At 74.5% G+C, this 46,718-nt stretch carries 39 protein-coding genes and 1 tRNA gene; 24 read left to right on the forward strand and 16 right to left on the reverse strand.

Features of this window, described 5'->3' with window-relative positions; translation table 11 throughout:
• Window positions 1-348: 348 nt before the first annotated feature.
• The 16 genes from AB0637_RS19805 to AB0637_RS19880 all read left to right on the forward strand — a co-directional run bounded on the left by AB0637_RS19805 (window position 349) and on the right by AB0637_RS19880 (window position 18,773).
• Window positions 349-1,293 carry a flagellar motor switch protein FliM gene (locus tag AB0637_RS19805; RefSeq protein WP_366174408.1) on the forward strand — a complete coding sequence of 315 codons (945 nt, stop codon included), beginning with the start codon at window positions 349-351 and terminating at the stop codon, window positions 1,291-1,293.
• Complete coding sequence (fliN, locus tag AB0637_RS19810; protein WP_366174409.1) at window positions 1,290-2,033, forward strand: flagellar motor switch protein FliN; 744 nt, start codon at window positions 1,290-1,292, stop codon at window positions 2,031-2,033. The genes AB0637_RS19805 and fliN overlap by 4 nt, the downstream gene beginning before the upstream one ends.
• Window positions 2,033-2,599, forward strand: a complete 567-nt coding sequence (locus AB0637_RS19815) for a flagellar biosynthetic protein FliO (RefSeq protein ID WP_366174410.1) — start codon at window positions 2,033-2,035, stop codon at window positions 2,597-2,599. Before fliN ends, AB0637_RS19815 begins: the two co-directional genes overlap by 1 nt.
• Window positions 2,596-3,549, forward strand: a complete 954-nt coding sequence (gene fliP / locus AB0637_RS19820) for a flagellar type III secretion system pore protein FliP (protein ID WP_366174411.1) — start codon at window positions 2,596-2,598, stop codon at window positions 3,547-3,549. The genes AB0637_RS19815 and fliP overlap by 4 nt, the downstream gene beginning before the upstream one ends.
• Window positions 3,550-3,730: 181 nt before the next feature.
• Window positions 3,731-4,009 (forward strand): flagellar biosynthesis protein FliQ, encoded by a 279-nt coding sequence (gene fliQ / locus AB0637_RS19825; RefSeq protein ID WP_366174412.1) that lies wholly within the window; start codon window positions 3,731-3,733, stop codon window positions 4,007-4,009.
• 3 nt (window positions 4,010-4,012) lie between these two features.
• Complete coding sequence (locus AB0637_RS19830) at window positions 4,013-4,807, forward strand: flagellar biosynthetic protein FliR (protein ID WP_366174413.1); 795 nt, start codon at window positions 4,013-4,015, stop codon at window positions 4,805-4,807.
• Window positions 4,804-5,886, forward strand: coding sequence for an EscU/YscU/HrcU family type III secretion system export apparatus switch protein (locus tag AB0637_RS19835; protein WP_366174414.1), 1,083 nt, complete (start codon window positions 4,804-4,806; stop codon window positions 5,884-5,886). Before AB0637_RS19830 ends, AB0637_RS19835 begins: the two co-directional genes overlap by 4 nt.
• Before the next feature lie 77 nt (window positions 5,887-5,963).
• Entirely contained in the window at window positions 5,964-8,258 is a 2,295-nt protein-coding gene (locus AB0637_RS19840) for a GAF domain-containing sensor histidine kinase (RefSeq protein WP_366174415.1), read from the forward strand.
• Complete coding sequence (locus AB0637_RS19845; protein ID WP_366174416.1) at window positions 8,258-10,084, forward strand: ATP-binding protein; 1,827 nt, start codon at window positions 8,258-8,260, stop codon at window positions 10,082-10,084. Before AB0637_RS19840 ends, AB0637_RS19845 begins: the two co-directional genes overlap by 1 nt.
• Window positions 10,085-10,183: 99 nt before the next feature.
• Window positions 10,184-10,573: a response regulator gene (locus AB0637_RS19850; protein ID WP_366174417.1), complete on the forward strand. Its 390-nt coding sequence runs from the start codon at window positions 10,184-10,186 to the stop codon at window positions 10,571-10,573.
• Between the two features lie 276 nt (window positions 10,574-10,849).
• Complete coding sequence (gene flhA, locus AB0637_RS19855) at window positions 10,850-12,904, forward strand: flagellar biosynthesis protein FlhA (RefSeq protein ID WP_366174418.1); 2,055 nt, start codon at window positions 10,850-10,852, stop codon at window positions 12,902-12,904.
• Window positions 12,888-15,383 (forward strand): hypothetical protein, encoded by a 2,496-nt coding sequence (locus tag AB0637_RS19860; RefSeq protein WP_366174419.1) that lies wholly within the window; start codon window positions 12,888-12,890, stop codon window positions 15,381-15,383. Before flhA ends, AB0637_RS19860 begins: the two co-directional genes overlap by 17 nt.
• 14 nt (window positions 15,384-15,397) lie before the next feature.
• Window positions 15,398-16,129 carry a PilZ domain-containing protein gene (locus AB0637_RS19865; RefSeq protein ID WP_366174420.1) on the forward strand — a complete coding sequence of 244 codons (732 nt, stop codon included), beginning with the start codon at window positions 15,398-15,400 and terminating at the stop codon, window positions 16,127-16,129.
• Window positions 16,126-16,362 (forward strand): hypothetical protein, encoded by a 237-nt coding sequence (locus tag AB0637_RS19870; protein WP_366174421.1) that lies wholly within the window; start codon window positions 16,126-16,128, stop codon window positions 16,360-16,362. Before AB0637_RS19865 ends, AB0637_RS19870 begins: the two co-directional genes overlap by 4 nt.
• A 138-nt stretch (window positions 16,363-16,500) precedes the next feature.
• Complete coding sequence (gene csrA / locus AB0637_RS19875) at window positions 16,501-16,755, forward strand: carbon storage regulator CsrA (protein ID WP_366174422.1); 255 nt, start codon at window positions 16,501-16,503, stop codon at window positions 16,753-16,755.
• Between the two features lie 263 nt (window positions 16,756-17,018).
• Window positions 17,019-18,773 carry a diguanylate cyclase gene (locus AB0637_RS19880; RefSeq protein WP_366174423.1) on the forward strand — a complete coding sequence of 585 codons (1,755 nt, stop codon included), beginning with the start codon at window positions 17,019-17,021 and terminating at the stop codon, window positions 18,771-18,773.
• A 326-nt stretch (window positions 18,774-19,099) separates the two neighbouring features.
• On the opposite strand, the gene AB0637_RS19885 is transcribed toward AB0637_RS19880, so the two are convergent.
• The 7 genes from AB0637_RS19885 to AB0637_RS19915 all read right to left on the reverse strand — a co-directional run bounded on the left by AB0637_RS19885 (window position 19,100) and on the right by AB0637_RS19915 (window position 29,277).
• Window positions 19,100-20,335 carry a phosphatase domain-containing protein gene (locus AB0637_RS19885; protein WP_366174424.1) on the reverse strand — a complete coding sequence of 412 codons (1,236 nt, stop codon included), beginning with the start codon at window positions 20,333-20,335 and terminating at the stop codon, window positions 19,100-19,102.
• A gap of 10 nt (window positions 20,336-20,345) precedes the next feature.
• On the reverse strand, window positions 20,346-21,320 hold the full coding sequence (locus AB0637_RS19890) for an NAD-dependent epimerase/dehydratase family protein (RefSeq protein ID WP_366174425.1): 975 nt from the start codon (window positions 21,318-21,320) through the stop codon (window positions 20,346-20,348).
• On the reverse strand, window positions 21,317-24,037 hold the full coding sequence (locus AB0637_RS19895) for an alpha/beta fold hydrolase (protein WP_366174426.1): 2,721 nt from the start codon (window positions 24,035-24,037) through the stop codon (window positions 21,317-21,319). Before AB0637_RS19895 ends, AB0637_RS19890 begins: the two co-directional genes overlap by 4 nt.
• On the reverse strand, window positions 24,034-25,068 hold the full coding sequence (locus AB0637_RS19900; protein ID WP_366174427.1) for a 3-oxoacyl-ACP synthase III: 1,035 nt from the start codon (window positions 25,066-25,068) through the stop codon (window positions 24,034-24,036). Before AB0637_RS19900 ends, AB0637_RS19895 begins: the two co-directional genes overlap by 4 nt.
• A 197-nt stretch (window positions 25,069-25,265) precedes the next feature.
• Complete coding sequence (locus AB0637_RS19905; RefSeq protein WP_366174428.1) at window positions 25,266-27,293, reverse strand: transglutaminaseTgpA domain-containing protein; 2,028 nt, start codon at window positions 27,291-27,293, stop codon at window positions 25,266-25,268.
• Window positions 27,290-28,285, reverse strand: coding sequence for a DUF58 domain-containing protein (locus tag AB0637_RS19910; RefSeq protein ID WP_366174429.1), 996 nt, complete (start codon window positions 28,283-28,285; stop codon window positions 27,290-27,292). The genes AB0637_RS19905 and AB0637_RS19910 overlap by 4 nt, the downstream gene beginning before the upstream one ends.
• Entirely contained in the window at window positions 28,282-29,277 is a 996-nt protein-coding gene (locus AB0637_RS19915; protein WP_366174430.1) for a MoxR family ATPase, read from the reverse strand. The genes AB0637_RS19910 and AB0637_RS19915 overlap by 4 nt, the downstream gene beginning before the upstream one ends.
• Before the next feature lie 135 nt (window positions 29,278-29,412).
• Here AB0637_RS19915 and AB0637_RS19920 point away from each other — a divergent pair.
• Window positions 29,413-29,497: transfer RNA gene (locus tag AB0637_RS19920), tRNA-Leu, on the forward strand.
• Between the two features lie 390 nt (window positions 29,498-29,887).
• Here AB0637_RS19920 and AB0637_RS19925 read toward each other — a convergent pair.
• A complete protein-coding gene (locus tag AB0637_RS19925) occupies window positions 29,888-31,003 on the reverse strand; it encodes a M15 family metallopeptidase (protein ID WP_366174431.1) in 1,116 nt (371 codons plus the stop codon).
• A gap of 140 nt (window positions 31,004-31,143) precedes the next feature.
• Between AB0637_RS19925 and AB0637_RS19930 the strand changes: the two genes are divergently transcribed.
• Window positions 31,144-31,971, forward strand: coding sequence for a hypothetical protein (locus AB0637_RS19930; protein WP_366174432.1), 828 nt, complete (start codon window positions 31,144-31,146; stop codon window positions 31,969-31,971).
• On the forward strand, window positions 31,968-33,044 hold the full coding sequence (locus AB0637_RS19935; protein WP_366174433.1) for a ThiF family adenylyltransferase: 1,077 nt from the start codon (window positions 31,968-31,970) through the stop codon (window positions 33,042-33,044). The genes AB0637_RS19930 and AB0637_RS19935 overlap by 4 nt, the downstream gene beginning before the upstream one ends.
• A gap of 16 nt (window positions 33,045-33,060) precedes the next feature.
• Here the strand turns inward: AB0637_RS19935 and AB0637_RS19940 are convergent, their stop codons facing one another.
• On the reverse strand, window positions 33,061-34,074 hold the full coding sequence (locus AB0637_RS19940; protein WP_366174434.1) for a site-specific integrase: 1,014 nt from the start codon (window positions 34,072-34,074) through the stop codon (window positions 33,061-33,063).
• Between the two features lie 327 nt (window positions 34,075-34,401).
• Here AB0637_RS19940 and ilvD point away from each other — a divergent pair, with 327 nt between their 5' ends.
• Window positions 34,402-36,258 carry a dihydroxy-acid dehydratase gene (gene ilvD / locus AB0637_RS19945; RefSeq protein ID WP_366174435.1) on the forward strand — a complete coding sequence of 619 codons (1,857 nt, stop codon included), beginning with the start codon at window positions 34,402-34,404 and terminating at the stop codon, window positions 36,256-36,258.
• A 15-nt stretch (window positions 36,259-36,273) separates the two neighbouring features.
• On the opposite strand, the gene AB0637_RS19950 is transcribed toward ilvD, so the two are convergent.
• Entirely contained in the window at window positions 36,274-36,789 is a 516-nt protein-coding gene (locus tag AB0637_RS19950) for a Rieske (2Fe-2S) protein (RefSeq protein WP_366174436.1), read from the reverse strand.
• 143 nt (window positions 36,790-36,932) lie between these two features.
• On the opposite strand from AB0637_RS19950, the gene AB0637_RS19955 reads away from it, so the two are divergent.
• On the forward strand, window positions 36,933-37,595 hold the full coding sequence (locus AB0637_RS19955) for an AAA family ATPase (protein ID WP_366174437.1): 663 nt from the start codon (window positions 36,933-36,935) through the stop codon (window positions 37,593-37,595).
• Here the strand turns inward: AB0637_RS19955 and AB0637_RS19960 are convergent.
• The gene (locus AB0637_RS19960; RefSeq protein ID WP_366174438.1) at window positions 37,576-38,343 is read right to left on the reverse strand and encodes an alpha/beta hydrolase; all 768 of its coding nucleotides are present in this window, start codon (window positions 38,341-38,343) and stop codon (window positions 37,576-37,578) included. The genes AB0637_RS19955 and AB0637_RS19960 overlap by 20 nt on opposite strands.
• A gap of 190 nt (window positions 38,344-38,533) precedes the next feature.
• Between AB0637_RS19960 and AB0637_RS19965 the strand changes: the two genes are divergently transcribed.
• The gene (locus AB0637_RS19965; RefSeq protein WP_366174446.1) at window positions 38,534-40,429 is read left to right on the forward strand and encodes an alpha-amylase family protein; all 1,896 of its coding nucleotides are present in this window, start codon (window positions 38,534-38,536) and stop codon (window positions 40,427-40,429) included.
• A gap of 203 nt (window positions 40,430-40,632) precedes the next feature.
• The gene (locus AB0637_RS19970) at window positions 40,633-42,213 is read left to right on the forward strand and encodes a CHASE3 domain-containing protein (protein WP_366174439.1); all 1,581 of its coding nucleotides are present in this window, start codon (window positions 40,633-40,635) and stop codon (window positions 42,211-42,213) included.
• On the opposite strand, the gene AB0637_RS19975 is transcribed toward AB0637_RS19970, so the two are convergent.
• Window positions 42,182-43,165 (reverse strand): WYL domain-containing protein, encoded by a 984-nt coding sequence (locus tag AB0637_RS19975; RefSeq protein ID WP_366174440.1) that lies wholly within the window; start codon window positions 43,163-43,165, stop codon window positions 42,182-42,184. The two genes, AB0637_RS19970 and AB0637_RS19975, sit on opposite strands and share 32 nt — an antisense overlap.
• A gap of 62 nt (window positions 43,166-43,227) precedes the next feature.
• Between AB0637_RS19975 and AB0637_RS19980 the strand changes: the two genes are divergently transcribed.
• Window positions 43,228-43,665 (forward strand): VOC family protein, encoded by a 438-nt coding sequence (locus tag AB0637_RS19980; protein ID WP_366174441.1) that lies wholly within the window; start codon window positions 43,228-43,230, stop codon window positions 43,663-43,665.
• 19 nt (window positions 43,666-43,684) lie between these two features.
• On the opposite strand, the gene AB0637_RS19985 is transcribed toward AB0637_RS19980, so the two are convergent.
• From AB0637_RS19985 to AB0637_RS20000, 4 genes are all read right to left on the reverse strand, one after another.
• On the reverse strand, window positions 43,685-44,659 hold the full coding sequence (locus AB0637_RS19985; RefSeq protein ID WP_366174442.1) for a 3-hydroxyacyl-CoA dehydrogenase family protein: 975 nt from the start codon (window positions 44,657-44,659) through the stop codon (window positions 43,685-43,687).
• An 8-nt stretch (window positions 44,660-44,667) separates the two neighbouring features.
• Window positions 44,668-45,441, reverse strand: a complete 774-nt coding sequence (locus AB0637_RS19990; RefSeq protein ID WP_366174443.1) for a triose-phosphate isomerase family protein — start codon at window positions 45,439-45,441, stop codon at window positions 44,668-44,670.
• Window positions 45,442-45,474: 33 nt separating this feature from the next.
• Window positions 45,475-45,975, reverse strand: a complete 501-nt coding sequence (locus AB0637_RS19995) for a ribose-5-phosphate isomerase (protein ID WP_366174444.1) — start codon at window positions 45,973-45,975, stop codon at window positions 45,475-45,477.
• 13 nt (window positions 45,976-45,988) lie between these two features.
• Window positions 45,989-46,718, reverse strand: a 730-nt coding sequence (locus tag AB0637_RS20000; RefSeq protein WP_366174445.1) for a DAK2 domain-containing protein, incomplete at its 5' end; no start/stop codon positions are given.

Here is a 46,718-nt window from a genome sequence, read left to right on the forward strand (position 1 = left end):
GGAGGCCGCGGTCCGGGGAGTCCAGCAGGGCCTGCAGCGTCGACCCCGAGCCGGAGGCGTAGGTCGAGCCGGATGCGTCAACGAGTCCGCCGGGTCCGGCCGCCGGGTGGGGGGTCGTTGTGACGTCGGGCTCGTAGGACGAGCCGGATGCGTCTACGAGTCCACCCCCGGCCGACCCCGCGGTTCCGGGCCGTCGACGCATTGCGCCGAACCCAGCGGCGCGACGCTCCAACGAGTCCCCCCGGGCGCCCGCCAGCCGACCCCGCGGGGACTTGAGCGCGGGGGCGGGGGACCACCCGTTCGGGCTCGCGCTAAAGGGTGACGGCCGTTCGTGCCGATAGGAAGCGCGTGGCAGCAGAGACCCCCAGCACCGCAGAGCGGACCGGCACCCGTCGCTCCCGGCGACGCGGTGTCCCCGTCCCGTACGACTTCCGACGGCCGACCAAGCTGTCGCGTCAGCACGCCCGCGTGCTCGAGATCACCTACGAGGGCTTCTGCCGTCAGTGGGCGACCCTGCTGTCCTCCACCCTGCGCACCACCGTGCAGGTCGAGCTCGACGGCATCCAGCAGTACAGCTACGACGAGTACGCCGCGTCGTTGCCGATGCCGACGGTGATGGCGGTCTTCGACCCCGAGCCACTCGTCGGTGCGGCGGTGCTGCACATGGACATCGCGTTCGTCCTGTCCTGCATCGAGCGCATGCTCGGCGGCACCGGCGCGAACGAGCAGCCGGCCCGCCAGCTCACCGACATCGAGGCCGTCCTGGCCCGGGGCATGGTCGAGCGCACCCTCGTCGAGCTGGCCTCCTCGCTGGCCACGGTGACCGACCTGAAGCCGAAGCTCACGGCGATCGACCAGAACCCCGCCTTCGCGCAGGCCGCGGCCGCGACGGACGTCATGATCGTCTCCTCGTTCCACCTGCAGGTCGAGGGCGCCACGGGCACCGCGACGCTGGCGATGCCGCTGGACCCGCTGTCGGCGGCGCTCACCGCGGCCGAGCTGCGGGTGGCCAGCCCCGAGGAGCTGCGGTTGCGGCGCCTCATGCGCGACCGCCTCGACGACCACCTGGAGAACATCCCGGTGGAGGTGTCGGTGCGGATGCAGGCGGCGCAGATGCGCCCCGACGAGATCCTCTCGCTCATCCCCGGCGACGTGCTGCGCCTGCCGCACCGCGCCGACGAGCCCCTGGAGGTGGTGGCCTCCGGGGCCCACGTCGCCTCCGCCGTGGCCGGTAGCCGCGGAGCCAAACTCGCCTGCCTGATCGTCCCGACCCCCGAGGAGAACGCCCGATGAGCGCCATGACCACCACCGACCTGACCGCGACCCTGCGTGAGGCCGCCCAGGCTGCGCTCGCCGTCCTCCCGCTGTCCGCTCCGGGCACGATCACCGACATCGTGCCCGTCGCCTCCGCCCCCGACATGGGGGACGAGGGCACCGCGGTGTCGGCGAACTTCGCCGGTGCCGCCAACGGCCGCGTCACGGTCGTCGTGGGGGAGGAGACGCTCAACACGCTCCTCATGAGCCCCGAGGGCGCCCTCGACCCGGTCGACGCCCTGCGCCCGGCGCTGGAGACCGTCGTGCACTCCCTGGGCCAGTGCGTGCTCGAGGCGGGTGTGGAGGGCGACCCCGCGCAGGCGCTGCGCCAGCTCGACGGCGGCGCGGTCGCGCTGGTCGGTGCGGGCGGGGAGACCCTGGCCCTCATCGGCCTGACGCTCACCGCCCAGTCCGACAACCCGACGCCCACGGCGACCGCCACCGCGTCCGCCTCGGCCGCCGGCGGCCCGCGCCGCACGATGGACCTGCTGCGCGACGTGCAGATGGACGTCACCGTCGAACTGGGCCGCACCCACATGACCGTCCAGGACCTGCTGGCCCTGACGCCGGGCTCGGTCGTCGAGCTCGACCGCGCGGCCGGCTCGCCCGCCGACATCCTCGTCAACGGTCAGCTCATCGCCCGCGGTGAGGTCGTCGTCGTCGACGAGGACTACGCCATCCGCATCACCGAGATCGTCACCCCGGAGGCCGGCGCCTGATGGACGCCGTCGCCGCGATCGCGCGCACGAGCATCTCGCTCGTGGCGGTCCTCGGACTGCTCTACCTGATCTCCCGCTGGCTGCGTCGCCGTCAGGGCGGCGTGGCCGGCGGGGCGGACTTCACCGTCCTGGCCAAGCAGAGCCTGGGTGCCAAGGCCGCCGTCGCGCTGGTCAAGGTCGGCGACAAGGCCCTCGTCGTCGGGATCTCCGACGGTGGGGTCTCCCTCCTCGGCGAGACCGACGTCGCGTCGGTCCTGCCCGTCACCGCGGGTGAGGGCGTTCACCCGGACGTGGTGCTCAAGGATTCGGCCGGACGTGTCGAGGAGGTGGACATCACCACCCCCGCCACGGACGAGGCGGACCTGCTCAGCGGCACGGACGCCGTCGCGGCGCACTCCCACACCGAACCGGTGTCGGGGGAGCGCTACCTCCGCAAGGCCGGCGAGACGATCGCCGTGAAGGCCCCCGCCCGCCACACCGCCACCGGTGTGCAGGGTTCGGCGCTCTCCCCGGCCACCTGGTCCAAGGCAGTCGACGTGCTGCGTGAGAGGACGACCCGCAGGTGACGAACTCCCGAGTCCGGCCCCAGACGACCCGGACCACCCGAGCCGCCCGCCGGCTCGCCGCGGCCCTGGTGCTCACCGGGGGACTGGTCGTGGGCGGCGCGCTGAGCGCCCAGGCGGCCGCTCCCGCCGCCGCGCCCGCCGCCGTGGCCGGCTCGGTCTCGACCGTGACCCTGGCCGCCGCCCCCGCGGCCTTCCCCGCGAACCTCCCCGCCGGGTTCGGTGCGGGCGTGCAGGCCCCCACGGACCCGCAGGCGCCCCAGAACCCGACCGCGCCCGCCGGCACCGGGTCCGTCTCGGTCGACATCAACGGCGTCGACGGCAAGCCCAGCCAGTCGATCACCATCATCATCGCCCTGACGATCCTGTCGGTGGCGCCCGCGCTGCTGCTGCTGACGACGAGCTTCACCAAGATCCTCATCGTCCTCGGCCTGACCCGCAACGCCCTCGGGCTGCAGGGGACCCCGCCCAACCAGGTCCTCGCCGGGCTCGCGCTGTTCCTCACGATGTTCGTCATGGCACCGACGTTCACCCAGATCAACGACGTCGCCGTCCAGCCCTACCTCAAGGGCGAGAAGACCGCGACGGCCTCCTTCGACGACGGTTCGAAGCCGTTGAAGGAGTTCATGCTCAAGCAGACGCGGCCCGAGGAACTCGCGCTCATGACCAAGGCCGCCAAGCGGGACCTGCCCAAGACGCGCGAGGAGACGCCGCTGACCACCCTGGTCCCCGCGTTCGCGCTCTCGGAGCTGCGCAGCGCCTTCATCATCGGGTTCGTCATCTTCATCCCCTTCCTGGTGATCGACATCGTCGTCTCCGGGGCGCTCATGAGCCTGGGCATGATGATGCTGCCACCGGTCACCGTGTCACTGCCGTTCAAGCTGCTGCTGTTCGTGATGGTCGACGGGTGGGGACTCATCATCAAGTCCCTCGTCTCCTCCTACGCCGGCTGAACCCCTCCCACCGAGGCCTCGTGCCCGGGCACCCCTCGCGGGTGCCCGGGCACGTCCGCGTCCGGGACCGCCCCTGAGCGCCGGACCCCGTCCGGCTCAAGGGATTCACCCGAACAGCCGAAGCAGTCACCGGAACACCCGTGACACCCCGCGACACCCCTGCGAACAGGAAGGCGACCAGATGACCGACGTGACCGTCATCCACCTCGGGATGACCGCTCTCGTCCTCGCCGCCAAGCTCTGCGCCCCCATGCTGCTGACCGCCCTGGCCGTGGGTTTCGGCATCTCCCTGTTCCAGAGCGTCACGCAGCTGCAGGAGCAGACGATCTCCTTCGTGCCCAAGGCCGTCGCCGTCGGAGTCGCCATCGTGTTCTGCGGCAAGTGGATGCTGCACGAGATGACGAGCTTCACCACGGCGCTGTACGAGCAGATCCCCGCCCTGCTGACCCACGGGGGCTGAACCGTGCAGGGGGTCCCCTCGGTCCCGCTGGACCTGCTGATGGCGCTGCTGCTCGCGAGCATCCGCGCCGCGGCCTTCCTCATGCTCGCCCCGCCGTTCGCCAACAAGGCCGTCAACGGCCGCACCAAGGCGATGCTGTCCGTGGCCATCGCCCTGCCCGTGGCGACCCGCCTGCGCGACTCCGTCCCGCCCGTGGAACCGGGCGCCATCATCACCGCCGCGCTGCAGCAGGCCCTCGTCGGCGTCGTCATGGGCGCGTTCGTCGCGCTGCTGTTCGCCGCCGTCCAGGCCGCCGGCGACATGCTCGACCTGTTCGGCGGTTTCCAGCTCGCCAGCGCCTACGACCCCCTCATGCAGTCCCAGACGGCCATCTTCGGCAAGCTCTACGCCTGGACCACCACCGCGCTGCTCGTCGTCTCCGGCGGCCACCTGCTGATCCTGCAGGGCTTCCTGCGCTCCTACGACGTCCTGCCGCTGGACGCGGGCGTCGACACCGGCACCGTCGCCCGCGTCTTCACCTCCGGCGTCACCGAACTCATGGTCTCGGCGCTGCAGATCGCCGCGCCCCTGATCGCCGTGCTGTTCCTCACCGACATCGGCCTCGGCCTGCTCTCGCGCGTCGCCCCCGCCCTCAACGTCTTCGCCATGAGCTTCCCCGTGAAGATCCTCATCGCCCTCACCCTCGGCGGGTTCACCTTCTCCCTGCTGCCCGGTGTCGTCGGCGACCTCGCCGACACCGCCCGCGAGACCGTCGTGCGCATGGTCACGCCCGCGTTGACGGGGGGTGGGGCCGGGTGAGCGGGGAGAAGACCGAGAAGCCGACTCCGAAGAAGCTCAAGGAGGCCCGCGACGAGGGGAACGTCCCGTTCTCCCGCGACGTGGCCGCCTGGCTGTCCACCGGCGCCGGCGCCGCGACGATCCCGCACACCATCGAGGCGGGGCGTGTCCTGCTGCAGCGCACCATGGGCCGCATCGCCGACGTCGCCGTCGACCCCGAACCGGCCCGCGCACTGTCCGTCCTCACCGACACCTTCGCCGGCGTCCCCGCCGTCCTGGGACCCCTGGCCGCCGCGACCGTCCTGTCCGTCGTCGTCGCCGGCGCCGTGCAGGGCACGCTCTACTTCGCCCCCAAGAAGCTCAAACCCAAGTTCTCCAACCTCAACCCGGTCAACGGCCTCAAGCAGCACTGGGGTCCGCAGGCCGTGTGGGAGGGGACCAAGTCGCTGCTGAAGACGGTCGTCATCGGCGGCGCCGTCTGGCTCGTGGCCAAGGACCTCGCCCCCCGCCTCGTCGGGCAGGGCACGATGCCGATGGCCTCCGTGCTCTCCCTCACCGGGTCGGCCGTCGTCCGCATGCTCACCGTGACCATCGTCGTCGGGCTCCTCATCGCCGTCGCCGACTACGCCATGAGCCGGCGCCGCATCATGAAGAAGCTGCGCATGAGCAAGCAGGACATCAAGATGGAGCACAAGAACGCCGAGGGCGACCCGCTCCTGAAGGGTGCCATCCGCTCCAAGCAGATGGCCATGTCCCGCAACCGGATGATGGCCGACGTCGCCCGGGCCGACGTCGTTCTCGTCAACCCCACCCACATCGCCGTGGCCCTGCGCTACGAACCCGGCAGCGGCGCCCCCAAGGTCGTCGCCAAGGGCGCCGGCGCCATCGCCACGAAGATCCGCGAGAAGGCCAAGGAGAGCGACGTCCCGCTCGTCAAGGACATCGAGCTCGCCCGCGCCATGTACAAGAGCGTCAAGGTCGGCCAGGAGATCCCCCCGGAGTTCTTCGCGACCGTCGCCAAGATCCTCGCCTTCGTCATGAGCCTGCGCACCCGCGGGTCCCTCACCGCGTTCGGCGAAGCCCACACCCTGCCCGCCTGAGCCCCGCCACCTCCTCGATCGCCACGCGAGGGCACTGCACGGTCAAGGTCGGCCCCCGCCACGCCGATGGCTCCACAATGGGCCGAGGGAGTGAACCGGGAGCGACGCAGCGCGACGCCCGCACCGGCCCCACCGCCGGGCCGACCGCCGGGCCCACTGCCCCCGACGACGCCCTCACCTCCGCCCTGACCCGGCTCGGCCCCGCCCCTCACGCCGCCGCCCCGGGGGGCCCCCGCCGCCGCGCGGACGACCGCACCGCCGTGGCCGCCGGCACCTCCGTCGGTGTCCGCCTCACCCGCGCCCTCGGTCTCGTCGTCGCACTCCTGCTGCTCGTCGGGGCCAGCGGCGTGGGCGGCCTCCTCGTCACCGGCTCCTCCCGGGCCCGCGAGACGCAGCTGCGCGGCCTCGAAGCGGCCAACGCCACCCTCCAGCTCACCCTCGCCGACGCCGACGCCGCCGTCCGCGACCACCAGGACACCCACCTCCCGCAGGACCTGCAGACCTACGACCGCTCCGTCCAGGCCCTGCCCGCGCTGCGCGCCCGCGTCGAGTCCCTCCTCACCGACCCGCTGCAGCGCAGCCTGTTCGTCGAGCAGACCCGGCTCATCGACGTCTGGCTGGGCACCACCGACCCCGCCCGCGGCGCCGCCGACCTCACCGGCGCCGCCGCGCAGTCGCGGGCCTTCGCCGACCTGCGCGACGCCAACACCCGCCTCGACGACCTCGTCCGCCGCCAGCGCCACGACGCCACCAGCACCGAGAACTGGGTCCGCTACGGCGCCCTCGTCGTGCTCGCCCTCACCCTCTGCGCGGCGCTCGCCGTCGTCGCGGGCACCGGCGCCCGCACCCGCCGCGCGCTCGTGGACCCCCTGCGCACCCTCGTCGACGTCCTGGACGCCCACGGCCGCGGGGACCGCAGCGCCCAGGCCGACCCCACCGCCGGACCCGCCGAAGTGCGCAGCGTCGCCCTCGCCGTCAACGCCCTGGCCCGCGAGAACGCCCGCCTGCTCGAGGCCGCCGAGCAGTCCGCCCGGCTGCACCGCCTCGCCGGCGACATCGGCCGCCAGGTCCGCGACCAGCTCGTCGCCGAGGACGCCCTGCAGGTCGCCGTGACCCGGCTGGGGGAGGAGCTGCGCGTCGGCCGGGTCTGGGTGCGGATGCTGCAGGACGGGGCCACCCCCGCCCGGTCCGGGCAGGGCGCCGGCCTCGGACCCGTCGCCGGTGAGTGGGCCGTGGCCGGCCTCGCGCCCCTGCGCACCCTGCCCGCCACCGACGGCGCCCTCCGCGCGTTCGACGACTCCCGCAGCTGGCTGCACGAGCTGCACGCCTCCGGGGAGGTCTACGCCGTCCCCGACGCCCGCACCCTGCGCGGCCGCTCCGCCCAGCTCGACGGTTTCCTGCGCGGCACCGACGCCCGCGCCCTCCTGCTGGTCCCCATCGGCGTCGGCGACACCCCGCAGGGGCTGCTCACCGTCGTGTGCGGCACCGGCCCCCGGGACTGGACCGTCCAGGAGGTCGAACTCGCCCGCTCCGTCGCCGTCGACCTCTCCCGCGCCCTCGTGCTCGCCGGGCTGTACCGCGCCCAGGAACGGCTGCTGGGGGAGCTGCGGGACGTCGAGGCGGTCAAGTCCGACCTGCTCGCCACCGTCTCGCACGAGCTGCGCACCCCGCTGACCAGCATCTCCGGCTACCTCGAGCTCCTGCGCGACGGCGCCGTCGGGGAGGTCGGCGAGGACGTCGCCGCCGTCCTGGGCATCGTCGAACGCAACACCGACCGGCTGCGCGCGCTCATCGAGGACCTGCTGCTGCTGTCCCGCGTGGAGTCCGCCCCCGCCACCGAGGTGCGCGGCACCACGACCGTCGCCGACCTGCTCACCGGCGTCCTGGCCGCCGTCGAGGCGGGCCCCACCAGCGGCGGCAGCGTCCGCTGCACCACCGCCCCCGACGAGCTCGCCGGGGTCCGCGTCCCCGGCGACGCCGAGCACCTGCACCGCGCCCTCCTGGCCGTCGTCGACAACGCCGTGAAGTTCTCACCCGCCGGCTCCCTCGTCCGCGTCCGCGTCGAGCGCCACCCCGACGAGGTGCGGATCATCGTGCAGGACAACGGGATGGGCATCCCCGCCGGCGAGGTCGCCGGCGTCTTCGGCCGCTTCGCCCGCGCCTCGAACGCCGCGCTGCAGCAGGTGCCCGGCACGGGCCTGGGCCTGACCATCGCCCGCGACCTCGTCCGCCTGCACGGGGGTCGCATCGACCTCGACTCCGTCGAGGGGCAGGGGACCACCGTCACCGTGCGGCTGCCCCTGACCGACCCCGAACCCGGCCCCGACCGTCGGGGTGGGACACCGCAGGCGCAGACGGTGGGAGGTGCCTGATGAGCCTCCACGACGAACGGACGGTCCCCCCCTCGCTCCACCGGCCGGCCCCCCGCCCGCGGCTGGACGAGCGGACCGAGGCGGCCCGCCTGGCCGCCCTGCGCGGCTACGACCTGCTCGACACCCCCGCCGACCCCGAACTCGACGCCGTCGTGCGGATCGCCGCCGCCATCGCCGGCGTCCGGACCGCCACGGTCAACCTCATCGACGCCCAGCGCCAGTGCCAGCTGTCCGCCGTCGGCTTCGCCGGTGGCACCAGCGCGCGCTCGGAGTCCCTGTGCGCCCGCAACCTCACCGGCCCCGGTGACCCCGCGCGGGTCGTGGTCACCCGCGACGCCCGCCTCGACCCGCGCCTGCGCGACAGCGCCTGGGTCGACGGCCGCTTCGCCGACGTCGTGTTCTACGCCTCCGCGCCCCTGGTCACCGACGACGGCCACCACCTCGGCAGCCTCTGCGTCTTCGACGACACCCCCCACGACCTCACCGCCGACCAGGTCGACCGCCTGCGCGACCTCGCCGGTGTCGTCATGGCCCTGCTCGAACGGCGCCGCCGCGCCCGGCAGCAGGCCACCCTCGTCGCCGAGGTCGAGGAGCAGCGCCAGCTCCTGGAGATCACCCTCGCCGAACTGCGCTCCCGCGACGCCTTCGCCCAGGCCCTGCTCGACTCCGTCGACGTCGGCGTCGTCGCCTGCGACGCCGACGGCCACCTCACCGTCTTCAACCCCGCCGCCCGGCACATGCACGGCCTGGACCCCCTCGCACCCCCCGACGCGGCCCTGCCCGCCAGCGAGCAGGCCCGGGCCTTCGACCTGTTCGCCGCCGACGGCACCACCCCCCTGACCACCCATGCCGTCCCCCTGCACCGCGCCCTCGCCGGCCAGGACGTCCGCGGCGCCGAGATCGTCATCGCCCCCGCCGGCCGGGGCGCCGTCCGCGTCGCCTGCACGGGCCGCGCCCTGCACGACGACGACGGCCGCGTCCTCGGCGCCGTCGTCGCCATGCAGGACATCACCGCCGACCGCGCCCGCATCGCGGCCCTGGAGTCGGCGGGGGAGCAGCTGCGCCGGTCGAACGACGAGCTCACCAACCTCGCCGCCGTCGCCAGCCACGACCTCGCCTCCCCCCTCACCGCCGTGATCGGCTACCTCGACCTCGTGCTCGACGTGCACCGCGACGACCTCGGCCCGCAGGGCAGTGACTGGGTCGGCACGGCCCTGCGCGCCGCCCACCGCATGCAGAGCCTCATCGAGGCCGTCCTCGAGCACGCCCGCGCCGACTCCGGCGGCTTCACCCCCCGGCCCGTCGTCGTCCGCGACGTCCTCAGCCACGTCGTGGAGGACCTCGGCGCCGCGGCCGCCGTCGCCCGGATCGGCTACACCGAGCAGCCCCCCGTCCCCGGCGCCGCCGTCGACGTGCAGGCCGACCCGGTGCTGCTGCGCCAGCTCCTGCAGAACCTCCTCGGCAACGCCGTCCGCTACCGCGACCCCGACCGCCCGTGCCGCATCGACGTCACCGTCACCGGGTTGCCCTGCGGCGGTTGGGAACTGCTCGTCGCCGACAACGGCCGCGGCATCCCCGCCGACCAGCGCGAGGAGGTCTTCGCGATGTTCGCCACCGGCACCGGTCCCCGGGCCGGCCAGCACACGGGTCAGAACACGGGTCAGAACACCGGTCAGAACACCGGTCACCGCGCCGGGCACGGCATCGGCCTGGCCACCTGCCAGCGCATCGTCGCCCGCCACGGCGGACGCATCCGCGCCGAGGAGACCCCCGGCGGCGGCGCCACCCTGCGCGCCACCTTCGACCGGGCCCCCGGCGACCCCTGAGCCGATCGGGTGGGTGGCACCCGCCCCCCTCAGCTCCACCCCCCACCGAACCGATGGGGCCGACAGAACCCCGCCCCTTCGAGGTCCAGGAGGACCCCCGTGGCACGAGTGCTCGTCGTCGAGGACGACCCGGACATCCGCCAGCTCGTCGAGCTGCGCCTGCGCGGACTCGGCCACCGCGTCGTGTCCGCCCCCTCCGGCGCCGAGGCGCTCGCGGTCGTCGCCGAGCGCGGCGCCCCCGAGGTCATCGTCCTCGACGTCGCCATGCCGGGGATGAGCGGACTGGAGGTGCTGCGGACGCTGCGGGCGCAGCCCGAGCACGCCGACCTGCCCGCGATCTTCCTCTCGGCCCGCGTGCGTCCGGAGGACATCGCCGCGGGGGAGGAGCTCGGGGCGATCTACCTCACGAAGCCGTTCGTCGTCAGCGCCCTGGCCGGCGCGATCGACAAGGCCCTGCTGGCCGGCGCGGAGGCCGCCGCCGGCTGGTGATCCCGCGGCGTCCGCCCACGTCCGTCCCGAGCCCCGTCCGCCACCCGGCGGGCGGGGCTCGTGGCGTCCGGGGGACCGACCCCGTGACGCGCCCCGTGACCGGCCCGCGAGCGCCCGCGGCGGGGGAGCCCGGGCGGGTGCGTCCGACCGGGTGACTCAAGGCCGCGGCCCGGAGTGCCGAAGGAGGCAGTGGCCAGGACGGCCGGAGCAGGCCAGGGACCGGCCGCTGGACGAGGGACACCCGAACGGGTTCCCGCGCGCGAGACAGGCGGTGCAGTGCGACTTCGCAACCTCCCCCAGTTGGCGATCCCCGCGGGGGTCGTCGGGATCGTCCTGCTGCTCGTCGTGCCCCTGCCGGCGGCGATCCTGGACTTCCTCATCGCACTGAACATCACCCTCTCGCTCATCGCGCTGCTGGTGACGATGTTCGTCAAGCGACCGCTGGACTTCTCGGTCTTCCCGTCGCTGATCCTCATCCTGACGCTCTTCCGCCTCGGGCTGAACGTCGCCTCCACCCGCCTGGTGCTCTCCGACGGCTACGCGGGCAAGGTCATCGAGGCCTTCGGGCACTTCGTCATCTCCGGCTCGCTGGTCATCGGCCTCGTGATCTTCCTGATCCTGGTCGTCATCCAGTTCGTCGTCATCACCAAGGGTGCCGAGCGCGTCGCCGAGGTCGGCGCCCGCTTCACCCTCGACGCGATGCCCGGCAAGCAGATGGCCATCGACGCCGACCTCAACGCCGGCCTCATCGACGAGGGCGAGGCCCGGCAGCGCCGCGCCGACGTCACCGCCGAGGCCGACTTCTACGGCGCCATGGACGGTGGTTCGAAGTTCGTCAAGGGCGACGCCATCGCCGGCATCATCATCGTGATGATCAACCTGATCGGCGGGTTCGCCATCGGGATGGTCCAGCACGGTCTGGGCCCGGGGGAGTCGATCAACAAGTACGCGCTGCTCAGCATCGGTGACGGTCTCGTCTCCCAGGTGCCGGCGCTGCTGCTGTCCGTCGCGACCGGCCTCATCGTCACCCGCTCCACCGGCAACGGGGACATGGGCGGGGAGGCCATCAAGCAGCTCGGCCAGCAGAAGATGGCCTTCCAGATCGCCGGTGGCGCGATGCTCGTCCTGGCGCTCATCCCGAGCATGCCCAAGCTGCCCTTCCTCGTCATCGGCGGGCTCGCGGTCTTCGCCTCCACCCGGATCGCCAAGCGCGACAAGCAGACCGCCCGGGACGTGGCGCTGGCCGAACTGGCCCCGGTGCCGCACAACCCGAACGAGGCCGCCGAGAACCTGCTCGAGGAGATGCGCGTCGACCCCCTCGAAGTGGTCCTGGCCCCCGACCTCGTCGACCTCGTCGACACCTCCGGCGGCGGCGACCTGCTCGAACGCGTCCGCGCCCTGCGCCGCAAGATCGCCCTGGAACTGGGGCTCGTCGTGCCGCCCGTGCGCACCCGCGACTCCCTCGACCTGCCGATGTCGACGTACGCCGTCCGCATCTCCGGGGTCGAGGTCGCCCGCGGCACCGCCCCGCCCGGACAGGTGCTCGCCCTCGGCGACAACCTCGACGGCCTGCCGGGCCGCGCGACGGTCGAACCCGTCTTCGGCCTGGCCGGCAAGTGGATCCCGGCCGAACTGCGCCATCAGGCCCAGCTCATGGGCGCCACCGTCGTCGACCGCGCCAGCGTCCTCATCACCCACCTCGGGGAACTCGTCCGCACGCACGCTCCCCGGTTGCTGTCCCGCGAGGACGTCCGGTCCCTGGTCGAGGCGCTCAAGCGCACGCACCCGGCCGTCGTCGACGAGCTCACGCCCGCGGTCCTCACCCTCGGGGAGGTCCAGCGCGTGCTGCAGGCCATGCTCGACGAGGCCGTCCCGATCCGGGACCTCGCGCGCATCTTCGAGGCGCTCTCGTTGCGCGCCAAGGCCGGCAGCGACCTCGACGGGCTCGTCGAGGCCTCCCGCCGCGCCCTGGGCCCGGCCGTGGCGGCCGTGCACGAACAGGACGGGACGCTGCACGTCATCACGCTGGACCCCGTCCTGGAGCAGCAGCTGGCCGAGTCCCTGCGTCCCGGGGAGCACGGCGCGAGCCTGGCCCTGGACGCCCGCACGGCCGAGCACCTCGTGACCGCCTCAAGTTCCTGCCTCGATCGTGCCGAAGGGCAGGGCATCAGCGCGGTCCTCGTCTGCGCACCTCCCCTCCGCGCCCCGCTGCGCCGCCTGCTGAAGGTGGCGGTGGGCCGCCTGCACGTCCTGTCCTACGACGACGTGAGCCAGCACCCCCGGATCGAGACGGTTGGATCGGTGAGCAGTGTCCATGCACTTGCTTCTTGAAGGCTCTGACCTGGGCGAACTCCTCACGGAGGTCCGCACCCAGCACGGACCCGCGGCCCGCGTCGTGCGCGCCGAGCGCATCCGCTCCGGCGGGGTGGCCGGCTTCTTCAGCAAGGAACGCTACGAGGTGACCGTCGAGATGGACGGCGCCGGAGGGGACGTCGACGTGACGCACGACGCCGACCACCAGGCCGACCACCAGGCCGACCACCAGGCCGACCGCAGCGCCCCCGTGGCGCCCGCCGAGGCCACCACCCCCGGCGTCGAGGAGCGCGAGCCCCTCGACTTCGAGGCCCTGCTCGCCGCGGCCGACGCCGCCGAGAGCGCCGCCCCGGTCGCCCCCGCTGCGTCCCCCGCCGCGTCCGCCGCCCCCGCCGCGTCCGCTGTCGCGGACCCCGACGAGTTCGAGTCCGCCCGTGCCGGCCTGCTCGAGGTGCTGCGCGCCTCCCGGCAGAGCGGGCCTTCGCAGGCCGCGCTCAAGGTTTCCGCTGCGGATGCCGAGGACCGGGGTGTGATCGCGCAAACGGGTGACGACCAGCACACTGCGTCGACCGACCTCGCCCACCTGGACGAGCTCACGGCCGACGTCGTCGACGGGCCGTCGCAGGACAGCGGGGACGAGCGCTTCGAGGAGCGCTTCGAGGACGAGGCCGACGAGGCCGCCGTCGCGGCGTTCGAGGCCGAACTGCTCGAGCAGGCCCGCCTCGAGATCGAGCGTGCCGAGATCGAGCGCGCCGAGATGGAACGCGTCGAGCTGGAGCGTGCCGAGGTCGAGTGCGCCGAGCTGGAGCGTGCCGAGCTGGAGCGTGCCGAGGTCGAGCGCGCCGAGCTGGAGCGTGCCGAGATCGAGCGCGCCGCCCGGAACCGCGAGAACGCCGCACGTGCCGCCGCCGAACGAGCCCTGGAAGAGGAGCGGATGCAGCAGTTGGAGATGGAGCGCCGGGAGGCCGAGCGCGCCGAGCACGGACGCCGCGAGGCGGTCCGCGCGCAGGAGGTGCGCCGCGAGGCGGCCCGTGCCGACGTCCGCCGCCGGCAGGCCGAGCGCAGCAGCGCCCCGGGCCAGTTCCCGAGCCAGGTGCCCGCCCAGGCGCCCGCCCGCTCGCTCGGTGAGGTCCTCGCGGCCGCCGACGCGGCGGAGGGGACCGACCGCCTCGGCGCGATGTTCGCCGCCGGCCAGGTGTCGCACCCCGAGCGGGGGCCGGTCGCCGAGCGCACCGCCCGCCCGCACCGCCCGATCTCGACGGAGAGCGACTCCTTCGCGCGCACCCTCGCCTCGATGCGGGCCGGGGCCACGCGAACGCCTGCGACTGGAGTAACGGGTGATGTACGCTCCGTTACCACGCCGGTGCGTTCCGTTCGTCCCCGTCCGGGACACCCCGACGCTCGACCCGCTCGCACCCCGGAGGAACGCGTGTCCGATCAGTTCGGGACCACGAACGGCGCCACCCGTGAGGGCCGCGGCCCGGCCCGGCGACCGGAGCTGCGCCGCCCCGCCGCGGTCGAGGACCAGTTCGCCGACCAGTTCGCGGACCAGTTCGGTGACCAGTTCGGTGACCGCTTCGAGGTGGAGCGGCCCGTCGAGCGGGCGGCCGAGCGCGGTGCCGACCGTCGCGGCGACTGGGCCCACGACTACGACCAGCTCGACCAGCCGGTCGCCCAGCAGTCCTACTACGAGCAGGACTCCTTCGAGAAGGGTTTCGAACCCGGCTACGACCGCCAGGACGAGCGTCCGGCCCGCAGCTACCCGCCCGTCGCCCGCGCCACCGAGCGCGCGGACCGGGCCACTGACCGAGCGGTGAACCGCGATGGGGACGACAACGAGGCGATGACCATGGATCTGACTTACCGTGAACCCGTGACCACCTACAGCGACCGTTCCGGTGCGTCCCGCATGGCTTACCGCGAGCCGCAGGACACCGGCGACGTGCTGCGCCTGGCGCGCGACATCGACGTCCCCGCGCCGCTGCGCGTCGGGGCCGGCGAGCTCGTCGTCGTCATCGGCGAGGCCGACGCGGTCGTCGCGGCCGCCCTGCTGGTCGCCGACGAGGTCGGTTCCGAGGCTCCGCTCGTCCTGGGTCGCGCCGACGTCCAGAACACGGTCACCGCCGACGAGCTCCCGGCCCGCCAGGACCAGGCCCGCCGCTGGTCCGCGCCCCTGACGGTCGCCATCCCGGCCCGCCCGACCGGGGCCGACGCCGAGCGCGCCGCCCGCATGGCCGCCGAGATCGGTGCCGCCTCCGTCGTCGTCTGCGTCGACGCCACCCGCCGCAGCCACGCGGTCGCCAGCCTCCTGCGCGCCCTCGACGGCGTCGGCCTGCCGGCCCGTCGCCTGGCCGTGCACCGCGCCGCCGAGAGCCCGGACCCGCTGGACGTCCTGTCCCTGGACGTCCCCGTCGGCTTCCTCGACGGCCGTCCCGCCACCTCCGGTGCGTGGGCGGGCCTGCTGCTGGACGCCGCCGGCGACCACGGCCTGCGCTGACGGTCCAGCAGACGATGTCCCGACGCACCCCGGCAGGAGCCGAGCTCACCCGCCCGGCTCCTGCCCACTGGCCCGGTCTGAACGACCGGGTGTGGGTCGAGGTGCAGATGCCGGACAGCTTCGGCGGGGAGACCATCCGGATCCCCACCCGCATCGAGGACGCGCACGAGGGCAGCCTCGTCGTGGCCGCGCCCAGCTTCCGCGGTGACCTGCACGTCGTCGCCCCCGGACTGGCCGTGGCGGTCTGCTGGGCCGGCCAGCGCGGCCAGTCCCGGCAGGAGTTCCTCATCGCCGAGGTCGTCCGTCGCCGCGTGCCGGCCTGGGACCTCGCCCCGTGCAGCGACGTGGTGGTCGAACAGCGCCGCCGCTTCGCCCGCGTCCCCGCCGTCGGGGTGGTGCACCTGAGCCCCGTCCACGGGGACCCGCTGGCGGCCGAGGAGGACGCCGACGACCCCGTCGTGGAACCCGTCGTCGACGCCCGGCTCGTCGACCTGTCCGAGGGCGGGTCCGCCGTCTCGGTACCGCTCGGCAGCTGGCTGAAGCTGGGCCGCCTCGTGCGGCTCGCCTTCGACCTCGACGGCTTCCGCGTCGTCCAGGAGGGCCAGGTCGTCCGGACCCTGGACGCCCTGGAGCCCGACCGGCTGGAGGTCGTCGTGGCCTTCAGCGAACCCGTCGCGGCCGCCGACCGGCTGCGCCGCTACGTCATGCAGAGCCAGATCAGGCAACGCCGTGGAGGAGACCGATGACCGCGATCGTGCTGGCCGTCAGCCTGCTGCTGGCAGGGCCCTCGATCCTCGCCGTGGCCCAGGGCACCGGTGAGGTCGACACGGCGCTGCTGCACCTCGTGCTGGCGCTCGTCGTCACCAGCGTCGCGGGGCAGGTCGTGCGCACCGTCGTCCGCGCCTACCAGGAGCAGGCGTCCCGGACCCCGGCCCCCGAGGTCGACGAGACCGTGGGACGCCGGCGCGACGACCGCTGACCTGGACCCGCGGAACCACCGCGGACACCACTGCGCACCCCACCGCCCGTCCCCGTTCCGGGGGCGGGCGGTTTCGTCGTTCCAAGATGTAACTCGAACGACATGGCTGACCACTGCTCGTCACCTACACTGAGTTCCATGCTGGTCCTGACCCGCAAGGCCGGGGAATCCGTCGTCATCGGCGACGAGGTCGTGGTACGCGTCCTGGAGGTCCGGGGGGACGTGGTCCGGGTCGGGATCGACGCTCCGCGCGACGTGCAGGTGCACCGCCAGGAGGTCTACGAGGCGGTGCGCGAGGCCAACATCGCCGCCTCCACGGCGTCCGAGGAGGCCATCACGGCGCTGCAGGGGATCGTGCGCCGCGCCGGCGCCGCGGGACCCGCCGCCCCCTGACCCCACCCCCCCGCGGCGGAGTTCACCCCTCCGCCCTCGGGAGTGCGCCGGCGGGCGGGGAGCACTCCTTGCGCCCCTGACCGGGCCGCTCCTCGTCAGTCCCGCTGATGGGCCCATGAGCGCCCCCTCTGATCCGCAGGTGACGTTTCACCTCTTCGGGCGATCACTCCTCAAGCCTGCCTCCACCCGCTCCGACACCACAGTCAGCACCACGACCCGGACCACGGGTCGCGGGGGTGATCCGAGGGAGCGGGAGGGTGAGGGTGGCGACCAGCACGCGTGACGCGGCCGGTGGTGCCACGACGTCCCGCACCCACGCCTGGGACGACGTCCTCGACCACGCCGGGGTGGCCCTGGCCCGGGTCGACCCCCGGGGCCACCTCGTCGCGGCCACGTCCGAGTACCTCCGGCTGACCGGTACCGACCCCGCCACCGTGCCGGGGGCCGCCGACCTGCCCTGGTGGTCCGGTGTGCTGCCCGAGGGTGCCGTGGCGCTGCCGCCGCGCCCGACCGGGACTGCGCTGCTGGCCGCCGTCGTCGCCGGTGACCTCGAGGTCGACGTCGAGGTGGCGGGCGGGCGGGCGGACGCCGTGCGCGTGAAGGTCACGGCCGTCCCCGGCGACGGGGCCGTCCTGCTGGTGCGCGACGTCACGGACGAACGGGCCGAGCGCGCCGCCCTGCAGACGCGGCTGGCGCAGCAGGAGGCCGTCATCTCGGCCTCGCCCGACACCATCTACCGCCTGCACCTGGGCACCGGCCACGTGGAGTGGACGAACACCGGGGGGGCCTGCCTCCTGGGTCTGCCCGCGGTGGGTCACCTCGCCGCGGGCGGCCTCGTCACGGGCGGCGTCGTCACGGGCGGCCTCGGGCGCCCCGACGACGACGTGCACCCCGACGACCGACCCGGCGTCGACCGTGCCGTGGAGTCCCTGCGCGCCGCCGCACCGGGGGAGATCGTCGAGTGCACCTACCGCGTCGTGAGCGGCTGGGGCGAGGAGCGGTGGGTCCACACGCGTTCGGTCGTCACCGACCTGGACGCGACCGGCCGCGCCGTGCACGCCGTCGGCATCGCCCAGGACCTCACCGAGACGATCACGACGATGGACGCCCTCGCGGGCTCCGAACGCCGCTTCCACGAGGTGTTCGCCCGCGGCCCGGTCGGGATGCTGCTGTTCAGCCTCGAGGGCTGGACCAGCGAGGTCAACGACGCGCTGTGCACCTTCCTGGAACGCGACACCGCCGAGCTGGTCGGCGCTCCCGCCGCCGAGCTGCTCGAACCGGCGGGGGGCGAGCGGGCCAGCGCGCAGGAGCGCGACGAGGTCGCCCAGGCCCACGCCCAGCTGCAGGCGCTGCTGGACGGCACGGCCGAGGTCGCCCACCGCGAACGCCGCTTCGAGCTGCCCAGCGGGCGCACCGTGTGGGCGCAGGTGACGATCTCGCTGACCTCCTCCAGCACGGGGGAGCCGGCCTTCCTCGCGTTCGTCGAGGACGTCACCGCCCGCAAGCGGGAGGCCGAGCAGCTCGAGCACGCGGCCCTGCACGACCCGCTGACGGGTCTGCCGAACCGGGCCAGGGCCGAGGACCAGCTCGTCACGGCCCTGGCCCGGACCCAGCGCCGCGGCGGCGGCTGCGCCGTGCTGTTCGTCGACCTCGACCACTTCAAGGACGTCAACGACACCCTCGGTCACGCGGCCGGGGACCAGCTCCTGCGCGACGTGGCCGACCGCCTGCGCGGTCTGCTGCGCACCGGGGACGTCGCCGCCCGCATCGGCGGGGACGAGTTCGTCCTGATCTGCGAGGACGTCGCCGACGCCCAGGCCCTGTCGGCGATCGCCGCCCGCGTCAGCGAGCGGATCAGCATCCCCGTCGACCTCGGCGCGCGGACCGTCACGGTCACCGCGAGCGTCGGCGCGGCCCGCACCGACGGCTCCCTGGGGGCCGACGAGCTGATGCGCGCGGCCGACCGGGCCATGTACCGGGCCAAGGCCGCCGGCCGCGCCTGCTGGCGTGCCGCCTGAGGGCTCCCGGCCCGCGATCGGCGGAGGCTGGTGACCAACGTCACCCCCCGTTCGGGCGCACCGGAGATGCCGCGTGCGGGCGGGTCTGGCTAGCCTTGGACCAGACCCGCCACCGATCGGTGAGGACAACGTCGTCTGCGGTTCGAAGGAACAGGCACGGTCCGCACCCACAGGAGGTACGCCATGGACGAGAACACCACCGACAACCGCGTCATCGACATCCGCGAGTCCGAGCTGACCACGGTCGCCAACCCGCGCCGCACCCAGCTCTGACGCGCTGAACGCCCACGAGGCCGGTCCCCACTGCGGGGGCCGGCCTCGTGCGTTCACGGGCTGCGCAGGATCCCGGCTCGGTACCAGTGGTGCCAGATCTCGTAGCCGCTGTCACCGGTCACCCACGGCACGGGTGCTTGCTGCGGCGTGGCCGCGGAGTTCAGCGGGTGACCACCGGCGAGGAGCTGCTCGGCGGGGGTGAGCCGGCGGATCCCGACGCCCGCGACGCGTTCGGGGGCGGCGGAGAGGAACTCGGCGTACAGGGTCGGGTCGTGCTGGCCGTCGTCGCCGACGAGCAGCCACCGCACCTGCGGCAGCTCGCGGGCCAGGCGCGCGAGCGACTCCCGCTTGTGGGCGCTGCCGTCGCGGAACCAGCCCGTGTTCGTGGGGCCCCAGTCGGTCAGCAGCATCGGCCCGGCGGGGTAGCCGAAGCGGCGCAGGAACCGGCCCAGCGTCGGCGCGACGTTCCACGCCCCCGTCGACAGGTACACGACCGGGCACCCCGGGTGCTCCTGCACGACCTGCCGGTAGAGCTCGGCCATCCCGTTGACCGGGACCCGCGCCCGTTCGTCGAGGACGAAGGAGTTCCACGCCGCGACGAGCGGGCGCGGCAGCCGGGTCACGACGACGGTGTCGTCGATGTCAGACAGCAGACCCACCACCGGGTCGGGGCCGACGACCACCACCTCGGACGTCCCGCTGTGCCGCACCGTGTTCGGCGGGAGCAGTTCGGCGCCGCCCTCGGTGTCGTCCCCGAGCAGCTCGACGTCGGGCGGCAGGTCGGGGGCCTGCGTGACGTCCGGGCCGACGGTGAGGACGACCTCGTGCCGGCCCGGGGGCAGGTCGACCTCGACGCGTTCGTCGACGTAGCCCTCGCGGTTGGTGCGCAGGACGCGTTCGTGCCCGCCGATGCGCACCGTCACCTGCGCGCCGGCGACGGGGACGGTGAGGAAGTTGCGCCAGCCCCGCACGCTGCGGGCGCCGTCGCGTTCGGTCTCCTCCGCCGTGTCCTCGCGTCCGAGCAGGACCCGCCCGAAGATCCGCACCCAGCCGGGGCCGCCGTACCCGGGGTAGGCCAGGGCCCGCGCGTGGTACCCGCGGCGTCGCAACCGGTGGCCGACGAGGCCTTTGACGGCGTCCTCGACGCGCGCCGCCCGGTGCAGGGTGTGCTCCCCGGGCCGGAGCGTGAGGTCGCCGCGCAGCTCCTCGAGGTCGCGGCGCGCCTCCTCGACGCGTCGTGCGGCCCGGGCGCGCCGTTGCCCCCGGGTCAGAGCCGGCCCCTTGATCACGTGCTCGACACTAGTGGGACCCGAACCCACCGGCGAGGCGGCTGAACCCCTCGTCCAGCGGCACCCGCGGCGACCAGCCCAGCCGCTCCCGGGTGCGGGCGATGTCGAACCAGTGCGCCGTCGACAGCTGCTCGGCCAGGAACCGCGTCATGGGCGGTTCGTCGGCGAGGCCGAAGCGCGTCCAGACCCGCTCCACGACGCTGCCGGCGGCCTTGGCCACCGCCGAGGGCACCCGGCGCGTCGGGGCGGGCACCCCCGCGGCCGCGCAGATGCGCCCGAAGACCTCCGCCACCGTGCGGGGTTCGCCGTTGGTGACGACGAACGCCTCACCGTGCACCCCGTCGTCGGTGCAGCGGTCCAGCGCGGCGAGCAGGGCGTCCACCGCGTTGTCGACGTACGTGGTGTCGATGAGGGCCGTGCCGTCGTCCAGCAGCGGCAACCGCCCCGCCCGGGCCCGGTCGGCGATGCGCTGCACGAGCTGGGTGTCACCGGGCCCCAGCACGATGTGCGGCCGGACCGCGCACACGGCGAAGGTGGGGGAGTCCGCGGCCAGCGCCAGCAGCTCGGCCTGCGCCTTCGTCTGCGCGTACGACCCGTGCGCCGCGGCCGGGTCGGCCGGGGTCGTCCCGACCCCGACGAGCGCCGACCCCGCGTGCGCGACGGAGGGGGAGGACACCATGACGAACCGCGACACCCCCGCGGCCCGCGCGGCGACCACCAGGTTCGCGGTGCCGTCGACGTTCGTCGCGACGTACTCCGGGTGCGGTCCCGTCACCGAGACCTTCGCCGCCAGGTGGACGACGGCTTCGACCCCGTCGACCGCGCGCGCACACGCGTCGGGGTCGGTGACGGACCCGAGCACCTCCTCGAACCCCACGCCCGCGGTGCGGCGCTGCAGGACGCGCACGTCGTCCCCGCGGGCGGCCAGCGCCCGTGCCGTCTCCCGGCCGAGCATCCCGCTCGCACCCGTGACCAGGACCTTCACGCCAGTGCCCCCGCCCGTTCGCCCGCCAGGACCCGCTCGGCCCACGCCGACACCTTCGCCCGGTCGATCTTGGAGTTGTGCCGCACGTCCGTCGGCAGCGCCGGGACCAGCAGCACCGCGACCAGGTTGCGTCCCGTGGCCGTCCGGACCGCCTGCGACAGCTGCGGATCGGCCACCGTCGTGCGCTTCACCGTCGCGACCACGGCGGTGTCGGCCTCGGCGACGACGACGAGCTGGCGCGCCGCGCGCGGACCGATGCCCACGAGCGCCGCCCGCGCGATCCCCGGCACCGTCTCGGCGCACTGCTCCACCCCGACGGGTGTGACGACCTCGTCGGCCGTCGTGACGACGTGCGCGAGCCGGCCCTCGATCCACACCCGGCCGCGGTCGTCGAGGTGCCCGACGTCGCCCGTGCGGTGCCAGCGACCCGCCCGCACCGACCCCAGCAGCGTGGGGGAGGGACGCACGTCGACGGAGGCGGCCTGCGTCGCCCACAGCTGGTCGTAGTGGTCCTTGACGTGCTCCCCGCCCACGACGACCTCGCCGACGATCCCCGGGGTCGTCACGAGGTCCGTCCCGGCGCGGCCGTCGGAGTCCAGGGGTGCCACCGCGACGGTCACGCCCTCGACGGGTCGTCCGACGCAGATCCCTTCGCCCGCACCGGCTTCGAGGATGTCCGACAGGTTCACGTCGGTGGCCGGCAGCACCTCGGTGGCCCCGTACGGGGTCCGCGGGTCGGCCAGCGGCATGAGCTCGCGCACCCGCTCCAGCAGCGGGGTCGGCACCGGCGCGCCCGCCGACAGCAGCGTCCGCACCTCGGCCAGCGCGCTCCGCTGGGCGGGCGTGAGGTCCCCGGCCGTGGCCAGGACGTTGACGACGGCGGCGGGGGACAGGAACGCCGACGTCGCCCCGGCCGCGGCCACCGCGTCGGCCAGCGCGGCCGCCGTCAGGGTCGCCGGCTTCGTGACGTCCATGGCCGGCACGACGCACGTCGCGCCGAGGGCGGGGCCGAAGAGCGCGAACGGCGCGAACGCCGACACCAGCGGCTGCCCCGGCCCGATCCGGATGACCGCGCCCATCGCCCGCGCCAGCTGCGACAGCTGCCCGTGCGTGTAGACGACGCCCTTGGCCGGCCCGGTCGAGCCCGAGGTGAAGAGCACGGCGGCCTCGGCGTCGGCGGCCGGCTCGGGCGGCAGCTCGAACCCGGCCGCCAGCCGCGCGGCCCCGGCGCGGGCCACCTCGGGCAGGTCCCTGACCCCGACGCGGCGGCCCGGCCAGCGCAGCGCCCGCGCCGCCAGCAGGGCCTTGGGCACGCCCACGACCCAGTCGACGCCGGCCCCCGTCACGGCGCGGGACAGCCCGCGCACGCCGAGACCCGCGTCCGCCACGACCGCCACCGCGCCGATGCGCAGCAGCGCGTACAGCGCCGCGGTCAGGTCCGCACCCGGAGGCACGAGCAGCGAGACCCGCTGCCCCGGCTGCACGCCCTGCAGCACGAACCCGGCCGCGAGCTCGCGGGTCCGACGGTCCAGCTCCGCCCACGTCGTCGTGCGCGGTGCGCCACCGACGGCCCGGCCGGTCGGCATCTCGACCACGGCGGGCTCGCCCGCGACCCGCGGGTCGCCCGCCCGCTCACCCAGCGCCGCCCACAGCCGCGGGGACTCCGCGACCGGCGCGTCGTCGGCGTCCGCCACCGTGGGGTTCGGGGCTGTGGGGTTCGGGGCTGTCGGGTGCAGCACCCGCGCGTCCAGCCAGCGCAGGACGACGTCGGCGAACACCGGGTCCTCCGGCACCAGGTGCGAGGCGCCCGCGAAGCGGTGCACGTCCGCGTGCGGCACCCGCGCGCGCCAGTCCCGCAGGAACCACTCGCCGAACACCGGGTCCCGCGGACCCCACGCCACGAACGTCGGCACCCCTGCGGCGGCCAGCCGGTCCAGCCCGGCGCTGACCTCGTCCAGCGCGGGACGGCTCGGGTGCGCGGCGCCCACGGGCACGTCCGCGACGAACGCGTCGATCCCGGCGCGCTCGGCGACGGTGCCGTACGGCGAGCGGTACGCCGCCTTGACGGCCGGCGGCAACGCCGGACGGGGCAGCGCCAGCGTCGTGCGCAGGAACGCGTCCGAGCGCGACGTCACGAGCCGGCGCACCCCCGGCGCCAGCACCGCGGACAGCACCCCCGGCGCACCCGCGTCGGCCGGCCAGCTCGCCGCCGTGTTCGCCACCACCAGACCCGCCAACCGGATCCGCGACCCACCGCCGTGCCGGCCCACCGGGCGGCCCAGTTCGGTTGCGGCCCAGCCCGAGACGACGATCCCGCCCCAGTCGTGCCCGACGGCCACGACCGGACCGGCCAGGTCGAGGGCGTCGACGAGGCCGGACAGGTCCTGCACCCGGTCGCCCAGGCGCCGCACGACACCGGTGCGCTCGGAGAAGCCCATCTCCAGCTGGTCCACCGCCACGACGCGCCAGCCCAGCTGCACGGCCGAGGCCGCCGCGGCGAGCCCGCGCCACAGGTACGACCACGTCGGGTTCCCGTGCACGCACAGCAGCGTCCCGATGGCGTCGCCGCCCTCGGGGGCGGTGTCCAGCACGTGCCACGTCCGGACGCGTCCCTCGTGGTCCACGGCCTCGACCAACCGGGACCACCGCGGGTCCCACCCGGGCAGGTCCGGGGCCGGCGTCACCGCCGGCAGAGCAGAGAGGCGGGCGCCGCTCACCACGCCAGCTCGAGCATCGCCGTGTTCAGCCCCGACCCCACACCCATCGCGATGACCTTGTCCCCGGCCGAGAACTCCGGCGCCGAGGCCGCCAGCGTCATCGGCAGCGAGATCGGCCCCACGTTGCCCCACGTCGGGAACGTCATGGGCACCTTCGCCGGGTCCACCCCGATCCGGTCGACCAGCGTCTGCGTGTGCACGCGCGAGATCTGGTGGATGACGAACTTCTTCGCGTCCCGCCACCCCCACAGCTTGTCGCCGGCCTCGAAGGCGTCCGCGACGATCTCGATGCCCTCGGTCAGCATGAGCTTGGCGTCGGTGCGCATGTGGTTCATGTCCCCGATGCACAGCTCGTGGTGCGCCGTGCCCGCCCGCGAGACCCCGCCGACGATGCGGTGGCCCTCCGGGTGCTCGTCGGCGCGGCCGATGACCGCCGCCGCCGCGCCGCAGCCCAGCGTCATCGTCGCGAACTCGTTGAGGAAGTCCTTGCGGGTGATCCCGTCCTGCTGCAACCGGGAGATCGTGCCCTCGTGCATCGAGCGCACGTCCTCCGCCCCCAGCACGACCGCGTACCGGACCATCCCGGCGTCGATCATCGCCGACGCCACCTGCACGCCGTTGACCCACGCCAGGCAGGCGTTCGCGATGTCGAAGTTCAGCGCCGACGTCGGCAGGTCCATGCCGTGGTGCACGCTCGTGGCCACCGCGGGCTCCAGGTGCGGCCGCGTCACCGTCGTGGAGATGACCATCCCGACCTCCGAGGCGTCCACCCCGGCCTCCGACAGCGCCTTGGCCCCGCACTCCGCGGCGACGTCCGAGGCCTTCTGGCCCGGCGCCCACCAGCGGCGTTCCTGCACCCCCGCGACCTTCTCCAGCAGCCCCGGCCGCAGCCGCAGACGCTCCAGCGTCGGGGCCAGCACCTCGTCGAAGTACGACGACGGCACCACCGTCGGCGCCTCCACGTGGGAGATCGACAGCAACGCGGCGTTCGCCGGCGCGAACGTCGAGTTCCCCTGGAAGGGAGACCCCACGCGGTGCGCGGGGGCAGCCTCGGTGCTGGAAGGGTCGAACAAGGGCTTCCCCGATCTGGTCGTCGGCCGCGCGGCGGTGGCTCACCGTACGAGGTCCGTCATGGTCCACCAAGGAGCGGCAGGACCACCCGCGTGGCGGGAACTCAGGTTAACCGCCGGAGGACCTCGTGCTCGCCCAGGTCACCCCGGACACCCGCTCACCCCCGAGCACCCACCCGAGCCCGCGCCGCCAGCAGGACGGACGTCGCCGACTCCAACGCCCGCAGCGCCCCGTCCAGTTCCGCCCGGCCCGGCACCACCCGCGCGAAGCACGCCCGCTCCACCACGACCAGCGCCGCCGCCACCTCCGGCGACCCGACGGGTGCCGTGGCAGGTGTCGTGGCGGGGGACGTGGCCAGCCGCTCCCGCCAGTCCAACAACCCCTCCGAGACCCCACGCCCCCACGGCGGCGGCACCGCCTCCTCGAAGCGCGTCAGCGCCAGCAGCACCGCCGCCACCGCCGGATCCGCCCGGCGCGCCGCCGGCGCACCCACCCGGTCCGGTCCGGCCGACCGCCCGCGCCGCGCCCGCCGCACCAGCAGCACCGCCACCACCAGCAGGACCGACAGGCCCACCGCCAGCAGCGTCCGCGCCCGCGCGTCCGCCAGCACCCGGTCCACCGTGCGCTGCACCTGCGACCACAGCCGGTGCCACCACCCGCCCGATCCGCCGGCCCCGTCCAGCAGGGGCACACCGGCCGTCGGGTCCGACTCCACCCACCCCGTCCCCGGGACCCACACCTCCACCCACGCGTGCGCGTTCGAGGCCCGCACGAGCCGGCCGCCCCCCGACGCCGGATCGCCGCCCGCGAAACCCGTCACCACCCGCGCCGGGTACCCCGCCGCGCGCAGCAGCACGACCTCGGCGCTGGCGAAGTGCTCGCAGAAGCCGACGTGGCTGTCGAAGAGGAACGCGTCGACCGCGTCCTGCCCCCGGGCCGGCAACGGCGCGTCCAGGGAGTACCGCGACGTCGAGCGCAGGTGCTCCGAGACGGCCCGCGCGGCCGCCACCGGGTCACCCCCGCCCCCCAGCCGCCGCCCCAGGTCGACCACGCGCTGCGGCACCGACCGCGGCAGCTGCGTCCACCGCGCCGGGTCCGTCAGCCCCGCGGCCCCGGCCACCGGCAGCACCTGCTCCTCGACGGACGGCACGACGCGCGACGTCACCTCGTACGGGGTCGGGGCGTCCTGCAGCACCAGCCCGGACCCCGCGTCGTACGCCCGCGCCGACGTCCGCACCGCCACCGGCGACCCCGCGCTCACCACCGCCGCGTAGGAGTCCAGGGGCACGACCTCGTCCACGCGCTGGGTGTCCGAGGCCCCCACCTCGGGGACCGCCGTGTACCCCGCACCCGCCACCGAGGTCCACGTCACCGGGTTCCCCGACGACGACCACGACCGTCCGTCGTACACGTCGAGCACCGCGGCCCGCCACAACTGCGGCGAGTCCGCCGGTACCCGCAGCAGCTCCGTGCGCGGCAGCTCACCGCGCGACCACAGGTCCATCGACCCGCCCGCGTACGCCTCCGCCGACCGCGCGGCCGCCTCCTGCTCGGAGGAGTCCCCGCCCGCACCGCCCCGCGGCGACTGCGGCGTCGGCAGCAGCAGGAACAGCACCAACGCCACCGTCGTGGCCACCGCCCCCGCGGCCCCCGCCCGCCGCAGCAGCGACCCGTCCACCGGACGGTGCGGCACCGAGCACGCCAACCCCGCCAGCACCGCCACCCACACCAGCGCGATCGGCCCCACCAGGGCGTTCGAGGGGGCCGTCCCGGCGGCCGCGACCGTCACCAGCACGCACATCCCCAGCGCCGCCCGCAGGTGCCGCGAGGAGCGCACGACGGCGAACTGGCGCACCGCCAACGCCAGCGCCAGCACCGGGGCCACCGCCGGAGCCCCGCCCCCCGCAGCCGCCTGCGGCAACGCCACGGCGCTCGCGAGCGCACCGCAGACGCCGAGGACCTCGTCCAGGACGGCGTGCCGCCGGCGGACGAGCAGGGACAGGGCGACGACCACGCCGACCCCGGCCAGCCCGACGGCGGGCAGGGTGCCCACGACGGTCAGGGCGAGGGCCGCGGCGACGACGGCGACGGCGGTGCAGCGCAGGGCGGCCGCGGTCGGGGCGTGGGTGCCGAGCAGGTCGGGGTGCGGGGCCGGCTCGAGGGAGGCCGGGAGGGGGGCGCTCACCGGGTCCGCCAGCCGTGCGCGCCGGCCACGACGACCTCGCCGTCGCGCCCGGCGGCGGCCTGCGCGGCCTCGAGGCGACGCGGGGCCGGCTGGGCGACGGCCAACGCGTCGAGGACCCGCAGACCCTCGTGGACGGTGCCGTCGGCGTCGAGGAGACCGCTGCGGCGCCCGGCGGACAGGTCGGCCAGGAGCAGCGCGGTCGCCTGCTGCAGGACGGCCTCGAACTCGGCGGCGGTGACCTCCGCGGGTTCGGGCAGCGCGACGACCCGGATCCCCACGGGTGGGGTCTCGCGTTCGACGACGACGAGCGCGGGACCGGTCGGACCGCCGCCGCGGCGGGCCGAGGCGCGCCAGTGCACGGCCGCGGGGGAGTCACCGCGGCGGAAGGGCCGCACCCCCGCGAGGTCCTCCGCGCCGGCCCGCGGGCCGGGCACCGGCAGCGCCGGGACCGCGCCGGGCGCCGGGTGGACGTGCACCGGGGCCGGCGCGAGGCTCTGCCGTCGTTGCACGACCAGGCCCAGGGCGTCGGCCCACTCCAGGACGACGTCGACGCCGTCAGCCGCACCGCGGACGACGGCGGTCCGGCGGATCCGCAGCTCGACCGCCTCGCCGGGGGCGACGGCCGGGACCCCGAAGTGCCCGGGCGAGAAGGGGTTGTCAGCCAGGTGCAGCACCAGGGCCGGCGAGGTGCGCGTCCCGCCGTTGTGCACGACGACGACGTGCTCCACGACGTCCCCGACGGCGGCGCGGGCCGGCCGGCGGACGACGACGACCAGTCCGCTCACCGACGGCGCCGTGAGCGCGGCCAGACCGAGCGCGGCCAGCAGGAGGCAGGCCACGAGGGCCAGCCAGCGGTTGCCCACGCCGAAGGCGAGCAGCAGCAGCGCCGGGCCGGCCAGCACGAGGCCCACCCGGCGCCAGCGCGCGGACTCGGGCGCGACGGCGCGGGCGCCCCCGGCCGGCGAGGTGGGCGGAGGGGTGGGCGGGGTCACCGGCGCAGGTCCACGGGGACGTGCTCCAGGACACCGGCCGCCAGCCGCTCCTGGGTCAGGGTGCGGGCGGCCCCGCCGTCGTCGGCGAGGAGGGTGTGCCCGTCGCCGGGGACGAGGCGGTGGGCCAGGACCGGCACGACGAGCGCCTGGACGTCCTCGGGCAGGACGTGGTCGCGCCCGGCCAGCAGCGCGCGGCCCTGAGCGCAGCGCACGAGCGTCAACGCCGCACGGGTGCCCGCCCCGAGGCGGATGCGGGAGTCGGTGCGCGTCGCCCGGCACAGCCGGACCGCGAGGTCGAGCGTCGCGTCCGCCACGTGGACGGCGGCGGTGGCCTCCTGCAGGTGCAGGAGGTCGGCGAGGTCCAGGACCGGGGTGAGCCGCTCGGGACGGTTGCCGGCCAGTTGCTCGCGCACCACCTGCCGTTCCACCTCCTCCGTCACCGGCCCGAGCACGAGGCGCACGGCGAACCGGTCGAGCTGCCCCTCCGGCAGCGGGTACGTGCCGTGCTGCTCGACGGGGTTCTGCGTGGCGAGCAGGACGAACGGGTCCGGCAGCCGGTGCCGGACGCCGTCGACCGTCACGCAGCGCTCCTCCATGGCCTCCATGAAGGCCGACTGGGTCCGCGGGGACGTGCGGTTCAGCTCGTCGACGAGGACCACGGGGGCGAAGACCGGTCCGGGCACGAAGCGGAAGCCGCCCGTGGCCGGGTCCCAGACCCCCGAGCCCGTGACGTCCGCCGGCAGGAGGTCCGCCGTCGCCTGCACGCGGCCGCACGCTGCGCCCACGCTCGCCGCGAACGCCGTCGCCAGGGTCGTCTTGCCGTTGCCCGGGACGTCCTCGACGAGGACGTGCCCCCGCGCGAGCACCGCCGTGACGAGCAGCTCGACGGCCGCGCGGCGACCGCGGACCACGCGCTCGACCCCGTCGACCAGGGCTCGCGCCAGCACCGCCGGTTCCAGCCGGGGCTGCGGTTCGACGAAGGCGTGGCTCACCCCTGGTGGATCGGCACCGCGTCCCACCGACCCCACCCGTCGTCGCCCGACCGGCGCAGTGGCGAGGGGGACCCTCCTGCCGTGCTACGGTTTTCCTCGTTCGCACAGGGCCCCAGGGCCGGTGTGGAACCACTCGTCCGGGTGGCGGAATAGGCAGACGCGCTAGCTTGAGGTGCTAGTCCACGTATAGTGGGTGGGGGTTCAAGTCCCCCCTCGGACACTCGTTGAGACAGCGACGGGCAAGCCCCTGACCAGCAGAGATGCAGGTCGGGGGCTTCTTCGTTCCCGGGGTGCGCACAGTCGCGTCCACACCGCGTACACGCCACGGACCGCAGCGGTCCTGCCGTGACCTCCGCCGTCGACGGTGGACTGCGAGGTCTGCAGCGGTCCCGGGGCGCCGTCCTCCGCGGCTGTGCAGGGACTGACACACCGCGCGGAGGCTCGGGAGTTCCAGGCACCCTCGGCCAGGGCGGGCGCAGACCGTCAGGTCGGGGCTCCGCCCTTCCCAGGGCCTTGGGCGAGGTCGACCGGCCTGCAGCGCAACGGGACGAGCCCGGTGCCGACGAGTCGTCCTCGTCGGCCTCGGGCTCGGTGCACGTTCCGTCCGCCCTCAGGCGGCGACGAACTCCCAGTGCCACGGCTCGAACGGACCGGGGGACCCCTGCGCCCAGGCGGGGTTCACGAACCCGAAGAGCGCCGCGTTCCGGTCCATCCACTGGTGCTGCACCGAGCCCGCGTCCTGCACCCCGCCGCCGAGGTCGACGGCGAGGCCGAGGCCGTGCCGGGAGGTCCCGGGGACGGCGGCCAGCCCGGGCTTGCGGGCCTTGACGTCGATCTGCTCCCCGAGCGAGCGGTAGGCGTCGGTGACGGCCAGCGGCGTCCCGAAGTCCGCCTGGAAGGCCTGGGACAGCGCTTCGAAGGCGTGGGCGGCGTCGGCACGCAGCACCTTGTCCGGGGCCGCGTAGAGCGGGCACAGGGCGTCGAGCGGCAGCTGGCCGTTGGGGAAGCCGGTGAGCACGCCACCGGCGCACGTCTGGGTGCTCGACAGGAAGGCGCGGGCGCGGTCGACGACGGCCGCGTCGGGGGCGAGGGGGTCCAGGCCGGCGGCCGTGCGCTGGGCCGCCGAGTAGGCGACGAGCTGCTGCTGCACGGCGGCGTCGGCGGCGGCCTTGGCGGCCAGGGCCTGGTCGGCGCTCGTCCGGGCCGCGTCCACGGCGGCCGCGGCCTTGGCGGCGGCGGCCTCCTGGCGGGAGCGGGCCTGCTCGGCCGTCTCCACGACCTCCGCGTACTGGCCGCCGACGCGGTCGATGGTCGCCAGCGTCGAGCTGACGTCCCCCGTGCGTCGCGGGTCGAGCAGCACCGCCACCCCCGACAGGTCGTTGAGCCCGGACGTCCCGCGGTAGGCCTGGGAGGCCCAGCCGCCCATCTCCTGCCGGCTCTGCGCCAGGACGGCGTCGGCCGCGGCCAGCTCGCTCTTCGCGGCGTCCGCGGCGACCTGCGCGTCCTGCTGGGCCTGCAGCGCCTGCTGGTAGGCCTCCAGGGAGGACGCGGCCTGCGCCGCGAGGGCGGTCAGCTGGTCCTTGGCGGGCGGGACGGTGGCGGCACCGGCCTGCGGCGCGGCGAGCGCCAGGAGCAGCGCGGCGGTGGCCAGGGACCGGGTGGTGCGTCGGCGGGAAGGGGACGTCAGCGAGCGGCGCACGGGGGTGAGGGTGTCCTTCGTCGGCATCGAGTTCGCGGTGGAGGCTAGTTGACGATGCGACCACAACGGAAACCGGCGACCGCCGGCCTGTGGACGACGGGGCCGGCCGCGACGGTGCGGAGGGCGTGTCCGATGGTGTGTCGGAGGGCCCGCCTACGGTGGCGGGCGTGACAGTCTCCCGGGTCTGGACCGGCCCCGTCCTCGACGTCGCCCTGGCCGTGGCGGCGGCCCTGGCGGCCGCGCTGCTCGCCCTGGACAGGGCCTCGCTGTGGACGCCGTCGGACACCGTCGTGGTCACCCTCGTCGTCCTCACCGCGGTCATGGCCGTGGTGCCCGCCGTCGTCAAGGCCGTCACGACGGTCCGCGGCCGGCGCACGGTGGCGCTCCGCGAGCTCTACGACGACCTGCTCTCCGGCGCGCTGTGGGCCGTCGTGGACGCGACGGGAGCGGACCCGCGCGACCTCGCCCTGGCGGGGTACCGGCTCGTCCGGCCCTGGGGTCGGGCAGTCCGGCTGGCCCGCGTGCACCGCGTGCGCGCCCGGCGGCGGCCGGTCGCCTCCGGCGTCCGCTGGGCGCCTGGCAAGGGGGTGCTGGGCGAGTGCGTCGCGACGGGTGGCGTCGTCGCGCGGGACGTCACGGCCCTCGACGCGGCGGGGGAGCGGCAGGGGCTGACCCCGGAGGAGTTCCGTCGGGTGAGCGGCAAGTACGCGGTCGTCGTCGCGGTCCCGCTGGTCGACGACTCCGGCCCGAGCTCCGCGGTCACGGGCTGCCTCGTCCTCGACGGTCCCCGCGGCTGGCTCGACCGGCTCTCCTCCCCCGAGGTCCTGGGTGTGCTCGAGGCGACAGCCCGTGCGCTGCAACGCCTCACGGGTCAGTCCCCGCCCGCGTCCGGTCTGGCCGCCCCCGACGGGGCGCGCCGCCTGCGGACGGCCCTGGAGCAGCAGGAGAGCCCGGCCGGCCACCTCGCCGCCGTGGGGGAGAGGGTGGCCCCGTGAAGCCGCTCGTCGCCCCCGGTCCGGAGCTGACGCCAGCCCAGCGGGACCGCTGGTCGCGCCACCTGCTGCTGCCCGAGATCGGCGAACTGGGCCAGCGCCGGCTGCTCGCCGCGCGCGTCCTGGTCGTCGGCGCCGGGGGCCTGGGCTCGCCGGCGCTGCTGTACCTCGCGGCGGCGGGGGTGGGCACCATCGGCGTCGTCGACGACGACGTCGTGGAGGAGTCGAACCTGCAACGCCAGGTCCTGCACGGGACGGCCGACGTGGGCCGCCGCAAGGTCGACAGCGCCGCGGACGCGGTCGCGCGGCTCGACCCGTCGATCACGGTCGTCCGGCACGCCGAGCGCCTGACCGCCGCCACGGCCGCGGAGGTCGTCGCCGGCTACGACCTCGTCCTCGACGGCTCCGACACTTTCGAGACGCGGTACCTCGTCAACGACACGCTCGTCGCTGCCGGTCGACCGTGGGTCTGGGGGGCCGTCCTGCGCTTCGACGGCCACGTGAGCGTCTTCGACCCCGAGGGCGCCACGTACCGCGACCTCTTCCCGACGCCACCCCCGCCGGGCAGCGTCCCGAGCTGCGGTGAGGCGGGGGTCCTGGGCGGGGTGTGCGCGGCCGTCGCCTCCGTCATGGTGACCGAGGCGGTGAAGCTCATCACCGGTGCGGGTCGTTCCCTGGCCGGGCGGGTGCTCGTGCACGACGCGCTCGCGATGACGTGGCGGGAGCTCCCCCTGCGGCCCGATCCCCGGCGGGCCGCGCCCGGGAGCGACCTGCTGCCCACGGTGTCCGCGGACGACCTCGTCCGGGAGCTCGCGGACGGTGGCCGGACGGTCGTGGACGTGCGCGAACCGGACGAGCACGCCGCCGGCGCGGTGCCCGGGGCGGTGCTCCTCCCGCTGGCGGACGTGCTCGCGGACCCGGGGCGGGTGCCGGCCGGCCCCGTGGTGCTGCACTGCGCCCGGGGCGGCCGATCCGCCGAGGCCCTGCGGGCGGTGCTGGCCGCCGGGCGCACCGACGTGGTCCACCTCGAGGGCGGGTTCGCGGCGTGGTGCGCCGCGGGCGGTCCCGTCGTGTGAGCGCGGGGCTGTGACCTCACAGCCCCACGTGTGCCGCGGGGTTGCCGGGGAAGGGCCGGTCCTCCCGCACGCAGGCCGCGAGCGCTGCCGCTGACCGGTGGCCCGTCTGCCGGGCGATGGACACCCCCGGCACGCCGGCGCGGGTGGCCGCCGTGACGAAGCCGGCGCGCAGGCTGTGGCCGGAGAACAGGCTCGGGTCCAGGCCGGCGTCCAGGGTGCGGCGCTTCACCACCTCGGCGACCCCGCGGTCGCCGAGCCGTTCGGGACGCAGCGACCGTCCGCCCTTCGTCATGCGGCGGAAGGCAGGACCCTCGGTGAGGTGGGCGACCTCGGCCCACTTCCGCCAGGACCGCACCGGGCACGTCTCCAGCCGGTGCCCCCGCGGCAGGTCCACGACGCGTTCGTCCCGCGATCCCGCGGCACGGACGGTGACGAGCAGACGCTCGGGTTCGGTGACGACGTCGGTCACGTCGAGGGCGCTGAGCTCCGAGCGCCGTAGCGCCCCGGCGAACCCCAGGACGAGCAGGGCCCGGTCCCGGTGGTCCATCACCGTGTCCTCCAACGGCGCCACGAGGTCGACGAGCCCGCGGGTCTCGAGCGCGTCGACGCGGCGGCGGGGACGCCCCGGGCCGTGAACGCGGCGGAGTCCGCGCCAGACGAGGCTCACGTGGTCGGTGTCCGTGGGGGAGGGGACACCCACGAGCCCGTGCGCCACGGCGATCGCGGCCAGCCGGCGCTGCAGCGTCGCGACGGACAGGCTCTCGACGTGGGCGACGAGGTAGTCGGCCACGGTCTCGGGGGCGGCCGGGAGGGCGTCGAGCTCCTCCAGTGCGCACCACTCGCCGAAGTGCGTGAGGTCCACGGCGTAGGCACGCCACGTCGACGGCGCCCGCAACCCGCGCCGCACGGGATCCAGGGAGGCGAACCAGACCAGGAGCGGGTCGACGTCCAGGACCGGCGGCGGGGCGAGCGGGGGCAGGAGCGCCGCTGCGATCTCGTCCGGCACCTCGGTCGCCCGGTGGGTGGTCACCTCGTGATCATAGCAATGGAAGTTCAGTTACCAGAGCCAATTCCGGTGACTGATCGGCGACTTTCCCGGGGCATCCCACAGACAAGCCCTCGACGGCGGGGGCCGCTGTGCCCGAGTTATCCTGACCGCACTCCGGGGGACTCCGAGACGGACCCGCGGGGACCAGGCGGACCACCGCACTCCAGTGGTCGCCGTCGTGGCGTCGTCGCCGCCCGCACACCGGCGGGTGGGGGAGACGTCCGCTCGCGCGGGACGTCGTCCGCGGGCCCATCGGCCGCGGCGCTCCCGTGCGAGGCCTTCCTCCCACCCCGTGACCTGGAGCCCGTCGTGCCCGCCTTGCGTTCCCGTACCTCGACCCACGGCCGGAACATGGCCGGAGCGCGTGCCCTGTGGCGCGCGACCGGCATGACCGACGGCGACTTCGGCAAGCCGATCGTGGCGATCGCGAACTCGTACACGCAGTTCGTCCCCGGGCACGTGCACCTCAAGGACATGGGTGACCTCGTCGCCGGCGCCATCGCGGAGGCCGGTGGGGTGTCGAAGGAGTTCAACACGATCGCCGTCGACGACGGCATCGCGATGGGGCACTCGGGGATGCTGTACTCCCTGCCCAGCCGCGAGCTCATCGCCGACTCCGTCGAGTACATGGTGAACGCCCACCAGGCCGACGCGCTGGTCTGCATCTCCAACTGCGACAAGATCACCCCGGGCATGCTCATGGCCGCGCTGCGCCTGAACATCCCCGCCGTGTTCGTCTCCGGCGGCCCGATGGAGGCCGGGAAGGCCGTCGTCGTCGACGGCGTCGCCCATGCGCCGACGGACCTCATCACCGCCATCGCGGCCTCGGCCTCCGAACAGGTCGACGAGGCCGGTCTGGACGCCGTGGAGCGTTCGGCGTGCCCGACGTGCGGCTCCTGCTCGGGGATGTTCACGGCGAACTCGATGAACTGCCTCACCGAGGCTCTCGGCCTCTCGTTGCCCGGCAACGGGTCCACACTGGCGACGCACGCGGCCCGGCGGGACCTGTTCCTGCGGGCGGGGACCCTCGTCGTGGAACTGGCCAAGCAGTACTACGACGGCGACGACGAGTCCGTCCTGCCGCGCAGCATCGCGGGCAAGGCGGCGTTCTCGAACGCGATGGCGCTCGACGTCGCCATGGGTGGGTCGACGAACACCGTCCTGCACATCCTCGCCGCGGCCCAGGAGGCCGGTCTGGACTTCACGCTGGCCGACATCGACGCCGTCAGCCGCCGGGTCCCGTGCCTGTCGAAGGTGGCTCCGAACTCCGACTTCCACATGGAGGACGTCCACCGCGCGGGCGGCATCCCGGCCATCCTCGGGGAGCTGTGGCGCGCCGGGTTGCTCGACGAGGACGTCCGCACGATCCACAGCCCGGACCTCGCGTCCTGGTTGCAGGAGTGGGACGTCCGGGCCGAGTCCCCGTCGGCCGAGGCCGTGGAGCTGTTCCACGCCGCCCCCGGCGGGGTCCGCACGACGCAGGCGTTCTCGACGCAGAACCGGTGGAACTCCCTGGACACCGACGCCGCCGGTGGGTGCGTGCGCGACCTCGCCCACGCCTACACGGCCGACGGCGGCCTGGCCGTCCTGGAGGGCAACCTGGCGACGGAGGGCGCGGTCATCAAGACCGCCGGGATCGACCCCTCGCTGTTCCACTTCGAGGGCACGGCCCTCGTCTACGAGTCCCAGGAGGACGCCGTGACCGGCATCCTCTCGGGCGCCGTGAAGCCGGGCCACGTCGTCGTCATCCGCTACGAGGGTCCCGCCGGCGGTCCGGGGATGCAGGAGATGCTGCACCCGACGTCGTTCCTCAAGGGCCGCGGCCTGGGCAAGGTCTGCGCGCTCGTCACCGACGGCCGGTTCTCCGGCGGTTCCAGCGGCATCTCCATCGGGCACGTCTCACCGGAGGCGTGGGCGGGCGGCCTCATCGGTCTCGTCGAGGACGGCGACCCCATCGAGATCGACGTCGAGACCCGGGGTCTGCACCTGCGGGTGCCGGTCGCCGTCCTCGCCGAACGCCGCGCGAAGATGGAGTCCTCCGAGCGCCCCTGGGAACCGGTCGACCGCGACCGTCCGCTCACCGGGGCGTTGCGGGCCTACGCCGCGATGGCCACCTCGGCCTCCACGGGTGCGGTCCGGAAGGTCCCGGACCGCACCCACGGCTGACCACCAGGGGACGTGTCAGGCGGAGGCGACGACGGAGTCGCCGTCGACCTGCACCGCGATGGACTTCAGGGGCTCGGTCGCCGGGCCCTTGAGGACCTTCCCCGTCAGCAGCTCGAACTTCGAGCCGTGGCAGGGGCAGTCGAGCTCGGAGTCCTTGACCGCGACGGCGCAGCCCTGGTGCGTGCAGAGCCCGCTGAACGCGGCGACCTGACCGGCCTCGGGCTGCACGACGACGACCGCCGAGCCCTTCGCGTCCTCGACGACGACACCGGAGCCGACGGGGACGTCGGAGAGCTTGGTGAGGGCCGCACCGCCCGCCGCGCTGCTCGCCCCGCCCGCCGGGGCGGACGACGTCGAGGACGACGAGGAGGTGGTCGAGCTCGACGTGCCGGCGGCCGGGGTCACCGTGTCGCTGCCGCCGCAGGCCGCCAGGAGCGAGCCCACGCCGAGGGTGCCGCCCGTGGCGGCGAGGGCCCGCCGCGACAGGACGCTGTTCGTCAGGGGGTGGGGGGTGGTGCGGTCGTCGTCCACGATCGTCCTCCGTCGGTCGGTCGGTCGTCCGGGCGCCGAGCGGGCGCACGGGTCTTTCGACGGTGACACGAGACGGACGTTCGCGCGGTTCAGGACGCGCGCGGTCAGGAGGTCGACAGCTGCCGTACGGCTACCGTGCAGGGGTGGCGGCGATCGAGGGAGGGGACCCTCACCGGCTCGCGCACGTTCGGTGGCTCGGGGGTGGGTCGGGCGCGGCGAAGTCGACCGTCGCGCGGGAGCTCGCGCGACGCCACGGCGTGGACGTCCTCGACACCGACGCTTCGATGGGCGCGCACGCGGCGAGGCTGAGCCCGCGGCAGGCGCCGCTGCTGCACCGCTTCGTCGCGCAGTCGATGGACGAGCGCTGGGTGCGGCGCGACCCGCGGGAGATGCTGCAGACGTTCCACTGGTTCGCCGGCGAGGGGTTCGACCTGGTGGTCGACGACCTGCTGGCCCGGCCCGCCGACCGCATCGTCGTGGTGGAGGGGTTCCGGCTGCTGCCGCGGCTCGTCCTCCCGCTCCTGTCCCACCGCGAGCACGCGGTGTGGCTGCTGCCGACGCCGGAGTTCCGCCGCCGGGCCTTCTCGCGGCGGGGGTCCGACGGCGACATCGCCGGCCGGACGAACGACCCACCGCGGGCCCTGGCGAACCTGCTGGCCCGCGATGCGCTGTTCACGGCACGGCTGGCGGACGAGCTGGAGCACCGGGCCCCGTGGGCGGCCCTCGCCGTCGACGGCAGCCGGACCCTCGACGACCTCGTGGCGCAGGTGGCCGGCCGGTTCGGGCTCAGCCCTCCAGGGCCTTGAGGTACTGGTCGGCCCAGGCGCTGATGATGCGGGCCGCCCGACGGGCCTGACCGCGGGCGGTGAGGAGGTGGTCCGAACCCTCGAGCGAGACGAAGCTGCGCGGGTGCGGGGCGGCCTTGAAGATGGCGCTGGCGTTGTCGACGCTGACGGTGGAGTCGGTGGGGGAGTGCATGACGAGCAGCGGCACGGTGAGCCTGTGCACGTGCTGCTTGAGGTCGGCGTTGCGGACGTCCTCGATGAAGTCGCGCTTCAACGTGAGCGCGCGACCCCCGACGAGCCACTCGGCGTGACCGTCCGCCATGACGCGGTCGACGAGGGCGTCGTAGTTGTGCTCGACGTGCCGTGGTTCGCTCGGGGCGCCGACGCTCACGACGGCCTGCAGGTCCGGGACGCGGCCGGCGGCCGCGAGAACCGCTGCGCCGCCGAAGGAGTGCCCCACCAGCAGCGCTGCGGGAGTTCCCCGCTGCGCCATGAACTCCGCGGCCAGGACGGTGTCGTCGACCTTGTGCGTGAAGGACCCGTCGCCCCAGTCGCCCTCGGAACCGCCCAACCCGAGGTTGTCGAACCGGAGCATGCCGATGCCCTCCTCGGCCAGCCCCTTGCAGATCCGTGACGCGGCGGGGGAGTCCTTGCCGAGCGTGAAACCGTGCGCGAAGATGCCCCACCCGCGGACCGGTCCCGCCGGGACGTCGAGGAGGCCCGCCAGCCGGTGACCCGTCGAACTGCGGAACGACACCTCGTCAGCCATGGCGTCGACCCTAGTGGCCCCCCGCACAGCCGCTGCGCAGCGCTCACGCAGCCGGTCCGTCGGACCCCGCCGGCCGAGGGGCCGCCGGCGGTGGCGGACGCCCCGCGCGACAGGGCAGAGTTGGGCGCCCGCACGTCGAGGAGGACCTGTGCACCACCGCCGGAACCAGCCGCCGCCCGTCCCGGAGGACGTGCTCGCCGGACTCGACCCCCTGCGCCGGGAGACCTTCGAGCTGCGCCTGGCGCGGTGGTGGCCGGACCTCGCCGCCGGCCTCGCCGACGTCCACCCCTCCGACGTCGCGGCCGCGGTGGGCGAACGGTTGCTGCGCGCGGCGGCCACGGCCTACGCCGCCCGCGGCGACGCCCTGCACCGGCGGGACCAGGAGCGGACCCTGCGGCCGGACTGGTTCCAGGACCCGGCGCTCATCGGGTACGCCGCCTACACCGAGCGCTTCGGGGGGACCCTGGCCGGGGTGCGGGAACGCCTGGACCACCTCGAGGACCTGAGCGTCGGGTACCTGCACCTCATGCCCGTCCTGCGCCCGCGCGACGGCGACAGCGACGGCGGGTACGCCGTGGCCGACTACCGCGACGTGCGGGCGGACCTCGGGACGGTCGCGGACCTGGCCGACCTCGCGACCTCGTTGCACGAACGCGGCATCAGCCTGGTCCTCGACCTCGTCCTGAACCACGTGGCCCGGGAGCACGCCTGGGCGCGGGCGGCCCGGGCCGGCGACGAGCGCTACCGGCGCTACTTCCACGTCCACCCCGACCGCGCGGTGCCCGACGCCTACGAACGCACGCTGCCGGAGGTCTTCCCCGACTTCGCCCCGGGCAACTTCAGCTGGGACGACGAGCTCGACGCCTGGGTGTGGACGACGTTCAACTCCTTCCAGTGGGACGTCGACTGGTCGAACCCCGACGTGCTGCTGGAGTACGCCGAGATCGTCCTCTTCCTGGCCAACCTCGGGGTGGACGTGCTGCGCCTCGACGCGATCGCGTTCATCTGGAAACGGCTGGGGACGAACTGCCAGAACCAGCCCGAGGTCCACAGCCTGACGCAGGTCCTCCGGGCGGTCTGCCGGATCGCCTGTCCCGCAGTCCTCTTGAAGGCCGAGGCGATCGTCGCTCCCGACGACCTCGTGCACTACCTGGGCCGGGGACGGCACCACGGGCGGGTCAGCGACCTCGCGTACCACAACACCCTCATGGTGCAGGTCTGGTCGATGCTGGCCGCTCAGGACGTGACGCTGGCCACCCAGGCCCTGCGGGCCCTGCCACCGGTCCCGACCTCGACGGCGTGGATCGCCTACGTCCGCTGCCACGACGACATCGGCTGGGCGGTGTCCGACGCCGACGCCGCGGCGGTGGGGATCTCCGGTCCCGAGCACCGCCGGTTCCTGTCCGACTGGTACTCCGGGACCTTCCCCGGCTCCACCGCGCGCGGGCTGGTGTTCCAGGAGAACCCCGCCACGGGCGACCGACGGATCAGCGGGTCGGCCGCGGCCCTCGTGGGGTTGACGGCGGCCCGGCAGGGCTCGGACGACGCCGCCGTCGACGCCGCCGTCGACCGGCTGCTGCTGGCCCACACCCTCGTCATGGGCTGGGGCGGGATCCCCGTCGTCTGGATGGGCGACGAACTCGCCCTGGACGGCGACCCGGGGTGGGACGCCGTGCCCGAGCAGGCCGCCGACAACCGCTGGGTGCACCGTCCCTGGTTCGACGACGACGCCCTGCGCGACGCGGCGGACCCCTCGACGGTGCCCGGTCGCGTCCTGGCCGGGTTCCGCCACCTGGCCCGGGTGCGAGCCTCGCTGCCGCACCTGCACGCCGCGGTGCCCGCGGAGGTGCTCGACCTGTCCGACCCCGGGATCCTCGCCGTCCTGCACCGCCACCCGGAGGGCAACCTGCTGACCCTGTGCAACGTGACCGCGACCTGGCGGTCCTGGCCCGGGTTCCGCCTCGAAGGGCTCGGACTCACGCAGGCCCGCGACGCCCTCACGGACGGTCCGGTGCCGCGGGGTGAGGACGGGAACGTGTGGCTCGCCCCGTGGCAGGCGCTCTGGCTCGTGGCCCCCGACGCCTGAGGGCGGGTCCTCGCGCGCCACCACGGAACCCCTCCGAGCGCACGGGGAACGTCACCCGGACGGTCGCGTCCGCACGGGCGGTTCCGTCGTGCGGAACGTCAGGACACCCCTGCTGAGCGTCGATGGAGGACTGTTGCGCTCTCGTCCTCGTCCCCCGGGGACCGCAGCCGGTCCGGCGGAGCCGGACGAGGAGGACGGACGACATGGCGCGACTGCGGTGGACGATCGGCAAACGGCTCGCGGCGGGTTTCGCCCTCGCGGCCGTCCTGCTCACGGTGGTCGGCGGTGTCGCCTACCGCAGTTCGGGGCAGTTGTCGGCCAACGAGGCGGCCGTCAACCACACCTACGCCGTCCTCACCGCCATCGACGCCGTGACGGCTGACCTCAAGGACGCCGAGACCGGTCAGCGCGGTTTCGTCATCACCGGCGTCGACGACTACCTCGCTCCCTTCACCGCCGCGACGACCGGTGTGAACGGCCACCTCGACGCGGTCGCCCGGTTGACGGCCGACAACCCGGCCCAGCAGCAGCGCATCGCGCAACTGCGTCCGCTCGTGCAGCAGAAGATCGCCGAGATGCAGGACACCATCGACCTGCGCCGCGAAAAGGGTTTCGAGGCCGCGCAGGCCGTCGTCCTCACCAACAAGGGCAAGACCGTCATGGACCAGATCCGCGGTCTGACCGACCAGATGCGGTCCGAGGAGTCGTCCCTGCTCACCGTCCGCGGGGCCGCCTCCGCCCGCGCCCACACCATGATCGAACGCACCGTCATCGGTGGGACGGCGATCGGGCTCGTCATGTTCACCGTCATCGGACTGCTGGTGACGCGCAGCGTCCTGACGCCGCTGCGGGCGCTCAACACGCGGCTCGCCGACATCGCCGACGGCGACGGCGACCTCACCCTGCGGGTCCCCGAGGACCGTCGCGACGAGTTCGCGGACACCGCCTCGGCCTTCAACCGGTTCGTCGCCAAGGTCCAGGACACGGTGCGCGAGACCGCCCAGGCCGCGGACGACGTGACGCGGGCCAGCCAGGGCCTGCACGGCACGGCCGGCCGGATCGAGGCGTCCGCGGAGGCCGTGAGCGGGCAGGTCTCCTCGATGGCCGCCGCGGCGGGCCAGACGTCCGCGAACGTCCAGTCGGTCGCGGCCGGCGCCGAGGAGATGGGCGTCTCGATCGAGGAGATCTCGCTGAACACCAGCCAGGCGGCGGGTGTCGCGGCCGAGGCGGTCACCCTGGCCGACGCCACGACGCGCACCATCGAGGCGCTCGGGGAGTCCTCGCGGCGCATCTCGGACGTGGTGGGGACCATCACGGCCATCGCGGCGCAGACGAACCTGCTGGCCCTCAACGCGACCATCGAGGCCGCCCGCGCCGGCGACGCCGGCAAGGGTTTCGCCGTCGTCGCCTCCGAGGTCAAGGAGCTCGCCCAGGAGACCGCAACCGCGACGGGCGACATCACCGCCCGGGTCCACACGATCCAGCAGGACACGGGCCGGGCCGTCGACGCGATCGCCCAGATCAGCGAGATCATCTCCCGCATCAACGCGTTCCAGACGACGATCGCCGCGGCCGTCGAGGAGCAGTCGGCGACGACGCGGGAGATGTCCCGCAGCGTGACCGAGGCCGCCGACGGCTCGCAGCAGATCGCGACGGTCGTGCACGACGTGGCCACCGCGGTCGCCGAGACGAGCGCCGGGGTCCGCTCCACGCGTGAGGCGACGCAGGACCTCGCCGGGATGGCCGACCGGCTCAAGACGACGGTGGGACGCTTCCGGTACTGAGGGCGGTCAGCGTCGCCGCCATCGCGGCCGCGGCGGCGCGCAGCTCCTCGGGTTCGAGGACCTCGGCGGGCACCCCGAGCCGGGCGGTGTGGGCGAGGATCCAGTCGGGGTGCTCGGCCGCGATCGTCAGCACGCACCGGTCGGCGGGCGCGTCGGGGTCGGGGTCGACCCGGCCGACGGTGACGGGGACCCTGTCCCGGACCTCCGCGGCCGGGGCGTGCAGCCGGATCCTGGCCCGGACGCGGTAGGGCGCCTCGGTGACCGCGTGCCGCACCAGGGCGACGGGGTCGGGGTGCTCGCGGGGACGGCACCGCCACCCGGTGAGCTCGGGGCGGCGCACCCGGTCCAGCCGGAAGGTGCGCCAGTCGTCCCGGTCCACGTCGAAGGCGACCAGGTACCAGAGGCGCCCGGTGGTGACGAGCCGGAGGGGTTCGACGGTGCGGTCGGTCTCGGGACGTCCGGGACGGGTGTGCCGGAACCGCACGCGGACCCGGTCCCGGCACGCGCGGGCCAGCAGGACCAGCAGGTCCGCGTCGATCACGGCCCCCGGGGCGGTGAGGGTCTCGGTGGCCCCGTGGACGGCGGCAACGCGTTCACGCAGCCGCGGCGGCATCACCTGGTCCAGCCGGGCCAGCGCTCGTAGCGCCGCCTCACCCGCCCCGGCGATGCCGCCCCCCGCCACCAGGCGCAGGGCGACCGCGGTGGCGACGGCTTCCTCCTCGTCGAGCAGCAGCGGCGGCAACCGCGCCCCGGCGCCCAGCCGGTACCCGCCGCCGACCCCCGGCGTCGCCTGGACGGGGTACCCCAGCCGCCGCAGCCGCTCGACGTCGCGGCGCACCGACCGGTCCGTCACGCCCAGTTCGGTGGCCAGGTCGAGGGCCGTCCAGGCCGGCCGGCGTTGGAGGAGGGCGAGCAGGCGCAGGACGCGTTCGGTGCCGCTCTCGACGCTCACTCGACCAGCGTGGCACCGATCGCGGACGTCCACGGTCCGGGTTCCGCGGCAGGGTGCGGGACATGACGAGAGACATGCAGGTGACCTTCGACGCGGCCGATCCCCGGCGGTTGGGCGCGTTCTGGGCCGAGGTCCTCGGCTACGTGACGATGCCGCCGCCGGCTCCGCACGAGACGTGGGAGGCGGCCCTGGCCGCGTGGGGTGTGCCACGGGAGCGGCGGGACGACGCCTGGGCCCTCGTCGACCCCGAGGGGTCCGGGCCGCGGATCTACTTCCAGAAGGTGCCCGAGGGCAAGCAGGGGAAGAACCGGGTGCACCTCGACGTGCGGGCGGCCCCGGGTCTGCAGGGGGAGGAACGCACGGCCGCGCTGGCGGCGGAGGCCGACCGGTTGGTGGCCCTCGGGGCCGTCGTCCTCGAGCACCGCGCCCCCGAACCGCCGCTCGGGGCCGGCCACGTCGTGCTGGCCGACCCCGAGGGGAACGAGTTCTGCCTGGACTAGACCGGGCGGGAGGAGCAGGTCAGGCCAGCGGCGACGGGCCGAGCTCGTCGAGCAGCTCCTGCATCTTCTTGTAGGCCTTGTTGCGGTAGTCGATGAGCTCGGCGAGCTTCTCGGGCTCCAGCTCGAGGAACCCGGACCCCGTCTTCGTGCCGAACTTGCCCTGCTCCACGAGCGCGGTGAGGTTCGCCGGGGCCGACATGCGGTCCCCGAAGTGGCCCTCGAGGACCTTGAAGCCCTTGGCGTAGACGTCGAGGCCGGCCATGTCCGCGATGGCGAACGGGCCGAAGAACGGCAGCCGGAACCCGAACGTGGTGGAGACGATGGTGTCGACGTCGGCGGGGGTGGCGACACCCTCGTCGACGACCGACATGGCCTCCTTGAGCAGGACGTACTGGAGGCGGTTGAGGACGAAGCCGGGGACGTCCTTGACCTGGGCGCCACGACGGCCCGCGCGGTTCAGGAGGTCGTCGATGAGGGGCAGGACGGCCGGGTCGGTCGCCTCACCGGTCACGAGCTCGACGCCCGGGATGAACGGCGCCGGGTTGGAGAAGTGCACCGTGAGGAACAGGGACGCGTCCTCGAACGCCTCGGCCAGCACCTTGACGGGGATGGTGGAGGTGTTCGTTCCGATGATCGTGCCCGGCGTCACGGCCTTCTGGACGCGCGAGAGCACGTCCTTCTTGACCGTCGGGTCCTCGAAGACGGCCTCCTCGACGAAGTGGACGTCGGCGACGGCCTCCTCGATCGAGTCGGCGGGGTGGAACTTCTGCTTCAGCACCTCGGTGCTGCCCTGCGCGAACAGCCCCTGCGCCTCGAAGAGCTCGGACTCCTTGAGGAGCCGCTCGTAGTTGCGCTGCGTCGACTCCTTGTCGGCGTCCGCCAGCCACACGTCGTTGCCGGCCAGCGCCAGCGACTGGGCGATGCCGCCGCCCATGTAGCCGGTGCCGATCTGGGCGACCTTGGTGATCTTGTCGGTGCGGGGTGCTGTGGGCACGGTCTCTCCTAGGAGTGGTCGTCCGCTCGGTTGAGCGGGTGGGCCGCGATCTCCTCGATCACGGCCTTGAAGTTGGCGACGTCGTGGGCGAAGCGGCCGAGGAACAGGCCGTCGACCCCTTCCGCGACGTCGGTGAACATGCCCGGTCCGGCGCTGCCGCCGTAGAGGATGCGCGTCAGGCCGCGGCGGTGCGACAGGGCGTCGCGCAGGCGGGTCGTGACCCCCACGACGTGCTCGGGGGGTGCCGGTTCCGTCTGCCCGATCGCCCAGTTGGGCTCGTAGCCGATCGCGACCTCGGCCTCGGACGGGACGTCCTCGAGCGCGGCCAGGACCTGGCTGATGGTGGTGCGGGCGGCGTCGGGGACGTCGATGCGGACGTTCTCACCGATGCAGACGAGCGGGACCAGACCGTTGCGGGCGGCGGCGGCCGCCTTGCGCGCCGTGACGATGTCGTCCTCGGCGAACATCCGCCGCCGCTCCGCGTGGCCGATCTCGACGAACCGCGCCCCGGCCTCCCGCAGCGCGGCGGGGGACACCTCACCCGTGAGGGCACCGAAGTCCTCCCAGGACGCGTCCTGGGCGCCGATGGCGATCCCGGTGCCGCGCATCAGGTCCAGGCCCGTGGTCACGGTGAGGAAGTCGGGGATGACGAAGGCGTCGACCCCGGCCTCGGCGACCACCGGGCCGAGGGCCGCCACGTCAGCGAGGTAGCTCCGCGTCCGGGCCAGCGAGAAGTACATCTTCAGGCTGACCCCGACGAGCGGGCGGGGGCGGGTCGTCATGGTGCGATGGGCTCCGGTCTCGAGGCGTGGGTCTCAGCAGGACCCGACGCTACCCGCCTCGACCTCGGCACCGGTCTCGTACCCGGTGATCGCGTCGACCTTGGCCGCCGAGGCGCTGGAGGTGTCGAAGACGTAGCCGAGGAACTCCTTGGCCAGCCGTCGCGCCAGCTCCTTGCCGATGACGCGTTCCCCCAGGGTCAGGACCTGCCCGTCGTTCGACAGGACCAGGCGCTCGACCGAGAAGGAGTCGTGTGCGACCGAGGCGCGGATGCCGGGGACCTTGTTGGCCGCGATGGCCACCCCCATGCCCGTGCCGCAGACGAGGATGCCGCGGTCGGCTTCGCCGGCCGCGATCTTGCGGGCGGCGGCGACGGCCACGTGCGGGTAGGCGGTCTTGTCCGTGTCGGCGTTCACGCCGACGTCGATGACCTCCTTGACGCGGGGGTCCTTGAGCAGGTCGGCCTTGATGGCGTCCTTGTAGGAGACGCCGGCCTCGTCGGCGGCCACGACGACACGCCACTGCAGATCAGTCACGATCTTCCCTTCCTCAGAGCTTCTCGGCGACGGTGCGCGTCACCAGCGCGAGCGAGACGGCCCCGGCGTCGGGGTGCCCCAGCGAGCGTTCGGCCAGCGGCCGGGCACGTCCGATCTGGGGACGCAGCTGCTTCGTTGCCTCGGCGGCGTCGGTGGCCGCCTGCGACGCCGTGGTGAAGGCCGTCTTCAGGTCGTCACCGGCGGCGATGCGTTCCGCGAGGGTCTCCGCGAAGGGGACCTGGGAGTCGAGCATCGTCTTGTTGCCGACGCGGGCACCCGCCAGTCGCATCACGGCCTCCACCGACGCGGTGGCGCCTGCGGAGACCTGCTCCGGCGTCGGGGTGCCCTCATCGCCCAGCTTCTCGGCGAACGCGTGCAGCAGCACGCCCCAGATCACCCCGGAGGTGCCGCCGGCCCGGTCCGCCCAGGCGCCGCCGGCCGCCGACAACGTCGAGGCGGCCCCCGCCCCTGCGTCCGCGGCGGCCCGGGCCGCCTGCGCGGCCGCGACGGAGCCGTTGACCATGCCGGTGCCGTGGTCGCCGTCACCGGCGATGGCGTCGATGCGCCCCAGTTCCGCTTCCGCGTCCTTGAGGACGTCGCGCACGGCTTCGACGAGCCCGGCGATCTGCTGCCCGGCCTGCGCCGCTTCGGCGGGGGTGCCGCTGTAGTCGGCGACCTCGTCCTCGGGGACGACGTAGGTCGGCGCCGGGGTCGTCTCGATCGTGGCGCCGACGCTCAGCGCC

The organism is Kineococcus sp. NPDC059986 (assembly GCF_040702905.1).
Classification (GTDB): domain Bacteria; phylum Actinomycetota; class Actinomycetes; order Actinomycetales; family Kineococcaceae; genus Kineococcus.

Bases quoted from the DNA above. Each gene is read 5' to 3' on its own strand.
- fliN (WP_366174409.1), top strand. From the start codon at position 1,290: ATGAGCGCCATGACCACCACCGACCTGACCGCGACCCTGCGTGAGGCC.
- AB0637_RS19815 (WP_366174410.1), top strand. From the start codon at position 2,033: ATGGACGCCGTCGCCGCGATCGCGCGCACGAGCATCTCGCTCGTGGCG.
- fliQ (WP_366174412.1), top strand. From the start codon at position 3,731: ATGACCGACGTGACCGTCATCCACCTCGGGATGACCGCTCTCGTCCTC.
- AB0637_RS19840 (WP_366174415.1), top strand. From the start codon at position 5,964: ATGGGCCGAGGGAGTGAACCGGGAGCGACGCAGCGCGACGCCCGCACC.
- AB0637_RS19845 (WP_366174416.1), top strand. From the start codon at position 8,258: ATGAGCCTCCACGACGAACGGACGGTCCCCCCCTCGCTCCACCGGCCG.
- AB0637_RS19860 (WP_366174419.1), top strand. From the start codon at position 12,888: ATGCACTTGCTTCTTGAAGGCTCTGACCTGGGCGAACTCCTCACGGAG.
- AB0637_RS19865 (WP_366174420.1), top strand. From the start codon at position 15,398: ATGTCCCGACGCACCCCGGCAGGAGCCGAGCTCACCCGCCCGGCTCCT.
- AB0637_RS19870 (WP_366174421.1), top strand. From the start codon at position 16,126: ATGACCGCGATCGTGCTGGCCGTCAGCCTGCTGCTGGCAGGGCCCTCG.
- csrA (WP_366174422.1), top strand. From the start codon at position 16,501: ATGCTGGTCCTGACCCGCAAGGCCGGGGAATCCGTCGTCATCGGCGAC.
- AB0637_RS19925 (WP_366174431.1), bottom strand. From the start codon at position 31,003: ATGCCGACGAAGGACACCCTCACCCCCGTGCGCCGCTCGCTGACGTCC.
- AB0637_RS19960 (WP_366174438.1), bottom strand. From the start codon at position 38,343: ATGGCTGACGAGGTGTCGTTCCGCAGTTCGACGGGTCACCGGCTGGCG.
- AB0637_RS19970 (WP_366174439.1), top strand. From the start codon at position 40,633: ATGGCGCGACTGCGGTGGACGATCGGCAAACGGCTCGCGGCGGGTTTC.
- AB0637_RS19980 (WP_366174441.1), top strand. From the start codon at position 43,228: ATGACGAGAGACATGCAGGTGACCTTCGACGCGGCCGATCCCCGGCGG.
- AB0637_RS19990 (WP_366174443.1), bottom strand. From the start codon at position 45,441: ATGACGACCCGCCCCCGCCCGCTCGTCGGGGTCAGCCTGAAGATGTAC.